The sequence below is a fragment of the Brevibacterium sp. UMB1308A genome (genome assembly GCF_030230605.1).
Lineage (GTDB): Bacteria > Actinomycetota > Actinomycetes > Actinomycetales > Brevibacteriaceae > Brevibacterium.
This window is the reverse complement of record NZ_JASPDO010000004.1, coordinates 1-55,973: the sequence shown is the minus strand read 5'-3', so window position 1 is coordinate 55,973 and position 55,973 is coordinate 1. Positions and strand designations below refer to the sequence as shown.

At 60.2% G+C, this 55,973-nt stretch carries 57 protein-coding genes, 3 pseudogenes and 1 riboswitch (1 of these 61 running past the window's edge); of the genes and pseudogenes, 30 read left to right on the top strand and 30 right to left on the bottom strand.

Annotation, left to right across the window (positions count from 1 at the left end; genetic code table 11):
- From QP868_RS03415 to QP868_RS03375, 9 genes are all read left to right on the top strand, one after another.
- A protein-coding gene (locus QP868_RS03415; protein ID WP_005885067.1) for an NUDIX hydrolase crosses the window boundary here: on the top strand, positions 1-182 show its end. The gene continues 298 nt to the left of window position 1, outside the view; the window shows 182 of its 480 coding nt (coding positions 299-480); its start codon lies beyond the left edge, outside the window; its stop codon occupies positions 180-182.
- A 57-nt stretch (positions 183-239) separates the two neighbouring features.
- Entirely contained in the window at positions 240-1,001 is a 762-nt protein-coding gene (locus QP868_RS03410; RefSeq protein WP_005885068.1) for a YebC/PmpR family DNA-binding transcriptional regulator, read from the top strand.
- A complete protein-coding gene (gene ruvC / locus QP868_RS03405; RefSeq protein ID WP_284925234.1) occupies positions 1,001-1,597 on the top strand; it encodes a crossover junction endodeoxyribonuclease RuvC in 597 nt (198 codons plus the stop codon). The genes QP868_RS03410 and ruvC overlap by 1 nt, the downstream gene beginning before the upstream one ends.
- 73 nt (positions 1,598-1,670) lie before the next feature.
- Entirely contained in the window at positions 1,671-2,255 is a 585-nt protein-coding gene (ruvA, locus tag QP868_RS03400; RefSeq protein WP_284925233.1) for a Holliday junction branch migration protein RuvA, read from the top strand.
- Positions 2,252-3,322 (top strand): Holliday junction branch migration DNA helicase RuvB, encoded by a 1,071-nt coding sequence (gene ruvB / locus QP868_RS03395; RefSeq protein ID WP_284925232.1) that lies wholly within the window; start codon positions 2,252-2,254, stop codon positions 3,320-3,322. Before ruvA ends, ruvB begins: the two co-directional genes overlap by 4 nt.
- 100 nt (positions 3,323-3,422) lie before the next feature.
- Positions 3,423-3,866: a preprotein translocase subunit YajC gene (gene yajC, locus QP868_RS03390; protein ID WP_284925231.1), complete on the top strand. Its 444-nt coding sequence runs from the start codon at positions 3,423-3,425 to the stop codon at positions 3,864-3,866.
- A 5-nt stretch (positions 3,867-3,871) separates the two neighbouring features.
- A complete protein-coding gene (gene secD, locus QP868_RS03385; RefSeq protein ID WP_284925230.1) occupies positions 3,872-5,872 on the top strand; it encodes a protein translocase subunit SecD in 2,001 nt (666 codons plus the stop codon).
- Positions 5,872-6,873, top strand: a complete 1,002-nt coding sequence (gene secF, locus QP868_RS03380) for a protein translocase subunit SecF (protein ID WP_284925229.1) — start codon at positions 5,872-5,874, stop codon at positions 6,871-6,873. Before secD ends, secF begins: the two co-directional genes overlap by 1 nt.
- A gap of 20 nt (positions 6,874-6,893) precedes the next feature.
- On the top strand, positions 6,894-9,182 hold the full coding sequence (locus tag QP868_RS03375; RefSeq protein WP_284925228.1) for a RelA/SpoT family protein: 2,289 nt from the start codon (positions 6,894-6,896) through the stop codon (positions 9,180-9,182).
- 11 nt (positions 9,183-9,193) lie between these two features.
- On the opposite strand, the gene QP868_RS03370 is transcribed toward QP868_RS03375, so the two are convergent.
- Both QP868_RS03370 and QP868_RS03365 read right to left on the bottom strand, forming a co-directional pair.
- A complete protein-coding gene (locus QP868_RS03370; protein ID WP_284925227.1) occupies positions 9,194-9,763 on the bottom strand; it encodes a hypothetical protein in 570 nt (189 codons plus the stop codon).
- A 60-nt stretch (positions 9,764-9,823) separates the two neighbouring features.
- Entirely contained in the window at positions 9,824-11,182 is a 1,359-nt protein-coding gene (locus tag QP868_RS03365) for a DUF349 domain-containing protein (RefSeq protein WP_284925226.1), read from the bottom strand.
- 121 nt (positions 11,183-11,303) lie between these two features.
- Between QP868_RS03365 and QP868_RS03360 the strand changes: the two genes are divergently transcribed.
- Together QP868_RS03360 and hisS are read left to right on the top strand one after the other, a co-directional pair.
- Positions 11,304-11,981, top strand: coding sequence for an MBL fold metallo-hydrolase (locus QP868_RS03360; RefSeq protein WP_284925225.1), 678 nt, complete (start codon positions 11,304-11,306; stop codon positions 11,979-11,981).
- Between the two features lie 78 nt (positions 11,982-12,059).
- Positions 12,060-13,394, top strand: a complete 1,335-nt coding sequence (hisS, locus tag QP868_RS03355; protein WP_284925224.1) for a histidine--tRNA ligase — start codon at positions 12,060-12,062, stop codon at positions 13,392-13,394.
- A gap of 30 nt (positions 13,395-13,424) precedes the next feature.
- Here the strand turns inward: hisS and QP868_RS03350 are convergent, their stop codons facing one another.
- Positions 13,425-13,763, bottom strand: coding sequence for an ArsR/SmtB family transcription factor (locus QP868_RS03350; RefSeq protein ID WP_284925223.1), 339 nt, complete (start codon positions 13,761-13,763; stop codon positions 13,425-13,427).
- A gap of 78 nt (positions 13,764-13,841) precedes the next feature.
- Here QP868_RS03350 and aspS point away from each other — a divergent pair, with 78 nt between their 5' ends.
- From aspS to QP868_RS03325, 5 genes are all read left to right on the top strand, one after another.
- On the top strand, positions 13,842-15,614 hold the full coding sequence (aspS, locus tag QP868_RS03345; protein WP_284925293.1) for an aspartate--tRNA ligase: 1,773 nt from the start codon (positions 13,842-13,844) through the stop codon (positions 15,612-15,614).
- Positions 15,615-15,616: 2 nt separating this feature from the next.
- Positions 15,617-17,008 (top strand): replication-associated recombination protein A, encoded by a 1,392-nt coding sequence (locus tag QP868_RS03340; protein ID WP_473964621.1) that lies wholly within the window; start codon positions 15,617-15,619, stop codon positions 17,006-17,008.
- A 252-nt stretch (positions 17,009-17,260) separates the two neighbouring features.
- Positions 17,261-17,887, top strand: a complete 627-nt coding sequence (gene rpsD / locus QP868_RS03335; RefSeq protein WP_040348722.1) for a 30S ribosomal protein S4 — start codon at positions 17,261-17,263, stop codon at positions 17,885-17,887.
- Positions 17,888-17,979: 92 nt separating this feature from the next.
- The gene (locus tag QP868_RS03330) at positions 17,980-18,612 is read left to right on the top strand and encodes a cation efflux transmembrane domain-containing protein (RefSeq protein WP_284925222.1); all 633 of its coding nucleotides are present in this window, start codon (positions 17,980-17,982) and stop codon (positions 18,610-18,612) included.
- A gap of 148 nt (positions 18,613-18,760) precedes the next feature.
- Entirely contained in the window at positions 18,761-20,503 is a 1,743-nt protein-coding gene (locus QP868_RS03325; protein ID WP_284925221.1) for an HNH endonuclease signature motif containing protein, read from the top strand.
- A 53-nt stretch (positions 20,504-20,556) separates the two neighbouring features.
- On the opposite strand, the gene QP868_RS03320 is transcribed toward QP868_RS03325, so the two are convergent.
- Positions 20,557-21,891 (bottom strand): aminotransferase class I/II-fold pyridoxal phosphate-dependent enzyme, encoded by a 1,335-nt coding sequence (locus QP868_RS03320; protein WP_284925220.1) that lies wholly within the window; start codon positions 21,889-21,891, stop codon positions 20,557-20,559.
- A gap of 94 nt (positions 21,892-21,985) precedes the next feature.
- Here QP868_RS03320 and pdxS point away from each other — a divergent pair, with 94 nt between their 5' ends.
- Together pdxS and QP868_RS03310 are read left to right on the top strand one after the other, a co-directional pair.
- Positions 21,986-22,885, top strand: a complete 900-nt coding sequence (pdxS, locus tag QP868_RS03315) for a pyridoxal 5'-phosphate synthase lyase subunit PdxS (RefSeq protein WP_284925219.1) — start codon at positions 21,986-21,988, stop codon at positions 22,883-22,885.
- Positions 22,882-23,384: pseudogene (locus QP868_RS03310) on the top strand (pyridoxal 5'-phosphate synthase glutaminase subunit PdxT). Before pdxS ends, QP868_RS03310 begins: the two are co-directional and overlap by 4 nt.
- A 33-nt stretch (positions 23,385-23,417) precedes the next feature.
- Here QP868_RS03310 and QP868_RS03305 read toward each other — a convergent pair.
- The 4 genes from QP868_RS03305 to QP868_RS03290 form a co-directional block, all read right to left on the bottom strand.
- Complete coding sequence (locus tag QP868_RS03305) at positions 23,418-24,632, bottom strand: DUF819 family protein (protein ID WP_284925218.1); 1,215 nt, start codon at positions 24,630-24,632, stop codon at positions 23,418-23,420.
- Positions 24,633-24,763: 131 nt separating this feature from the next.
- Complete coding sequence (locus QP868_RS03300) at positions 24,764-25,405, bottom strand: ABC transporter ATP-binding protein (protein WP_284925217.1); 642 nt, start codon at positions 25,403-25,405, stop codon at positions 24,764-24,766.
- Between the two features lie 8 nt (positions 25,406-25,413).
- Positions 25,414-26,646, bottom strand: coding sequence for an ABC transporter permease (locus QP868_RS03295; RefSeq protein ID WP_284925216.1), 1,233 nt, complete (start codon positions 26,644-26,646; stop codon positions 25,414-25,416).
- Positions 26,643-28,049, bottom strand: coding sequence for an ABC transporter permease (locus QP868_RS03290; RefSeq protein ID WP_350309959.1), 1,407 nt, complete (start codon positions 28,047-28,049; stop codon positions 26,643-26,645). Before QP868_RS03290 ends, QP868_RS03295 begins: the two co-directional genes overlap by 4 nt.
- Positions 28,050-28,544: 495 nt before the next feature.
- On the opposite strand from QP868_RS03290, the gene QP868_RS03285 reads away from it, so the two are divergent.
- Both QP868_RS03285 and QP868_RS03280 read left to right on the top strand, forming a co-directional pair.
- Positions 28,545-29,030, top strand: a complete 486-nt coding sequence (locus QP868_RS03285; protein WP_284925214.1) for a hypothetical protein — start codon at positions 28,545-28,547, stop codon at positions 29,028-29,030.
- A 183-nt stretch (positions 29,031-29,213) separates the two neighbouring features.
- Positions 29,214-29,327 (top strand): SDR family NAD(P)-dependent oxidoreductase, encoded by a 114-nt coding sequence (locus QP868_RS03280; RefSeq protein WP_201613251.1) that lies wholly within the window; start codon positions 29,214-29,216, stop codon positions 29,325-29,327.
- Between the two features lie 111 nt (positions 29,328-29,438).
- Here QP868_RS03280 and QP868_RS03275 read toward each other — a convergent pair whose 3' ends face one another.
- The 4 genes from QP868_RS03275 to QP868_RS03260 are packed head-to-tail and all read right to left on the bottom strand — an operon-like array spanning position 29,439 to position 33,214.
- Positions 29,439-29,951, bottom strand: a complete 513-nt coding sequence (locus QP868_RS03275; RefSeq protein WP_284925213.1) for a GCN5 family acetyltransferase — start codon at positions 29,949-29,951, stop codon at positions 29,439-29,441.
- Between the two features lie 10 nt (positions 29,952-29,961).
- Complete coding sequence (locus QP868_RS03270; protein ID WP_284925212.1) at positions 29,962-31,548, bottom strand: recombinase family protein; 1,587 nt, start codon at positions 31,546-31,548, stop codon at positions 29,962-29,964.
- Positions 31,549-32,985, bottom strand: a complete 1,437-nt coding sequence (locus QP868_RS03265) for a recombinase family protein (RefSeq protein ID WP_284925211.1) — start codon at positions 32,983-32,985, stop codon at positions 31,549-31,551.
- 19 nt (positions 32,986-33,004) lie between these two features.
- On the bottom strand, positions 33,005-33,214 hold the full coding sequence (locus tag QP868_RS03260; protein ID WP_244268668.1) for a dihydroorotase: 210 nt from the start codon (positions 33,212-33,214) through the stop codon (positions 33,005-33,007).
- A 50-nt stretch (positions 33,215-33,264) separates the two neighbouring features.
- Between QP868_RS03260 and QP868_RS03255 the strand changes: the two genes are divergently transcribed.
- Positions 33,265-33,762: a hypothetical protein gene (locus QP868_RS03255; protein WP_284925210.1), complete on the top strand. Its 498-nt coding sequence runs from the start codon at positions 33,265-33,267 to the stop codon at positions 33,760-33,762.
- Between the two features lie 75 nt (positions 33,763-33,837).
- Positions 33,838-34,026, top strand: coding sequence for a hypothetical protein (locus QP868_RS03250; RefSeq protein ID WP_034375453.1), 189 nt, complete (start codon positions 33,838-33,840; stop codon positions 34,024-34,026).
- Between the two features lie 83 nt (positions 34,027-34,109).
- Here the strand turns inward: QP868_RS03250 and QP868_RS03245 are convergent, their stop codons facing one another.
- The 3 genes from QP868_RS03245 to QP868_RS03235 all read right to left on the bottom strand — a co-directional run bounded on the left by QP868_RS03245 (position 34,110) and on the right by QP868_RS03235 (position 35,838).
- Complete coding sequence (locus QP868_RS03245) at positions 34,110-34,484, bottom strand: hypothetical protein (protein WP_284925209.1); 375 nt, start codon at positions 34,482-34,484, stop codon at positions 34,110-34,112.
- 136 nt (positions 34,485-34,620) lie between these two features.
- Positions 34,621-34,785: a hypothetical protein gene (locus QP868_RS03240; RefSeq protein ID WP_167594494.1), complete on the bottom strand. Its 165-nt coding sequence runs from the start codon at positions 34,783-34,785 to the stop codon at positions 34,621-34,623.
- A gap of 183 nt (positions 34,786-34,968) precedes the next feature.
- The gene (locus QP868_RS03235; protein WP_070493648.1) at positions 34,969-35,838 is read right to left on the bottom strand and encodes an alpha/beta fold hydrolase; all 870 of its coding nucleotides are present in this window, start codon (positions 35,836-35,838) and stop codon (positions 34,969-34,971) included.
- A gap of 308 nt (positions 35,839-36,146) precedes the next feature.
- Between QP868_RS03235 and QP868_RS12080 the strand changes: the two genes are divergently transcribed.
- Complete coding sequence (locus QP868_RS12080; RefSeq protein WP_083278850.1) at positions 36,147-36,668, top strand: transposase; 522 nt, start codon at positions 36,147-36,149, stop codon at positions 36,666-36,668.
- Positions 36,554-37,633, top strand: a pseudogene (locus tag QP868_RS03230) (IS30 family transposase). The gene QP868_RS12080 and the pseudogene QP868_RS03230 overlap by 115 nt, the downstream one beginning before the upstream one ends.
- Before the next feature lie 24 nt (positions 37,634-37,657).
- Here QP868_RS03230 and QP868_RS12075 read toward each other — a convergent pair.
- From QP868_RS12075 to QP868_RS03175, 12 genes and pseudogenes are all read right to left on the bottom strand, one after another.
- Positions 37,658-37,900, bottom strand: a pseudogene (locus QP868_RS12075) (transposase); the annotation flags it as partial.
- Positions 37,901-38,017: 117 nt separating this feature from the next.
- Positions 38,018-38,245: an Nmad4 family putative nucleotide modification protein gene (locus QP868_RS03225; RefSeq protein WP_473964622.1), complete on the bottom strand. Its 228-nt coding sequence runs from the start codon at positions 38,243-38,245 to the stop codon at positions 38,018-38,020.
- A 252-nt stretch (positions 38,246-38,497) separates the two neighbouring features.
- Positions 38,498-39,148, bottom strand: coding sequence for a hypothetical protein (locus tag QP868_RS03220; RefSeq protein ID WP_201822806.1), 651 nt, complete (start codon positions 39,146-39,148; stop codon positions 38,498-38,500).
- Positions 39,145-39,330 (bottom strand): hypothetical protein, encoded by a 186-nt coding sequence (locus tag QP868_RS03215; protein WP_034375438.1) that lies wholly within the window; start codon positions 39,328-39,330, stop codon positions 39,145-39,147. The genes QP868_RS03220 and QP868_RS03215 overlap by 4 nt, the downstream gene beginning before the upstream one ends.
- 148 nt (positions 39,331-39,478) lie before the next feature.
- Positions 39,479-40,729: a site-specific DNA-methyltransferase gene (locus tag QP868_RS03210; protein ID WP_284925208.1), complete on the bottom strand. Its 1,251-nt coding sequence runs from the start codon at positions 40,727-40,729 to the stop codon at positions 39,479-39,481.
- Positions 40,701-41,891 carry a methionine adenosyltransferase gene (gene metK, locus QP868_RS03205; protein ID WP_102217308.1) on the bottom strand — a complete coding sequence of 397 codons (1,191 nt, stop codon included), beginning with the start codon at positions 41,889-41,891 and terminating at the stop codon, positions 40,701-40,703. Before metK ends, QP868_RS03210 begins: the two co-directional genes overlap by 29 nt.
- An 88-nt stretch (positions 41,892-41,979) precedes the next feature.
- Entirely contained in the window at positions 41,980-42,555 is a 576-nt protein-coding gene (locus QP868_RS03200) for a P27 family phage terminase small subunit (protein WP_014320313.1), read from the bottom strand.
- Between the two features lie 248 nt (positions 42,556-42,803).
- A complete protein-coding gene (locus QP868_RS03195) occupies positions 42,804-43,181 on the bottom strand; it encodes an HNH endonuclease (protein ID WP_014320314.1) in 378 nt (125 codons plus the stop codon).
- 156 nt (positions 43,182-43,337) lie between these two features.
- Entirely contained in the window at positions 43,338-43,802 is a 465-nt protein-coding gene (locus QP868_RS03190) for a hypothetical protein (protein WP_284925207.1), read from the bottom strand.
- Complete coding sequence (locus QP868_RS03185) at positions 43,799-45,160, bottom strand: DEAD/DEAH box helicase (protein WP_284925206.1); 1,362 nt, start codon at positions 45,158-45,160, stop codon at positions 43,799-43,801. The genes QP868_RS03190 and QP868_RS03185 overlap by 4 nt, the downstream gene beginning before the upstream one ends.
- Positions 45,141-45,419, bottom strand: coding sequence for a PDDEXK family nuclease (locus tag QP868_RS03180; protein WP_284925205.1), 279 nt, complete (start codon positions 45,417-45,419; stop codon positions 45,141-45,143). Before QP868_RS03180 ends, QP868_RS03185 begins: the two co-directional genes overlap by 20 nt.
- Before the next feature lie 136 nt (positions 45,420-45,555).
- Positions 45,556-47,109, bottom strand: a complete 1,554-nt coding sequence (locus QP868_RS03175; protein ID WP_284925204.1) for a DNA primase family protein — start codon at positions 47,107-47,109, stop codon at positions 45,556-45,558.
- Here QP868_RS03175 and QP868_RS03170 point away from each other — a divergent pair.
- The 4 genes from QP868_RS03170 to QP868_RS03155 all read left to right on the top strand — a co-directional run bounded on the left by QP868_RS03170 (position 47,084) and on the right by QP868_RS03155 (position 49,776).
- Complete coding sequence (locus QP868_RS03170; RefSeq protein ID WP_210382976.1) at positions 47,084-47,764, top strand: peptidase dimerization domain-containing protein; 681 nt, start codon at positions 47,084-47,086, stop codon at positions 47,762-47,764. The two genes, QP868_RS03175 and QP868_RS03170, sit on opposite strands and share 26 nt — an antisense overlap.
- A gap of 191 nt (positions 47,765-47,955) precedes the next feature.
- A complete protein-coding gene (locus tag QP868_RS03165) occupies positions 47,956-48,219 on the top strand; it encodes a hypothetical protein (RefSeq protein ID WP_042406070.1) in 264 nt (87 codons plus the stop codon).
- Between the two features lie 66 nt (positions 48,220-48,285).
- Positions 48,286-48,403, top strand: a riboswitch (SAM riboswitch).
- Between the two features lie 33 nt (positions 48,404-48,436).
- The gene (locus QP868_RS03160) at positions 48,437-49,033 is read left to right on the top strand and encodes a hypothetical protein (RefSeq protein WP_284925203.1); all 597 of its coding nucleotides are present in this window, start codon (positions 48,437-48,439) and stop codon (positions 49,031-49,033) included.
- Positions 49,034-49,203: 170 nt separating this feature from the next.
- Positions 49,204-49,776 carry an NADPH-dependent FMN reductase gene (locus QP868_RS03155; protein WP_019174205.1) on the top strand — a complete coding sequence of 191 codons (573 nt, stop codon included), beginning with the start codon at positions 49,204-49,206 and terminating at the stop codon, positions 49,774-49,776.
- Between the two features lie 112 nt (positions 49,777-49,888).
- Here QP868_RS03155 and QP868_RS03150 read toward each other — a convergent pair whose 3' ends face one another.
- The 3 genes from QP868_RS03150 to QP868_RS03140 form a co-directional block, all read right to left on the bottom strand.
- Positions 49,889-51,754, bottom strand: coding sequence for a phosphoenolpyruvate carboxykinase (GTP) (locus QP868_RS03150; RefSeq protein ID WP_284925202.1), 1,866 nt, complete (start codon positions 51,752-51,754; stop codon positions 49,889-49,891).
- 135 nt (positions 51,755-51,889) lie between these two features.
- On the bottom strand, positions 51,890-52,771 hold the full coding sequence (locus QP868_RS03145; RefSeq protein WP_016664107.1) for an IS3 family transposase: 882 nt from the start codon (positions 52,769-52,771) through the stop codon (positions 51,890-51,892).
- Entirely contained in the window at positions 52,741-53,025 is a 285-nt protein-coding gene (locus QP868_RS03140) for a transposase (protein WP_016664108.1), read from the bottom strand. Before QP868_RS03140 ends, QP868_RS03145 begins: the two co-directional genes overlap by 31 nt.
- Before the next feature lie 225 nt (positions 53,026-53,250).
- On the opposite strand from QP868_RS03140, the gene nrdI reads away from it, so the two are divergent.
- Positions 53,251-53,766 carry a class Ib ribonucleoside-diphosphate reductase assembly flavoprotein NrdI gene (nrdI, locus tag QP868_RS03135; RefSeq protein ID WP_019174207.1) on the top strand — a complete coding sequence of 172 codons (516 nt, stop codon included), beginning with the start codon at positions 53,251-53,253 and terminating at the stop codon, positions 53,764-53,766.
- On the top strand, positions 53,763-55,937 hold the full coding sequence (gene nrdE / locus QP868_RS03130) for a class 1b ribonucleoside-diphosphate reductase subunit alpha (protein WP_284925201.1): 2,175 nt from the start codon (positions 53,763-53,765) through the stop codon (positions 55,935-55,937). The genes nrdI and nrdE overlap by 4 nt, the downstream gene beginning before the upstream one ends.
- Positions 55,938-55,973 lie beyond the last annotated feature (36 nt).

The window sequence follows — 55,973 nt, the reverse complement described above, 5'->3', positions numbered from 1 at the left end:
ACGTGGACTTTGAAGAAGCGCTGTGGACCGATGTTGAAAAAGCGTCGATCGTCGGTGCCAAGTGGTGGACCCGCGAAGAGCTGGAAACCACCTCGGAGACGGTCTATCCCCGCCAACTCATCGAACTCATGGACGTAGTGAGCTCCGGGCAGATACCCGAAACCCCACTTGTTCTCGACTAAAAGACTCCACCAGAAGAGGCGTAGAATAGCGCTCAGATTTTACGAAAGGAACTGTTCATGGCAGGTCACTCCAAATGGGCGACGACAAAACACAAAAAAGCAGCGATCGATGCGAAGCGTGGCAAGCTCTTTGCCAAGCTCATTAAAAACATCGAAGTTGCCGCGCGCAACGGAGGGGCTGACGTAGCGGGTAACCCTACGCTGTACGACGCGATTCAGAAGGCAAAGAAGTCTTCTGTTCCTAACGACAACATCGAACGCGCGGTCAAGCGTGGAGCTGGGCTCGACGGTGGCGGTGTTGACTACCAAACCATCATGTACGAAGGCTACGCGCCTGGGGGAGTGGCGCTCCTCATTGAGTGTCTGACCGACAACCGCAACCGCGCGGCCTCGGAAGTCCGCGTTGCCGTGACGCGCAACAACGGAAGCATGGCAGACCCCGGTTCGGTCTCCTACAACTTCAACCGCAAGGGCGTTGTGGCTGTGCCTGTTGAAGGTACCAGCGAAGATGCCATCCTGGAAGCGACTTTGGACGCAGGTGCTGAAGAAGTGAAAGACCAGGGGGACATCTTGGAGGTCATTTCGGAGGCCACCGACCTGGTTGCTGTGCGTACGGCACTGCAGGAAGCAGACATTGACTACGACAGTGCGGAAGCCCGGTTCGTGCCCAACCTCGAAGTACAGTTGGACGCAGAAACCGCCAAGAAGGTTTTCACACTCATCGACGCTCTTGAAGACCTCGACGACGTACAGAACGTTTTCACCAACGCCGATGTCACGGACGAAGTGATGGCCCAGCTGGAGGCCGAAGAAGAGTAATGCGCATTCTGGGAGTCGACCCGGGGTTGACTCGCCTGGGTTTGGGTGTGATTGACGCGGGCCGTGCCAGGCAAGCGCGCATGGTGGCAGTCGACGTCATTCGCACCCCCTCGCAGGACTCTTCGGACGTGCGTTTGGGACGTATTGCGGATGCATTCGACACGTGGCTGGACAACTACCGGCCGGATGTCGTGAGCATTGAGCGCATCTTTGCGCGCAACGACGTGTCCACGATTATGGGCACGGCTCAGGCGTCAGGGCTCACGATGGGTCTGGCCGCGCGTCGGGGAATCCCCGTGGCCATGCACACCCCGTCCGAGGTGAAAGCGGCTGTCACGGGTAACGGGAGGGCCGATAAGAAGCAGGTCACGCACATGGTGACGCGCATCCTCAAACTCGACAGCCCTCCCAAGCCGGCCGATGCTGCCGACGCGCTGGCACTTGCGATTTGCCACTTGTGGCGGGGCGCCTCGGCCGCGTTATCAACCCCCGGGGCTACGAAAGACGTGGTGGACCGGCAGCGAGCGGGCCGGCAGGGCGACAATCTCACACCTGCGCAACGCGCGTGGGCGCAAGCGATCAGGGACGCGCGCTAAGCGGATCCCACACCCCAGTGGACATGTGCGCTAACGTAGAATTAATCGCACGTATGTTCCCAAAGGATGTCCATTGATTCGGTACCTCGAAGGCACAGTTCACACAGTTTCGGCCAATTCGCTCACAGTCGTCACCTACGGGGTTGGTCGCGAGGTTTTTGTGACTCCCGCTGTGGCCGGCAGGGTGCGCACAGGTTCAGAAGTCGCATTGCACACCGAACTCATTGTTCGTGAAGACGCGTTGACGCTGTACGGTTTCGATACGCCCAGTGAGCTCAAACTGTTTTCTACTCTGCTTGGCGCAAATGGGGTTGGACCTAAGCTCGCCCTGGCTATTCTTTCCGTTCTTTCACCAGATCAGGTATACGGCGCAATCTCTGACAACACTCCTAAAGTGCTCACGGCCGTTCCGGGGGTTGGGCCAAAGGTCGCCGCCAAACTCATTGTGGACTTGCAGGGGAAGGTGCCTGCCACCTCGGCCGTTCCTTCATCCGGGGCTGGGCCCGCCAGCGCCGAGGTCGTGCAGGCTCTTGTGGGTCTTGGCTGGAAAGAGGCCGCCGCGATCAAAGCGGTTGAGGCGGTCGCGCCTGAGATGGGCCAGGCGTCGGTGGCGGACATGCTCAAGGCGGCGTTGCGTGAACTCGGTGGTTCGAGGTGAGCGACAAGTCGTATGAAATAGATTTTGGTGCCTCCGACCTCACTGGGGCGGAAGAAGAGCGACTCATGCGTTCCGGTGCCGGCGATGCTGAGCGTGCGCAGGAAGCGGCTTTGCGGCCCAAGGGGCTTGCGGAGTTCGTGGGACAGAAGCAGGTGCGCGAACAGTTGTCCTTGGTTTTGGACGCTGCCAAGGCCGGCAAGCGCACGCCTGATCACGTGCTGTTGTCTGGCCCGCCCGGTTTGGGGAAGACCACGCTGGCCATGATTATTGCCCAGGAGATGGGTTCACACATTCGTATTACGTCGGGGCCTGCGGTTCAGCACGCGGGTGATCTGGCCGCGATTTTGTCCTCACTCGATGAGGGCGAAGTGCTGTTTATCGACGAGATTCACCGGGTTGCGCGTGCTGCTGAGGAAATGTTGTACGTGGCCATGGAGGACTTCCGCGTCGATGTGATTGTGGGTAAAGGTCCGGGGGCTACCGCGATTCCACTGGATCTTCCGCCATTTACTCTAGTGGGGGCTACCACTCGTTCGGGGTTGTTGCCAGCGCCCTTGCGCGACCGTTTTGGGTTTACGGGCCACTTGGATTTCTACACGTCGCAGGATTTACAGCGCGTGCTTGAACGGTCTGCAGGAATGCTGGGCATCGAGGCCGATGACGCAGGGCTTGCTGAAATTGCTCGCAGATCCCGGGGGACTCCACGTATCGCGAACCGTCTATTGCGGCGGGTGCGTGACTGGGCGCAGGTCCGAGGTGACGGCCACATTGACCTGCATGCGGCGAGGTCTGCGTTGAATGTGTACGAGGTGGACGACCGCGGATTAGACCGTCTTGACCGGGCAGTTCTTTCGGTTTTGTGCGAAAGGTTCAATGGCGGACCGGTGGGTCTGTCGACGTTGGCTGTGAGCGTGGGTGAGGAGCCGGAAACGGTTGAAGAAGTTGCCGAACCGTTTTTGGTGCGCGAAGGTCTGATGACGCGTACCCCGCGTGGGCGAATTGCAACCCAGACTGGGTGGCAACACATTGGGCTGACTCCTCCAGATGACCCCGCGCTATTTTCTTGATGCGTAAGTTTTTGACGCGTGCGGTCTGTGCGATTGGGTGTTGCCCGGTTAAGTATTAGACTACAATTTTGGCGTTAAATGACTTCGAAAGGGTTTGGTCGTGGAGATTATCCTTCTGGTTGCTCTAGGTGGGCTTCTGCTGTTCTTTATGATGAACACGCGTAAGCGGCAGAAAGCACAGCAGGAGAAACTTTCGAACAACTTGCGTGTTGGCGCGACCGTGATGACGAGCTTCGGGATGTTCGGGACTGTGACCGACGTCGACGAAGACGGGATCAAAGTCACCGTTGAGACAACACCTGGAACCAACGTGGTGATCCACCGTCAGACCATTGCGCAGATTGAAGCTCCAGAAGGTGAAGCTCCTGCTGTTCCTGAAGCAGACGCGGATGTTGCTTCAGACATTGACGAGCCTGCCGTCGAAGAGTCCAAAGAGGACAAAGCGCCTCGAATTACTGACGCTGAGCTAGACGCGATGAACGAAGCGAAGCGCAACGCGAAGACTAACGACAACGCTGACACAAACGATTCCGACAAGAAGTAAAAACCGTGGCATCTATTGACAAAAAGCCCCGTCCTGGGCGCCGGTTTTTGGCGCTTGGAGCTTTTATTGTAATTATTTTTGCGCTTGTGGGCGCCGGTGCGGTTTGGTCGAACGCGACCTGGTCGCCCAAATTGGCTTTGGACTTGGAAGGTGGAACGTCCATCATCCTGGAGCCGCAGCTTGAAGACCAGCAGGTGACGCGAGAGCAACTGCAACAGGCTGTTGCGATTATTCGTCAACGTGTGGACTCGACCGGTGTTTCTGAAGCGGAGATCAGCACGCAGGGTGACCGCAACATTGTGGTGAACCTGCCGGGTAACCCCGATGAAGAAACCCGTAACCTGGTGCGGTCTTCGGCCCAGTTGGCCTTTAGGCGTGTCGCACTCGTGGGTGCTCCAACGCCTTTGGACCAACAGCAACAAGAGGATAAGGCCCAAGAGGACACGGGACCTAAGCTCTCTGAAGAAGACCAGAAGAAGCTCGACGAACTTCTCGGTGGCCAGGGCGGACAGGGCCAGCCAGAGCAGGGTGCCCCACAGCAAGACCAGCCTCAGGAACCCGCGAACCCCGGCTCCTCTAACATTCGCCCGGTAGCGCAACCAGCCCCATCTGAAGAAGGCAAAGAGCCACAACAGGGCGAACAACCAGAACAGAAACCAGAAGAAAAACCTTCGAAGCTGCCAGAAGACTTCGAGCCTGGTTCCCAGGACGATGTGCCACGTTTCAAGCCGGAAGACCAGCAGTCGTGGATGGACTCCAAACTGCTTGAAGAGTACGCCAAGCTCGACTGCACCAAACCGGAAAACCGGGTTGGTGGTGACTCTGGCCCACGCGACGAACCGATGGTGTCATGTGACCAAACTGGTGAAGCGAAGTACATTCTTGGGCCTGTTGAGCTCGCTGGTTCGCACGTGAAGGACGCGAGCTTTGGATTCGAGTCAACCTCGCAGGGAACCCAGACCAACCGACTGGCCGTCACCATGGAGTTCGACGACTTTGGCCGTGAAGTGTTCGGAAAGGTCACCTCTGCTGTCACGGGTGCTCAGCCTCCGTACAACCAGTTTGCGATTGTCCTTGACGGTCTGGTTCTGTCAGCACCTGTCTCCCAGAGTGCGGTGACAGACGGTCGCGCACAGATTACCGGTAGCTTCAGCGAAGAAGAGGCATCAACGCTTGCAAACCAGCTGAAGAACGGTGCACTGCCCATCAGCTTTAAGGTGCAGAGCGAACAGCAGATTTCGCCCACGTTGGGTGCTGACTACCTCAAGGTGGGTCTGATCACCGGTGGAATTGGTCTGCTGCTCGTGGTTGTGTACTCGCTCTTGCAGTACCGAGTCCTGGGCTTGGTCACCGTGTCCAGTCTGGTGGTCGCCGGTGTGCTGACGTGGGGACTCCTGCTGTTCGTGTCGTGGCGTTATGGTTATCGCCTCTCGCTGGCCGGTGTCGCCGGTATCATCATTGGTATTGGTATGGCCGCCGACTCGTTCATTGTGTACTTCGAACGTGTCCGAGACGAACTGCGTGACGGCCGTAAACTCCTTTCGGCTGTTGAAGTCGGTTGGGACCGTGCACGCCGTACCATTTACGCGTCCAAGGCCGTGAACATGTTGGCCGCGGTGATCCTGTTCATTCTGGCCGTGGGATCCGTACGTGGGTTCGCGTTCACGCTTGGTTTGACCGTGATTGTCGACGTTGTGATCGTGGTTCTGTTCACGCACCCCATGCTCCAGGTGCTCGCTCGTACCCGCTTCTTCGGTGAAGGACACCCCATGTCGGGTATGGACCCTCGCCAGCTGGGTGTGAAACCGGAAGCGTACCGAGGCGCTATGGGACTGGATCTGGACAAGGCCCGGAAGAAGAGCACGGGCCGTTCCCACAAGGAAGCCAAGCGACGCGAAGAGTCCCGGACTCGTAAGTCGGGTCAAACTTTGGCAGAGCGGAAGGCGGCTGAACGTAAGGCCTCATCCGTGGACACGAAAACACAGACCACGGAGGAGGACGCATAATGAAGCGCTTTTTTGAGTTTGGTAACCGCCTCCACTCGGGTGAAACGTCCATCCCGTTCGTGGGTAAGGGCAAGCTGTGGCTTTCGATTGCTACGGTGCTGGTCATTCTCTCTCTGCTCATCCCTGTTGTGGGTGGTTTCAACTTGGGTATCGCTTTCCGAGGTGGTTCTGAGTTTGAAATCTCGAACGTGAAGTCGAACGACCCGCAGCCTGGTATCGACGCCACTAACAAGACGGTCGGTCACGCTGAGGCGACCGGTGTGCCCCGTTCTGACACCTCGGTCCGGATTGAGACCCGCCAACTTTCTGATGAGGAAATGCAGAAGGTGCGCGAGGCTTTGATCAGCGCGTACAGCGTGGACAACAAGGACGTCACCTCCAACTTCGTTGGGCCGCTGTGGGGTCAGGACATCACCAACAAGATGACGCGCGCTCTGGTGATCTTCGTGGTCATTTCGATGATTGTGATGGCACTGTATTTCCGCACGTGGAAGATGTCGCTGGCAGCTATTGCTGGTCTGTTCTTCGTGATGATCACCACCATGGGGATTTATTCGGCGTCGGGCTTTGAAGTGACGCCCGAGGCGGTGATTGGGTTCCTCACGGTCCTTTCGTTCTCGTTGTATGACACGGTGGTTGTGTTCGACAAGATCCGAGAAAACACGTCTGATTTCACAAAGAACCGCAAGCAGACCTTCGGTGAGCTGGTGAACTTGGGCGTCAACCAGACCACGGTGCGCTCGATTAACACCACGGTGATTTCGATCTTGCCTATAGCGTCGATTCTGTTCATTGGTGTGTTCATGCTGGGTGCTGGAACACTGGTGGATATTGCCCTGTCGCTGTTTGTCGGAACGATTACGGCGGCTGCGTCGACCTTGTTTGTTGCGTCTCCGCTGTACTACTTCTTGCGGAAGAACGAACCGGCAGTGCGTGAACAGGAGAACGCTGTTCTGGAAGCACGTGCGTCGAAGAAGTCTGCAGAACCTGCTGCCGTGTAGTTGCTGTGTAGTGGGTTTCCATGTCTCAACCTGATTCAACGTCGAAAAGGCCACGCGGGATTTCCCGTTTGGCCTTTTGGACTGCCAGAAGCCAGAACGCACCCCAGGTGCCAAAAGCGTTGGGGCCTTTGTTGTCTGCGGTCGCGGAGAACCACCCCAAGGCCGATATCAACATCATTCTGAAGGCGTACCGGGTAGCTGAGAAGGCTCACCGCGGGCAAACGCGCAAGAGTGGTGACCCGTACATCACCCACCCGGTTGCGGTGGCAACGATTTTGGCCGAGATCGGCATGATGCCCGTGACCTTGGCTGCGGCACTTCTACACGACACGGTAGAAGATACCGACTACGGCATGGACCAGTGCCGTGAAGAGTTCGGCGATGAGATCGCGCTCATGGTCGACGGTGTGACCAAGCTCGACAAGATCCAGTACGGTGCGGCGGCGCAGTCGGAAACCGTGCGCAAGATGATCGTGGCCATGAGCCGGGACATTCGTGTGCTGGTCATTAAACTCGCCGACCGCTTGCACAACGCGCGTACGTGGAAGTACGTGCCGGCTTCTTCTTCTGAACGCAAGGCCCGCGAAACCCTGGACATTTTCGCGCCTCTGGCCCACCGCCTCGGGATGAACACCATCAAGTGGGAGCTGGAAGACCTGTCATTCCAGGTTCTGTATCCCAAGGTGTACTCCGAAATTGTGCGCATGGTTGCCGAGCGCACGCCTGAGCGGGAAAAGTATTTGGCCACGGTGTCAAAAGAGCTGGGGCGGGAACTCACCGGAGCAAAGATCGAGGCGACAATTACTGGACGTCCTAAGCACTACTACTCGATCTACCAGAAGATGGTGGTGCGTGGGCACGAGTTTGCCGACATTTATGACCTGGTGGGTGTGCGCGTTCTGGTAGAGACGGAACGCGAATGCTATGCGGTGTTGGGTATTGTCCACGCCAAGTGGTCACCTGTTGCGGGGCGATTCAAGGACTACATCGCCATGCCCAAGTTCAACATGTACCAGAGCCTGCACACTACGGTCATTGGGCCTACGGGCAAGCCGGTTGAGATTCAAATCCGGACGCACGAAATGCACCGGCGAGCCGAATTTGGTGTTGCTGCCCACTGGAAGTACAAGGATCGTCGCAAATCGGGTGGAGCGGCCTCGGGGCGCATGGCAAAAGTGGGCGACGCGGGAGAAGTCGACCAGGTTCAATGGTTGCGTCAGCTGCTGGATTGGCAGCGTGAGGTTACCGACCCCGACGAGTTCCTCGACAACCTGCGCTATGAAGTCAAAAGTGCGGACGTGTACGTATTCACTCCCAAGGGTGACATCATCACACTTCCCGTGAACTCAACTCCGGTGGACTTCGCGTACTCCGTCCACACCGAGGTGGGACACAAGACCATGGGCGCGCGTGTCAACGGTCGCTTGCTTCCTTTGGATACCCAGTTGAAGAACGGCGATGTCGTTGAAGTGTTCACGTCTAAGGACGAAAACGCTGGGCCGTCACGCGACTGGTTGGCGTTTGTGGCCTCACCGCGTGCGCGCAGTAAGATCCGCCAGTGGTTCTCTAAGGAACGGCGCGAAGAAGCGGTTGAGAACGGTCGTGACCAGCTGGCTCGTGCCATGCGTCGCCATCACTTGTCCGCTGAGAAGCTCATGAGCCAAGAAGCGTTGGTTGTCGTTGCGAACGAGCAACGCCTGCCGGACGTGACTGCGTTGTATGCGGCGATTGGCCAGGGCAATATTTCGGCAGCCCACGTGGTTGATCTTTTGGCCAAGGAAGTTGACAGTTCGCCGGATGACGCGAATGTCGCGACCCTTCCGCCGTCGAACCCCACGGGCAAGTCACGTGGTCACCACTCGTCCTCTGAGGGTGTGCGCGTGGTGGGCGCAGATGACATTCTCATCAAATTGGCTCGGTGCTGTACTCCTGTTCCAGGTGACCAGATTACTGGGTTTGTCACGCGTGGGGCTGGGGTTTCTGTCCACCGTAAAGACTGCCCCAATGTCGCGTCTTATGACACGGAGCGTTTGGTTGAGGTCGAATGGACCAACACGTCTTCGGGCGTGTATCTGGTTCAGATTCAGGTCGAAGCTCTTGACCGTGCGGGCTTGCTTTCGGATATCACCCGAGTGTTGAGTGAGACGCACGTGAACATTTTGTCTGCCTCCGTGGCGACGTCTAAAGCGCGGGTTGCTCAGTCTCGTTTCGTGTTTGAGATTGGGGATGCGAGCCACTTGGACAACGTGCTCAACGCGGTACGCCAAGTAGATGGCGTATTCGACGTGTACCGATTGAAGTCAACCTAAGTGCGCTGACGCTAACCCAAGTGAGCGATAAGCGGATCGGCTCTGTGGGCGAGTTTTCGCAGTCGTGTCAGCCGTGGTCGGCGGTACAGTCCGCGTAGGAACGTGGCGAATGCCACGCGGGCCTCAGCAGGGATGCGCAACAGCATGTCGCGTGCTTTTGCCACGCTGGTCTCAGGTGGAACCCGGTCTTCGCACAGGTCGAACAAGAGTCCGTACAGAGTGGCTGCTTCAGATGTCACATAGTTCTTACCCAGCTTCACCGTGTGGCCGTGGGGGACAAGGGTTTCGTGGATATGGAAACCGTTGTGGAACGTGCGCACTCGTTTGCGTTTTGTTGCGGAGACCGAGGTGGTTTCCGGTGACATACCGTCTCCCCACCACACCCAGTACGCAGTTTCGTGCGAGAAAGCTACGTGGTTGATGGGTGGCGTGGTGAGTGCGTTACTCCGCACGGTGGGAGTGATGGGTTCCCCTGAGGCCACCCAGCACTGACGTGTGAGCGGCGTGAGCAGTCCGTCCAACTCGAGTGAAACGAGTTGGTGGTGTGAAAGTCCTTCTCCCGCTGTGAACAGTTGTGTCATGTAACAACTGTGACCGGTTATTCGGTCATTTCATAGAGGGGGAGAAGGATCTGTGGATAACTAGTCGAGTTCCTGTGCGGTCTTGCTCAACTGGTCATACCACGCTTGTTTGGTGTTGAGCGCTTCTTCGGCTTCAGCGATGCGCTTCTGGGCACCCTTTTCGCGCGCGGTTTCGAGTTCCTTGCGCAGTTCTTCCAAAGCGTCTTCCAGCTGGGCCATGACACCGCTGGTACGTGCTTTGGTTTCCGGGTTGGTGCGCTTCCATTCGTCGTTCTCTGCGTCGCTGAGTGCACGTTCGATGTCGCGCAGTCCGCCTTCCATACGTGAGACGTCAGCGCGTGGCACACGGCCCGCGTCCTCCCACTTTTCCTGAATGTCGCGGAGTTTTTTGCGGGTCGCTTCAATGTCTTCGATGGGCAACAGGGCGCGTGCCTGTTCCAAGAGTTCCTCTTTCACTTTGAGGTTTTCTTGGTATTCCGCGTCGAGAGCTTCGTTCTGTGCATTGCGTGCGTTGAAGAACACGTCTTGGGCTGCGCGGAAACGTGCCCACAGTGCGTCGTCTTCTTTACGACGTGCGCGTGGTGCGGCCTTCCACTTGTCAACCAGCTTGCGGTACTTAGCCGCGGTTTCGCGCCAGTCGGTGGAGTTCGACAGGGATTCGGCTTCTGCGACGATGCCTTCTTTGATGCGCTTGCCTTCTGCTGAACGCTTGTCGAGTTCGTTGAAGAATTCGCGGCGGTGACGGTCGAAGCTGTTGCGTGCCTTGGAGAAACGTCCCCACAGCTCTTGGTCTTGGTCCTTAGGCAGGCGTGGGGTGGAGGCCTGGAGTTCCTTCCAACGGTCGAACAGTTCGTTCATACGCTTGCTGGAGTTCTTCCACTGAACGCGCGCAGGATCGGTTCCGGCGATCGACTCTGCCTCTTCCACAATGGCTGCGCGTGCTTGGCGTCCTTCTTCGCGGGCCTGTTCGTGCTGTTTCTGTTGCTGAGTGTGAGCAGCTTTCGCACGTTCTTCGAGTTCGGACAGGGAGGTTTCAAGAGCGTTCAGGTCACCAACGACGAGAGCTTCAGCGAGTGCTTCGCGTTGTTTGACCGCTGCCTGGCGAATAGTTTCGCCGTTGGCGCCTGCTTTGAGGCGTTCAGCGAGGAGGTCTGCTGATTCGACAAGTTCGAGGTACTTCTTAGCGAAGTAGTTAAGTGCCTGCTCGTTGTCCGCATCTGGATACTGGCCAACTTCGCGTTCACCGCCCACCACTTTGACAAAGACAGTGTTGTTTTCGTCAACGCGACCAAATGCGCGCGCTTTTTCCAGCTCAGCTTTCCGGTCTCGAGCAACGGGTGCGACCGGCTGAGTGCCGGGTTGGGGAGTGGCTCCCGGACGTGGGACGGGACGAGGCTTGGGTGCGGGTGAGTCAGACATAGTTACCTAGGATTACTGTTAGCGGTGCCGGTCGAATCACGTGTGATCACTCGGCAGTGTTGACAACATTGCTAGCATAACCGTTTTCGTGGGTGATGGGGGACCTTCGTACACTTGGTTTATGTTTGTTCTTTCCAGTGTTGCCGAATTTTTAGGTGTGAACTGCTACGCGGTGGCTCGTGAGGGCGCTTCCGAGTGTGTGTTGTTCGACGCAGGCCTCAACGGTGCCCCTGAGCTTCACGAATTGCTGAAAGAAGAAGGGCTGACACCCACAGCGCTCGTACTCACCCACGGTCACCCGGACCACATTTTGGGACTCCCACACTTTTATGAAGAGTTTGGTGCGCTGCCCACGTATCTGCACGCAGACGACATGTATCGGGTAGAACGTCCAGCTGAGACGATGAACCCGCAGTTCAAGGCCATGCTTGCGCCTCTTGTTGCGCAGTGGGAAGTGCCCCAGGTGCAGCGTTTCAGCGACGGTGACGTGTTGCAGTTGGCAGGCTTGGACATTCGGATTATTCACACGCCGGGACACACGGAGGGCTCGTGTGTGTTTGAAGTGAAGGAAAGCGACGCAGAGCCAGACGCACAGTCAAACACAGTCGAGTCCCTTCTTTTCACCGGTGATGTGTTGTTCGCCGGGTCGATTGGGCGCGTGGACTTGCCTGGCGGTGACCCGGAGGCCATGCAGCGGTCCTTGGAGATTGTGAAGGGGCTTGCGAATCAGCCGGTATATCCGGGTCACGGTCCTGCTACGCGGCTTGACCACGAGAAGCGCGTCAATCCATTTTTGTGATCGCCCAGCGCGCTCTCATCGCAAGCACTGACATAATAGGTGTGGCCAGAAATCTGGGCATATAAGGAGATTAGTACTGTGGCAACCGCCAAACTTTCAGGTTTTCCCGAATGGTTACCAGCCGACCGAGCTGTTGAAGAGCGAATCATCGATCTTCTCAAGCACACGTTTGAGCTCAACGGTTTTGCTGGGATCCATACGCGCGCGGTTGAACCACTGTCAGCCTTGGCTAAAGAAGGTGAGATCGACAAGGAAATCTTCGCGGTGTCGCGTCTGCACTCAGAAGGTGCGGAGAAGAACCCCATGGGGTTGCACTTCGACCTCACGGTTCCTACTGCGCGTTACGTGGTGGAAAACGCTGGTCACTTGAACTTTCCGTTTAAGCGCTATCAGATCCAGCCGGTGTGGCGCGGTGAACGGCCACAGGACGGCCGCTACCGCGAGTTCATCCAGGCGGATATTGACATCATTGCCGAGGACACTCTGCCTGAGCACTTCGAGTACGAAGTGCCGTTGGTCATTGTGCAGGCGTTTGACGCTCTGGGTGAGCTGGGTGTACCACCGGTGAAGGTGGTTGCGAACAACCGCAAGCTCATTGAGGGGTTCGCCCGAGGTGTGGGTCTGGAGAACATCACCGCGGTCCTGCGTTGTATCGACAAGTACGACAAGATCGGCCCGCAGCGGGTAGCCGAACTTCTCCAGGAGGAGGCGGGGGCCACCTCGGCCCAGGCGGAGGCCTGCCTCAAACTGGCTGACATTGAGTCTGCGACGACGGAATTTGCCGACAGGGTGGCGGCGTTGGGTGTCAGCAACGACATGCTGGACGAGGGCGTGGAGGCACTGGTCAAGCTCATTGATCAGGCACACGCACAGTCCCCGGGGTCAGTGGTTGCGCAGTTGAAGATCGCCCGAGGTTTGGATTACTACACGGGCACCGTGTACGAGACCTTATTGCAGGGGCACGAGTCCTTGGGCTCGGTGGCCTCCGGTGGTCGTTATGACGCGTTGGCACGCACGGACAAGCGCGTGTACCCGGGCGTGGGCATGTCCATTGGGGTTTCGCGGTTGATGTCGCGGTTGATCGGTAAGGACCGGGTACTCACGGCTACGCGCGAGGTGCCCACGGCTGTTTTGGTCGCAGTGACCGATGAAGAGACGCGCTCGGAAGCCAACAGTGTGGCGCGGGCCTTGCGTGAGCGGGGGATTCCTGCGGACGTGTCGCCGGTGGCGTCGAAATTCGGCAAGCAGATCAAGTTTGCGGACAAGCGGGGGATCCCGTTCGTGTGGTTTACTGACGGCGAATCGGGGCACGAAGTCAAGGACATTCGTTCAGGGAAGCAGGAATCTGCAGCTGCTGACGAGTGGCTTCCGCCGGCTGCGGATCTGTGGCCGCAGGTCGTGCGGGTCGTTTAGGGCTTGCGGGCCGGTCGCCGGGCCCGGTGTTTACTCCGGGTCCGGGGCCAGGGAGCCGTCGGGTGCGATGTGTTCAAACATCTGGGTGACCATCGTGACCACGTGCGGGTCGTCCACCACGTAGTAGATGCGGCGGCCGTCGCGCCGGGAGGACACCAGTCCGGCTAAGCGCATTTTTGCGAGGTGTTGGCTGATGGACTGGACCGAGGTGCCGGTTGCCTCGGCAAGTCCCGTCACGTCGTACTCGTTGTGGGTGAGAAACCACACGGTGAGGAGGCGGGTGGGCGAGGAGAGCATACGGAAGGTTTCGGCTGCCACCTGCACTTGTGCCGAGGTGGGGTTGTCAACGGCCTCGAGCTGAGTTTCCATGCGTTCTCCTGGTTCGGGAATCATCCTGGATTAACCTAGGATGTGAATACTGACTTTTCTACTCTAGGAGACTCTTCGGTGCTACGTACTCACGAAGCTGGAAGCTTGCGTACTGACCACGTCGATCAGACGGTGACGGTGACGGGTTGGGTTGATCGTCGTCGCGACCACGGTGGTGTGGCGTTTATTGATCTGCGTGACGCGTCAGGCATTGTGCAGGTTGTGGTTCACGAAGACGTTGCTGATGAACTGAAGAACGAAACGGTCGTCAAGGTCACCGGAACGGTCAAGCCACGTCCAGAGGGCAACACTAACGAAGCACTGCCTACGGGTGAGATCGAGGTTGTCGACACCGACGTCGAGATTCTTGCGCAGGCGGCCGCACTTCCGTTCCAGGTATCTGAGCACGCGGAAGACTCCAAGGTGGGTGAGGAAACCCGCTTGAAGTACCGTTACCTGGATCTGCGTCGCCCGGCCTCAGGCAACGTGCTGCGTCTGCGTTCGGATGTCAACAAGACGGCTCGCCAGGTGCTGGACAAGCACAAGTTCATTGAAATTGAAACGCCTACGTTGACGCGCTCAACGCCTGAAGGTGCGCGTGACTTCGTGGTGCCTGCGCGCCTGAAGCCGGGTTCGTGGTACGCGTTGCCACAGTCGCCACAGCTGTTCAAGCAGCTGTTGCAGGTGGCTGGAATGGAGCGCTACTACCAGATCGCGCGTTGCTACCGTGACGAGGACTTCCGCGCCGACCGCCAGCCCGAGTTCACACAGTTGGACATCGAGGCAAGCTTCGTGGAGCAGGACGACATCATCGCTTTGGCTGAAGAGATCCTGGTGGAGCTGTGGAAGCTCATCGACGTGGAGATTCCTACGCCCATTGAGCGCATGACGTACAAAGACGCCATGGAGAAGTACGGCACCGACAAGCCGGACCTGCGGTTTGATCTGCCGTTGACGGACCTCACGGAGTACTTCGAAGGAACTGGGTTCCGCGTGTTCCAGGCGCCGTACGTGGGTGCTGTTGTGTACCCGGGTGGTGCGTCGTTGCCTCGCCGTCAGTTCGATGCGTGGCAGGAATGGGCCAAGCAGCGCGGTGCCAAGGGTCTGGCATACGTGCAGGTGGGCGAAGACGGCACGCTGGGCGGTCCGGTTGCCAAGAACCTGTCGGATGAAGAAAAGAACGGGTTGGCTGCTGCTGTTGGTGCCAACCCGGGTGACGCGATTTTCTTCGCAGCCGGTAAGGCCACTGATTCGCGTGCGTTGCTGGGTGCTGCGCGCGTTGAGATTGGTGAGCGCACGGGCCTCATCAAGGAAGGCGACTGGTCGTTCGTGTGGGTCGTGGATGCGCCCATGTTCGAACCGGCCGAGGACGCAGTGGCTGCCGGCGATGTGGCAGTTGGCGACGGTAAATGGACAGCTGTGCACCACGCGTTCACCGCGCCTAAGCCAGAGTTTGCGGACACGTTCGACACGGACCCGGGTTCGGCGTTGGCTTACGCGTACGACATCGTGTGTAACGGTAACGAGATTGGTGGTGGGTCGATCCGTATCCACCGTCCGGATGTCCAGGAACGCGTGTTCAAGGTTATGGGGATCAGCCAGGAGGACGCGCAGGAGAAGTTCGGGTTCTTGCTGGACGCGTTCAAGTTCGGGGCGCCTCCGCACGGTGGTATTGCGTTCGGATGGGACCGTCTGGTGTCACTGCTCGCGGGAACCGAATCGATTCGCGACACTATTGCGTTCCCCAAGTCGGGTAACGGATACGACCCGCTCACGGCTGCACCTGCTCCGATTACGGACCAGCAGCGTAAGGAAGCGGGCGTGGACTACACGCCGGAAGACGACGAATAAGAGTGGATCTTTTTGACGACGCGGCCGGGGGATCGGTGCTTGATCCCCTGGCCGTTCGTATGCGCCCGCGCTCCATCGATGAACTGGTGGGTCAGGACCATCTGACGTTTAAGGGTTCGCCGCTGAGGCAACTCGCCGAGTCGGACCCGCGCGGGGTAGCCGGGGCCACCTCGGTCATTTTGTACGGCCCGCCCGGGGTGGGTAAGACCACCATTGCGCACGCGGTGTCCCACGCCGAGGGGCGCCGGTTCGTGGAGTTGTCAGCGATCACCGCGGGCGTGAAGGACGTGCGCGAGGTGATCGAGAACGCCAGGCGCGACCGGGAGATGCGCGGGCTCACCACGGTGTTGTTCTTGGACGAGATCCACCGGTTTTCCAAGGCGCAGCAGGACGCGTTGTTGCCGGCGGTGGAGAACCGGCTGGTGGTGTTGGTGGCGGCGACCACCGAGAATCCGTCGTTTTCGGTGATTGCGCCGTTGGTGTCGCGGTCCTTGGTGCTGCAGCTCAAACCGTTGACAGAGGAACACCTGCGCACATTGGTGACGCGTGCGGTGTCGGACCCGCGGGGTTTGGCGGGGCAGTTCGAGCTGTCCGAGGAGGCGCTTGAGTACATTGTTTCGGTCGCCAGCGGGGACGCGCGCAGGTCGCTGACCGTGCTGGAAGCGGCGGCCGCCTCGGCGAAGGCTGAGAAGGACGGCGGCGCTGAGGGTGACGGCGCGGACTCTGGGGCGGACTCCGGGCAGGACTCTGACTCTGGGGCGCCCGTGATTGAGGAGAGGCACGCGGCCGAGGCGGCCCAGGCTGCCGTTGTCCGGTACGACCGGGCGGGGGACCAGCACTATGACGTGATCAGTGCGTTTATTAAGTCGATTCGGGGTTCAGACCCCGATGCGGCGTTGCACTATTTGGCGCGCATGATTTCAGCGGGTGAGGATCCGCGGTTCATTTGCAGGCGCGTGGTGATTGCGGCGTCGGAGGATATTGGCATGGCTGATCCGAACGCGTTGACGGTGGCGGTGTCCGCGCAGACGGCGGTGGAGCGGATCGGGATGCCGGAGGGGCGGATTCCGCTGGCGCAAGCGGTGGTGTATTTGGCGTTGGCGCCTAAGTCGAATGCGTCGTACATGGGGATTAACAAGGCGTTGGCCGATGTGAAGGCGGGCAAGTCGGGCGAGGTGCCGCCGCATTTGCGGGACGCGCACTACCCGGGTGCCAAGGGGCTGGGGCACGGCGTGGGGTACAAGTACTCGCACGACTTCCCGCATTCGGTGTCGCCGCAGCAGTATTTGCCGGATTCGTTGGTGGGCACGCAGTATTACGACCCCACCGACAACGGTTACGAAAAGGGCATGGCTGAACGGCTGGCGATCCTGCAGCAGCTGCGGGAACCCTAAGTAGGGCGGGGTGCGCCAGGAGATTTAGGCGCCGGTTGAACTGAGCCCAAGATGTACGAACTGGCGGTTGGTGTGGCTAACGTGGTAGAGTTTTCTGCTGTTGTGCCCGTTTTCGGGCGGCCTTCGTGCGCGTGGACTCGCATGCGTCGATTGCTTTCCCACAGGGGGAAACGACTGTTGCACCACGATCCGAGTTCGGCTGTGCAGACGGCCACGTCGCGGTGTGACGCAATACCAAACCGAAAGGTAAACATGTCATCTGCAATGCGTTCACGCCGTCAGGTTCGCCTGTCGCGTGCCCTGGGTCTTCCACTGACCCCTAAAGCTGAAAAGTACTTTGAGCGTCGTCCATACCCACCGGGTGAACACGGTCGCGCTCGTCGTCGTAATGACTCTGACTACTCGATCCGTCTGAAGGAAAAGCAGCGTCTGCGTGCTCAGTACGGTATTCGCGAGGCTCAGATGCTCAAGACCTACAAGGAAGCTCGTAAAGAGTCTGGTCTGACCGGTGAAGCACTGGTTGAGCTTCTGGAAATGCGTCTGGACGCTCTGGTTCTGCGTGCTGGTTTCGCTCGCACCATTTCCCAGGCGCGTCAGTTCGTGGTGCACCGTCACATCTGTGTTGACGGTCAGCGTGTGGACCGTCCTTCCTACCGTGTGAAGGAAGGCCAGATGATCCACGTGCACGAACGTTCACAGCCAATGGACCCGTTCCAGGTGGCTGCCGCTGGTGCACACCGCGACGTTCTGCCTACCGTTCCTGGTTACCTCAACGTGAACTTGGAAGCTCTGCAGGCTACGCTGCTGCGTCGCCCTAAGCGCGAAGAGATCCCAGTGACCTGCGACGTTCAGCTAGTCGTTGAGCACTACTCACGCTAAAGCTTGATTCAGAAGCCCGAGGTCGTTTCCGGCCTCGGGCTTTTGTTTTGTCCGCGTGGGGCGGGCGCGCCCCACCTATCTTGAAGGAAACTATGGCTGAGCTGGAACCGTCTGACACCTCGGGAAACATCAACGCCGCCAACGTGGCCGGGAAGGCACGGGTGATGCTTGCGGTCGTGGCTGCGATCAACTTTGTGGGGTTCGTGGGCGAGAGTGTCGTGGCGTTGGTGATTGGGTCGGCGTCGTTGTTTGCGGACGCGGCCGATTTCCTCGAGGACACGATGATCAACCTGCTGGTGTTGACCGCGGTGGGGTGGTCTTTGAGCGCGCGGCGGAAGGCCAGTTACGCGTTGGCTGGGCTGATTCTGTTGCCTGCGGTGGCGGCGTTTGTGATGGTCGGGTTGAAGCTGGTGACGGGGGAGCCGCCGGAGCCGTTGACGCTGTCGGTGACCGCGGTGGGTGCGCTGGTGATCAACGTGGTGAGCGCGGTGTTACTGTTCCGGGTGCGGTCCGGTGGGGGTGCGCTCATGACGGGTGCGTGGTTGGCGGCGCGCAATGACGCGCTGGCGAACGTGCTGATCATTGCCGCTGGCGTGGTGACGGTGTTCTGGGCCAGCGTGTGGCCCGACGTTGTTGTGGGGCTGGTCATTGGCGTGATCAACCTGTACGCGGCCAAAGAAGTCTTTGAACAAGCCCGCGCCGAGGTGCCCGAACTGGAAGGGTGAGGGGTTAGGGAGCCTATGCTGTGTGGGCTGTAGTGTTGCAACGATGGCGTCGCATAGGGGAGTCGAAAATAAATCGAAATAATTTGGTGTGAACTCTTGTGTATGCGTTCGATTCATAATAGAATAGAGGCATTGGGAGGTGAGAACAATGTACGAACGCGGTATTGAAGAGCGCAGTTGTCGTGAGATTGATGTATTGACAAAGGCTCGGCGTGCAGCCGATGCAGGTCTTGTCGCACTGGCGCGCGTAGTCGTTCAATTGTTCGTGAAGATCCTTCCTGTAATGACGCCCAAGCAGCTCGAAAAGGTGAGGTTGGAAACGTCCAGGCTTGCCGAACTTGCGGGTAGTTCGGGTGTTCCTACGCGATACGTGCACATCGATAGCGTGGGGTATGTGCTTGTCGAAGATATTGTGCGCCTGCAGTACGAACTTTCCGTCGAAGATGCCGGAATTTTTGCCACTGCGCTTGATTGCACTAGCCGTCAGGTGCCATCGCGTATTCGACCCATTGTGACCATGGCACTCCTGATGCCAGGACTGTGGAGCTATGTTCAGAACGGCCAACTGTCGTATGAGCGAGTGCGAGCCACCGCTGCGCAAGTGGCAATGGCTGGTATCGACATTATTGAGTTCGACCGTTTGATGATGGATCGGCGGTTGGATGTTTCTCCAAAGGTGTTCAGGAAGTACGTCAATGAAATCGTCGCGATGCTCTCCACGCCTCAAGAAACCAACGAACATGTGAGGGAAAACCGCCGGGTCGTGTGTACCCACAATCCAGGTGGCGAGTCTGTGTTGAGCTTGATCGGCCCCAGTATTGAAATCGAAGCAATGCACAAACGCCTCGAAGGCGGAGCTCGCGCCATTATTCATGGGGCCATTGGCAGCTTTTCGGCCCACATAGGAAGCGAAGACTTCACGCCTACGACAGAAGTCCCCGTGCGCAGCATGGGAGAAGTGGAAATAGACGAAGACCGTTTGCTTCACCAGGTCATGTACGACATGCTTACTGGGGCTCGGCCTACAACCCAGGTTACGGCCCGAATCACTCGCACCGGCATGACGAAAGCCACCGGCCTGACCGAAGGTCGCGATGTTCCGGCGCCACAGTACGGTGAAGAAGCCATACAGATGTGGCTCGACCAGGACGAAGCTCGCGGTGCTACGCAAGTGAAAGAAGTCAAACTCACAATCTCGATTCCAACCAACGAAGAGTGGCTGAAGTCCCAAGCTGGAATCAACGTGATGGTTCCGGTGGTGCGCCTCATGCCAAACGAAGGCAGGCCACGAGCAAGAGGCGAACGCGGGACCCAGGTAAGAGACGGAGATGGCCCACAGGAAATAGATGCGGGCGGACTTCAAGAACGAGAAGTCCCGGCGAAAAGCAGAGGCTCGACGGGCCCGCCGGTGCCGGTGATGGTGAACAACGCGTTCGCGCTGGATTCCTACACCACAGACAAACTGTTAAGAGAAGCGTCGTCGATTTACAGGTACTTCACCGACCCCTCCACGGGAGAAGTGTGCGAAATTATGCCCACCAGGTACAGAGTGACCAAACCGATGGCTCGGACGCTCGAGGTTAGATGGGTGTACTGTTCCGTGCCGTGGTGTAACCGACTCGCCCGGACGTGCGACAAAGACCATATCGAACCGTTCAACCATGCGAACCCCAAGAACGGTGGACAGACGGTACTCGAAAACCTGCACCCTATGTGTCGCAAGCATCATCAGGCCAAAACAGAAGGTCGACTTACTGCCAAGCGCACAAGCGACGGGGGAGTGGAATGGGAGTTTCCACGGATCGGCACCGTGTTGTCCTACCCGCCTGCATCACCATTGCACCAAGCGCACTACAAACAGCTCGAAGCGTTCGCCAGTTCGCTTGAGTAGCGGTGGATGCCCAACCAAGCCAACCACTAAGCTAACCAACTTTTTTGCGAGGTCTACGCATACCCGCCAGCCATCACAAGGTCGGCAACGAAACCCTCAAGCTGCGGTTCACTGAGCTCATGCACGGTCACGCGAATATGGTGACTGGCAGGCCCACCCTCGGTAAGCCCAAACTCATCGCCAGGACGCACGGTCCAGCCGTGATGAGCCAAACGGGAGGCCACCTCGGCCGCGGGAGCCCCCACCGGTACCCACACGCTAATCCCGTCACCAGCCAAAGCCTCAACGCCATGCCCAGCAAGCGCCCGCACAAACGCCTCGTTGTTATCCGCATACACGCCGGCCGCCCGCTCAATGAGGGCCCGTGCGTCCATATCAGTAAGCTGCGCCAACGCGATCCGCTGCAACAAGTGACTCACCCACGTGGTGCCCGGGCTCAACCGCAACGCCAACCGTGACGCCGTCTCCCGGTCAGAGGCAACCAGGGCAACACAAATATCGGGCCCAATGAACTTCGACAGCGACCGCACCAGCGCCCACCGCTGATGCTCAGGCCCCACAATCGACTCAAACGGCACCCGCGACAACAACGAGTAATAGTCATCCTCAATCACCAACACATACGGATGATCGGCCAAAACCTCACGTAGCTGCTGGGCCCGCTCGGCATCAATCGACGCGCCCGTGGGATTCTGCGCCCGAGGCGTACACACCACCGCGCGCACCCCCGCCTCAAGTGCGGCCCGCAAGCCGTCAGGCGTCATGCCACGCTCATCCACGGCAATCGGCACCGTGCGATACCCGCCCAGCCGCACCGTCTGCTGACTCGCCAAAAAGCATGGGTCCTCCAAGCCCACCGCGTCATCGCGCATGAGCGACTGCGCCAACAACCGCTCAATCGCATCCACTGCGCCAGACGTCACCGACAGTTCAAACGCCCCCGGCACATCCGGGGCAAACCACTCCCGCGCCCACTGGGCAAGCCCCGCATCTACCACCGGCTCGCCGTACAACACCGTGTGCCCGGCTGCGGCGGTGAGCGCCGGACGCACGTCGGGGATCAGCTCTGGAAGCGGGTTGCCGCTCGCAAGGTCCACCACATGGGCCGAGGTGTCATCCGCCCCATCTGTCGCGTACCCGTCCTGGGGGCCAGGGGAGAGGTCTGCAACTCGGGTGCCGGCGCGCCCCTGCCCAACCACCAGCCCCGAGGTCGCCAACAGTCGGTACGCAGCCACGGTGGTGTTGCGGTTAACGCCTAAGTCTCGGGCGAGGGTGCGCACGGGTGGCAACAGGTCGCCGGGGCGCAGGTGTCCACGGTCGATGAGGGTGCGGACCGAGTCGGCAATGTCGCTCGCGGACTGCCCAGTTATATCCGTGTGGTGAGTCACGTGCTCCAGTCTAGGCTGTGACGTGGTACATTCGTTTGGCCTAGACCAAAACTGTAAGCGCTGGGACGGGCCAGCAAAGACAAAGGAGACCAACATGACAAACACGAGTGAAAACCACCACGGCACCGGCCGCGTGAAGCGCGGACTCGCCGACATGCTCAAAGGCGGCGTCATCATGGACGTAGTGACCCCAGACCAGGCGAAAATCGCAGAGGACGCCGGAGCAGTCGCGGTCATGGCCCTGGAACGTGTGCCGGCTGACATCCGCGCTCAGGGTGGCGTGGCCCGCATGAGCGACCCCGACCTCATCGACGGCATCATCAACGCGGTATCGATCCCGGTGATGGCCAAGGCGCGCATCGGCCACTTCGTGGAAGCGCAGGTACTCCAGGAGCTGGGCGTGGACTACATCGACGAGTCCGAGGTCCTCTCACCTGCCGACTACGTCAACCACATCGACAAGCAGAAGTTCGACGTGCCGTTCGTGTGTGGCGCCACCAACCTGGGTGAGGCACTGCGCCGCATCACGGAAGGTGCGGCCATGATCCGCTCCAAGGGTGAAGCCGGAACCGGTGACGTGTCGGAAGCCACCAAACACATCCGCACCATCACCGCTGAGATCAACCGTCTGCGCGCTCTGACACCAGACGAACTTTACGTCGCCGCAAAGGAACTCCAGGCCCCATATGACCTGGTCGCAGAAGTCGCCCGCACCGGCCAGCTCCCCGTTGTCCTCTTCACCGCCGGAGGAGTCGCCACCCCTGCCGACGCCGCCATGATGATGCAGCTGGGCGCCGACGGCGTGTTCGTGGGCTCGGGTATCTTCAAGTCAGGTGACCCGGCCAAACGCGCACAAGCGATCGTCAAGGCCACCGCGTTCTACGACGACCCGGCCGTCATTGCGGACGTGTCCCGGGGGTTGGGCGAAGCCATGGTGGGTATCAACGTTGCTGACCTTCCCGCACCTCACCGTCTCGCAGAGCGTGGCTGGTGAACGCGCCCGTTCGCGTAGGTATCCTGGCGCTCCAGGGTGGCGTGCGAGAACATGCACATACACTCGAAACCCTGGGCGCTCAGGTCACCTTAGTGCGCCGGCCACACGAACTGTCACAGGTGGAGGCGCTGGTGCTTCCGGGCGGAGAGTCAAGCATGATCGACAAACTGTCGCGTGCATTCGACCTGCAGAAACCCATCCAAGCAGCGATCGCTGCTGGCCTCCCCGTCTACGGCACGTGCGCGGGGCTGATCCTGCTTGCGGACCGGATCTGCATGCCCCTGACCTGGGGGAGGAGCCGGTTCGGGCCGTCTTCATCCGTGCGCCCATTGTCGCCGAGGTGGCACCCGCCGCCCGCTCTCTGGCCACCTTGCCGGGAGGTGAGGTCGTCGCGGTCGAACAAGGGAACCTTCTGGGGACATCCTTCCACCCCGAGCTCACCGGCGAGACGCGCTTCCACGAGCGACTCATGGACAAGGCTCGCGCGCGGAGAGGCTAGCCAACCATGCGCGGCCAGCCGTCACCCCAACGCTCACCCCAACATACTCAGTATCTGCCCGGTAGCCAGCCCAAAGAACGTACCCGCAAACGCGCCAATGAGCGCATACAGCACACCCACGGGCACCAGTTGCTGACTGTACGCGCTGGCTACCACGGGCGCAGATGCCACACCACCAATGTTGGCGGTAGATGCAACCGCGATGCTGAACAGTTCGGTGCGGGTGAGCTTCGCGTAAACCACCATGAGCAGCAGGTGGATGGTGACCACCACGAACCCGGCCAGCAGGTACAGCGGCGCTTCGACCAGTGAGCTGAAGTCCGACCCGGCCGCAATAATCCCGATGATGATGTACAGCATGATGTGGGACACCTCGGACGCGCCGGGCATCTTGCCAAACCGCGTGGACCCGATGATCAGCCCCAACACACTCACAATCAGAATGGTCCATGTGGTGGAGGTGACGACCACGCCAATCTCAGGCAGCTGATTACCCACCCACGTGGCCGCTGCTGAGGCGAACAGCCCCAGCGCAATGACACGGAACAGCGCCACCAGGTCCAGGGTCTCACCGCTGCCGTTGGAATCGCCGCTGCCGTTGGACTCGCCCTCTTCCCCCGCCGAGGTGTCACCCGGGTTCGTGACCGCCGCGGCTTGGGTTTCGAGGTAGGAAGTGTCGGCCTTAACCCAGGCGTTGAAACGCTGGGCGATTCCCGTTCCGGAAAACATCAGCAGCAGCCACAGCGAGTACACGATGGTGTCCACAATGAGCACGTGCCCAAACAGTGACTCAGGCGCCTGAAGGATTTCCTGAACGGCCACCATGTTCGCCGAACCACCGGTCCACGAACCTGCCAGCGCCGCGAAACCCTTCCACGCCTCGGGATCCAAAACACCTTTAAACAGGAGGAACGCAACCACAAACCCAGCGAAAATCGACACGACCGCCGCCGCGTACGTGAGCATAAGCTTGGGACCCAGTTTGATGATCTGACGCACGTCGCACTGGAACAGCAACAACATGATCATGGCCGGCAGTAACGCGTCCTTGACTCCAGAGCCCACGGCATCGATCGAATCGGACTGCGCGAACACGCCCAGCGTGTTCAACGTGGCCGCGATCAGGTACAGGAACACAAGCCCGGGCACGTACTTGAAAACCGCAAACCCCCGACGTTTCTCCAAGTACACCAGGATCGCTGAGATACCTATCAGGGTGGCCAGGAAGAAGAAACCGTCGGAGATCATCGCGCTCCTATGCTGTCGATACGGGTACGTTCATGGGTCCACGAGCACCGACACCAGCGAGCGTCAGGTGACGCGTATCACAACCGTACAACATGTGTGATGGCGGGCCGATGATTTCCGGCCCCCAACCCCTACGCCTTCTTGCGTTCAACCAGCTTGCGCTGTTCCAGACGCAGGGTCACATCGGCGGCGCGCGCTAGCTGCCGCGAGTGGGTCACTACGATCACGCACTTGTTCTGCTCGTGGGCGGCGTCGCGCAGGATCTCGATAACACCCTGGGCGGTGTCCTCGTCCAGGTTTCCGGTGGGCTCATCAGCCAGAATCACGGGTGCTGAGGACACCAACGCGCGCCCAATTGCCACGCGCTGTTGCTGCCCACCGGACAGCGCCAACACGTTGCGCTTGGCCGCGGACTCGTCGATCCCCAACCGTGTCAGGTCCTCCACGCTGGCCTTGGGGTTGACCAGGCGCAGGTTCTCCAACGGCGTGAGGTAGTCGATCAGGTTGTAGTTCTGGAATACCAACGCAATCTGGTCCCTGCGGTGGCGCGTGTACCCGGTGGTGGCGATGTCGTTGCCGTCGAACCGCACCTCTCCTTGAGTGGGCGCGTCGAGGCCTGCAAGCAGGCTCAACATGGTGGTCTTACCGGCCCCTGAGGAGCCCACAATCGCGTAGAACGTGCCCACCTCAAAGTCATAACTGACGTTGCTCAGCACCCGCTTGGCGGCACTGGCGTAGGTGAAGTTGACGTGGTCGAGTTGCATGATGGTCATGATGTTTCCTAACTGAGTTTTGCAAGAATTCGTTTGGGGCGTTGCGTGATGAGCGGCAGAACGCCCACGGATACGCCTAAGAGCACGATGCCGAACCCCAGCGCCAAGGCCGCCACAACGTCACCGGCACTGATGGTCAGTTGCAGGGCAGAAAGCGTCTCCCCGCCAACCTGGGTAAACACCGCCCGCCCGAGGTGGTTCGACAGCACCGTGCCCGCCCCGGCCGCGATGAGGGTTGCGACGGCGGCAAAGATGCTTGACTCGATCGCGAACTGGGCCAGCACATTGCCCTTACTCTTCCCCAGGGACAGGAGGATGCCGATTTCGTGGATGCGACCTCGGGCCCAGAACGTGCTCACCAATGTAAGTACACCCGCGCCTGCCACACACAAGGCGAGCAACAGGATGGTGAGCAACCGGTCAACCCCCGCAATCGCCTGCAACACGGGCGCGAACTGCGCGGAGTTGTCCTCCAAGGTGAGGTCGGGGGCGGTGCGCTTCGCGGTGTCGAGTGCGCTGGTGAGCTGGTTCGCGTTGTGTGTGAAGTATCGGCCCGTGGTCAGCGGCGCGCCCAGCTTCTGAGCGGACTCAAGGTCCGTGAAAACCTGGTTCTGCGACGCCCCGGAAGGCAGGCCGGTGGGGTTTTCGGTCTTGCCGTCGAAAATGCCGGCCACGGTAACGGTCACGCTGGTGCCGTCGCGGGTGAGCGTGAAGGTGTCGCCGGGCCCGAGGTGGTTCTGGCTGGCGAACTCCCGGTGGATAAGCGCCTGCGTGGTGTCCGCGCCCACGTGCGTGCCTTCGGTAAGTTGGTACAGCTTGCCTTGGAACGCCGGGTTGAGTGCGGAGTCGCTGGTGCCGGTGACGCTGACGTCGCCCGCGAACTTCGGATCCAACTGGACGCCACTGGTGCCAGCGACGGGCGTGGCATCCTTGGGGCGCGCCAAGGTGGACGCTTCCAGACTGTGCTTTGCCACCTCGGGCAGGGAAGCCAGCCGGTCAGCCAGGGAAGGGTCAATGCCTTTAGGGCTGTCACTGGGGGCGCCGTTCTGGCCGGGGCCGGTAGCCGTGAAGCCCGCGCCCACGTTGGTGTTGATGGCGTGCTTGACGTGGGCCATGGTGGAGCGCACGCCGGACTGGGCGACGAGCGCGGTGAACACCACGGTCATGATGAGGATCATGAGGAGGCTGCGGCGCGGTTTGCGGGTGACGCAGCGGATTGCTCGGGACCAGGGATGGGTCATGTCGCGTCCACGAGGATCGCGCGGGGGCTCTTACGCAACATGGGCACCGCAGTGATGGCGACGACCACGGCGATCACGGCCACGCAGATGATGGACGCCTGGACCGCCGAGGTGGGGGAGAGTCCCACGGTGAGGTTGTCCAGGGTTTGGGCGGAGGCTGAGGACTCCAGGTCGGCGCCGAACTGACCGGCCTGCTGCATTTCCTGGGCCGCGGACTTGTTGACGCTGGCCAGGGTGGTGTCGCCCATCCACTGTGCGAAACGGCTGGCGGCGAAGTACGCGCAGATGAAGGCGGGTACGGCGATGAGGATGAGTTCGGCGAGGTACTGGGCGGCGATGCTGGCCTTGGTGACGCCGATAGACAGTAGTGTGCCGGTTTCCTTTTTGCGTTCGTTCAGCCACAGGAACAGGACGAGTGCGACGATCGCGGGGGCGAAGATAGTGGCGCCCACGGTGGTGTTGCGCATGATGCTCTTGATGCCGTCGACGGCGCCGGTGATGCCGGACAGGTACTGGGTGGATGGGGAGATCTGGTAGTTCTGCCAGTCGATGCCTTGGGCCTTGGCGGCTTTGGTGACGTCGTCGAAGTTGGCGTCTTTGGACACGAAGAAGTTGGCGTCCTGGTAGATCTCGGTTTCTGGGGTGAACTGGTAGAGCTCACGAGTGGTGTCCAGGTCAGTGAACACGGTGTTGGCGAAAAGTTCGTTGCGCGTGGCGGCCGGTTTGGTGTTCTCGCCTGACACCAGGCCCACGATCTGGGTTTTGACTTCCTTGGTGGACTGGCGTTGGTTGTCGACGTCGTACTTGTTGCCCTTCAGGGTGAGCGTGTCGCCTACCTTGAGGTTGTTGGCTTTGGCGAGGTCTTCGTGAATGACGGCTTTTTGGGTGTCGTCGGGAGTGAGGTGGCGGCCCTGGGTGAGTTTGAGGTTGCCGCTGCGGAAGTTGTTGTCGATTTCGCTGTTGTTGACGCCCCACACGTTGACAGCGTTGCCGAACTGTTTTTCGCGCTGTTTGTCGTAGTCGTCGTGGTCGAGTTTCTGGACCTTGGCGTTGACCAGGTCGGCGGTGACGTTTTGCCGGGCGACGTGTGACTCTACGCCGTCCAGTTTTGAGAGCGTGGCGATGTCCGCAGCCTTGACGGTGCCGGCACCTCGGGGAGTGCCGAGGTTGTTCTGAGGGTTGTTCTCAAGCACGAACCCGCGGCCGGTTTTCGCGTCGATCTCCTCTGACACCTGGTCAGCCGAGCGGGTGACGGCGCTGGCCGCCATGACCACTGTGGCCATGATGATGAGGACGACGAAAATGATGAGTGTTTTGACTGGCTTTCGGACACAATAGCGCCAGGCTCTTCCTAGAAACGTCAAAGTTTCCCTTTCACGGTAAAACGGTTGGCGCGTGTGCACAGTGCTGTGTGTACGGGCGCGCCGAAAGGATCGGAGAGAATCTACTACTCGATTCTGAATCGATTCTGGTAGCAATCTGCGCCGAAGCTGTGGGTGAAGGCAGAGAATGGCGTAGTTTCGAAAACTCTATGGGCGAAACTCAGTGCTTCCCGCGGGTTCATACTGATTCGTGGTCATGTTGATTTTGAAGTCTATAGCTCGCTGTTACAGGTTCCATGTCGAACGACTGCTCGTTCCTTTTGTTCTTAGAAACCCATTCCCAGGCGTATTCAGCAACTAGTCTGGCGAGGCCGTATCTCTCTTCACAGGCAGGTAAGTCCGGGAGAAGAAGTGAGTGAACTGTTAGCGTGGTTAACAGTTATTGGAAAGAGTCGCGTTAACCGGATGTATGAAACTTTCATGCCACGCTGGATACAAACGCGCGCGAACTACGATTTAGTCGCTTGATTGGTTCAAATCTGAGCTGATTGTTCCAGATTAGAAAGGGAAAGCAGTATGTCTGAACATCGCATCGGCGCAGAATCAGAGCACCTGGGTGATCAGGTTGACTCTTCGCCGATTGACTCATCCCCTGTTGTGAACGGCGGTCACAAGGAATGGCGCAACTCTAAGGGTGAATTGCACCGCGAAGACGGCCCGGCCATTGAGTATTTTGACGGTACCAAGGAGTGGTATCGCAACGGTGAGTTGCATCGTGAGGACGGTCCAGCTGTTGAGAATGCAGATGGAGAAAAGCAGTGGTGGATGAACGACAAATTTCACCGCGAAGACGGCCCGGCCATTGAGTATCCTGACGGTTCCAAGGAGTGGTATCGCAACGGTGAGTTACATCGTGAGGACGGTCCAGCTGCTGAGTGCCCTGATGGGGAAAGACTTTGGTTTCGCAACGGGAAGCGCCACCGCAAAGACGGGCCAGCTGTTGAACTTGCTAATGGGATCAAGGAATGGTGGGTCAATGGCGAGCAAGTAGATCCTTTCTAAGTCCCTTTCTGCCCTGAAGCCCTCTTATCTTGTTTCTTCACTGAGCAAGGCGGGAGGGCATATTGTTTTGCCAGCGTTTTAGATACGCACTGATGAGCTCCAGTCCCTAGGCTTCACGGTCTGCGGCGCGGCGCACCGATCGCCTGCAGAAGCTGGCCGCAGACGGCATCCGCCCCCCTCGGGATGGATGTCACCGATGAGCAGTCCATGACCGATGGCATCGCGAAGATCATTGAGGACACCGGCCGGATCGATGTACTCGTCAACAACGCCGGGTACGGCTCGTACTCCAGGTGATGCCCATTGAAGACAAAGCCATGCACATGGAAACTTTCATGGCACGACGGGTACAAACAAGCGGGAACTACGATTTAGTCGCTTGATTGGTTCACTTCCAGCGGGTGAAGATCACTTGCCAATCTTCTGGGAAACGAAGAGCTTGCGGTAATGGGGATCCCCGTCTTTACGCGGGTAATAGTGCCAGCCGATTCCTGACCAAAATTCGTCAGCGCCTTCGGAGAAAGCGATCAAGGGAAAGCCTGAGTAGTGGCTGATCAGATGCCTTGCAAACGCAGCCCCATAGTGATGTCGGCGAAGATCACGGCGGATTTCAAAGAACCAGATTTCTTTGGTCAGCACTTCCGAGTCGATCCCGATGTAGCTATCGGAGAGTGGCCAATCTGTCACCTCAGCGCGCCCGACTTCCACACCATCGGCAAGAAACTGGATGTACTCCTTGCCCTCCGGGGAGTCTTCGCCGACTCTTCCAGCCCTGTCGTGCCACCAGCGGTCATCGAATCCCTCGACCACCTGGAACGGTGTCACGTAGTCCTCAACTTGCTGAAGAACCCTCAGTTGTAAGCGATCCACCATTCCGAGAATACGCAAGCGCCCACCAAGTAGAGGCGGGCGCTTAGACATAGATACTGGGTTACTGTTTGATGGCTACTACTTGGGTGCTGCCGTCGCGGAATTGAAAGGTGACCCTGCCGTCGACATCGACGGTGCCTTTTTCGAGCAAAGCGACGCAGAGGTATGGGCTGAAGACCAACTGTTCAAGTTCAAGGTTGGCGGTCTCTTGCCTGTAGTAGTGGTAGGCGGCTAGTCGGTTGTTTTTGTTCTGGATCTCGGCGACCACGGCAGCGTGCTCAGCTAACAGCGCCTGGTGCTGTTCGTGGCTAGCGTTGAACGCCTTCTCGTAGGCTTGCTGGTCTTGAGCGACTCGTGCATTGTGGGCGATCATCGATTGGAGCTTCTTGGCCACCTCGTTGATCTGAGCGAGAAGCCCGGCGGCCTCAACCTCCAGGTCACTCGTGTCGAGGGCATCGAGAACGGCTTGGTTGACACCGGTGTCAGTCGGCGAGCCGAATCGAAGGCGAATGGCCTTAAGGAACATGTCCTTGAGTCGTTGATCGCTGATGTGCCCGGTGGCGCATTTTTCCTGGCCTGCGTATTTGTGGCCGCACCGCCAGATGATCTTTTCGTACTTACTGCCCGCGTGCCAGGTTTTCGAGCCGAAGAAGTGCCCACACTGGCCGCACTCGAAGGTCGATGAGAAGGGCCGGGTGCGATGCTGGGTTCGCTGATCTCTAGCCCCTTTAGCTATTTCGGCTTGGACGAAGTCCCACACTGCCGGGCTGATGATCGCCTCATGGCTGGCGGTGACGTAGTACTGGGGTACTTCGCCTTGGTTGATGACTTGACGTTTCGTCAGGTAGTCAGCGACGTACGACTTCTGCAGGAGAGCGTCACCCTTGTATTTCTCGTTGGTGAGAATCGCTCGTATGGATCGGTAATACCAGGTCTTGTTGCCTGCGGCGGTGAAGGTCTCTGGTTCGTCGGTGAGGGTGCGGGCGATCGTTCCGATGGACATGCCACCTAAGTACATGTTGTAGATCCGGCGCACGAGTTTGGCTTGCTCGGGGTTGATGACGAGGCTGCCGTCTTCGCCTTTGTCGTATCCGAGGAACCGAGAATATGGGACGGTGACCTTGCCGTCGGCGAAGCGTTTGCGGTGCCCCCAGGTGACGTTTTCGGAGATGGAGCGGGCTTCTTCTTGCGCCAGCGAGCTCATGATGGTGATGAGGAGCTCGCCTTTGGTGTCGAAGGTCCAGATGCCTTCTTTCTCGAAGAAGACCTCCACGCCTTTGTCTTTGAGGGCTCGAACGGTGGTGAGCGAGTCGACGGTGTTGCGGGCGAACCGGGACACGCTCTTGGTGATGATCAGGTCGATCTTGCCGTCGAGCGCGTCGATCACCATCTGCTGGAATCCAGCACGGTGTTTGGTTGAGGTGCCTGTGATGCCTTCGTCGGTATAGACCTTCACGAACTGCCAGCCCGCGTGATCGCTAATGTAGCGGGTGTAGTAGTCGACCTGGGCTTCGTAGGACGTCACCTGATCGTCGTGGTCGGTGGACACGCGGGCATACCCGGCGACCCTGCGCAGGGTTGTCTGTCCAAGTGGAGCGCCAGTGTGGAGAGCTCGGGTGGCGGGGATTGCTGTGACGGTGCGGGCCATTTAGCGTTCGCCTCGCTCGGCGCGCAGGCGCTCAGCCTCTGCCTTGGCCACGGCCCGGTACTTCGCCAATGCTTCTGGTGGTGTTGGTGCTTGCCGTGGGTTGTCCAACCCGAGCCTTTTGGCTTCGGCCCAGCGGGCACGCACGAGTTCGCCCCAGGCGGCTTTTCTTGCTGGGGTCCACGAGCTCTTCTTCAGGTTTGGTCGCCACGTGTGCGAGCTGCTGGTGCCATCGGTGTAATGAAACGTGTAATGGTCTTTTCCCTGCACGTCGATGTGATCGATACGCTCGTTGAACACCTCTTCGTCGAAGGTATCGATACCCAGGACTCGCGCGATGAAGCCTTTGAGTGCCGTGTCAGAGATCTCGCAGGTGCCGCATCCGGTTTTGCGGCCTTTCTTGCGTTCGGTGCAGATCCAGTGCTCGGTGGAGATCGAGTTTTGGGTTTTCGGATTGCGTACGTTGCGCACAAACGAGCAGTTGCAGGACACGCATTTGATCTTCGACGTCAACGCCACAGTTTCTATGGACCAGTTCGCCCGGGCCCCGAGTTCACGGCGGCGTGCGATCTCGGTTTGTACAGCGGTGAAGGTGTCGCGGTCGATGATCGCGGGGATCGCGTTTTCCACCAGGTATTGCGGCAACTGGCCGGTGTTGCGTACTGCTCGTCCAGGCCTGCCTTCCGGAGTGGACCAACGGCCCAACAGGAGGTCGCCGGTGTAGTGCGGGTTCTTCAGGATGTGACGGACCCATTCGCCGGGCATCTTGTTGTCAGCCAGGTGCGGAACCCTGCCTTCGGCGATGAGCTGCGCGGCCATCTTTTCGCACGAGGTCTTCTTCATGTACTGGGCGAAGATCCAGCGCACCACGGCTGCTTCTTCTTCGATGATCTGCACGTCGGTGCCGTCAGCGGAGTCGGTGTAACCGTACAAGTGGAAGCCGTTCGCTTTGCCTTCTTCGAAGCCTTTCCAAATGCGCCACTTGATGTTTTGGCTGATTTGCTCTGATTCTGCCTGCGCGAAAGACGCCAGCAGGGTGAGCATGAGTTCTCCGTCAGCGCTGGTTGAGGAGATGTTCTCTTTTTCGAATCGCACCTCCACCCCGAGGTCTTTCAGCTCGCGAACGATTTCGAGCAGGTCGACGGTGTTGCGAGCGAATCGCGAGATCGACTTGGTGAGGATCAGGTCGATTGCCCCTTTCCGGGCGAGGGCCAGCAGTTCTTGGAACTGGGGGCGATTTGTGGTGGTTCCAGAGATTCCAGAATCGGCGAACACTCCGGCGAACGTCCAGCCAGGAGTGTCGTGAATGAGTTGCTGGTAGTAGGAAACTTGGGTGGACAAACTCAGCGGTGTGCGTTCGGTTTCCATGCTGATGCGGGCATACGCTGCCACTTTCACAAGCGGAGAAGCACTGATCGGTGGCGGGGTGATTTGCTCCATTCTCTTCAAGGTATTTCTCCTAGTCAGACAGGGTTTCAGGTTGTATCCATACATCACTCAAACCCTCGAGATAGTCAACGAAACAGGCTCTTTGTAGGGCGGCTAGCGGCGCATCTGGGGCGTCGAGGCGCTGGCACACGGTGATGGCTTCGCGTGGGGTGAGGATGCCGCGTTCGAGAAGCTTCTTGACCTGCGTGAGCTGGTGATGAGCCGTCAGCTCGGCTGCCATGTTCATCGTTTACCGCCACGGGTATTGAAGCGGTGCTGGACGTAGCACGGGTGGCAGCAGTACTTGCGTTTCACCTGGCCAGTGCGAGCAACAGTGACCTGTCGGTGGCAGTTCGCGCACACCAGTTCTTCGGTGACCACCCTGCGATGGGCGGCCCACCAGGCTCGTCGACAGGCAGTGGAACAGAACTTCGATCCTTGCCGGAGCTCGATTGGCTTGCAGCAGTGCAAACACCACACTCCAACTGGATCCGTGACCTGCTCAACGGCAGGATCGACGGTGATGCCGTGTCGCAGACAATAGGTCTTGACACTGTTGGCGTTCAGATCCAGGTGCGCGGCAATACGAGAGTAGGCAACCCCCGCAGCGCGCATCATCTGGATGTGATGGCGATCAGTCTGGTTCAGAGCCATGAGCAGGCCCTCCTGGCAACGAGGCGAAAGGTGGTCGCCCATACGCCGGTCACGCCAGACGAAACCGGACAACAGAAACAAAGCTCCCTGCCGCGTTCGCACCCGTGGCTGGGATCTGCGCCTCTATTCAGATAAGGCAGCAATTCTTTGCTCAATTCACAATGCGGGCCGATCGACGTGTGAACCGCGACAGAGCAAGGGCGGGTGAAGATGACTGGCGACGACTTTGAACTCCCGGTGTTTCTCGACGACCAGTCGTACCGAACCTGTTCAGAATGCGGCTCAGATTGTGTCCCTGACCCGTTTGCTGCAGGCGAAGGTCAAGGCATCAGGATCGCGTTCATCTGCCCGAGCTGTGGAGTGCAGTCCGTCATCGACCCGTTCGACGACCTGCGGTAAACACCAGCTCCGCAAACGCAGAAAAGGCCCCGCCACCACCTCGATGAAGGTGATGACGGGGCCAAGGGTTGATTTCGCGTGGGTTAGCTGATGCCGAGCTTCTCGTTGACGCGTTTCTGCACAGCGGCGTAGTTGCCGCCGAGGCGGCGCTTGCGTTCCTCGCCGTTGCCATAGTCTCCACGGATCACCGCATCAGCCAGTGCATCGATGTTGACGGAGGGCTTGGTGGGGTTTCCTCCGGTGAGCTTCTCGTTGACGAGCTTCTGCACGGCAGTGTAGTTGGCTCCGAGTCGGCGTTTGCGCTCGTCGCCGTTGCCGTACTCGCCTCGGATGACCGCGTCGGCGAGGGCGTCGATGTTGGCGGAGGGCTTGGGCGTGGGCGGTGTGGGCTTTGCCGGTGGTGTCGGGGCGGGCTTGGTGCCGCTCATGCGGTCGTACCAGTACTGGGCGCGTGCCATGTAGGCCGCATGCTGGGAGCCTGCCAGCGAGGCCGGGCATTCGGTGGAAGCGATACAATGAGTGGAACCATGACGACGGCGTACATTGCCCAACGGCGATTCTGGTTGAAAGGAATCGTCGCGTCGTTACGGAACACTACGGTGTAAAGTACGGTGGCCGTCGCCAACCCGAGCAGGATCCAGAAAAATGTTCCAGGAACCCAGGGTCGGAGTACCCCACGCCCTTGACGTTTTTGACGTAGGCCTTCCCTGCACCCATCACCGCGGTGTATAGCACGGCAAGCCAAATTGCCTTCTTCATTAGCTCTCCTTGAGTGGGCCAGGCCCGTTAGATTAGATGCTTCCTCGGGGCATTGGCCCCGGGATATCTGGTGGCTGAACGATAGCGGAGGATACCAGTGTGGCGTCCACCGTGGCCACGATGTGACGATGAGGGACGCCGGCTCGTGCTTCCTGTAATAGACGTGCCAAGGTTGCGATGAGCTCAACGGTTGAGGTCTGCTGCGAAGTGGTCCCGATCAAAGAGAGCGAGAGCCGCGCGAGCGACCACCTCCGGCTCCGTAATCGGGATGGCGTGACCAGAATCACGTGCCACGATGAGCTGGGAACTTGCTGTCCGAGCGGCAGATAAGTGGTGGGCCTTGCGGATTGCCGCACGCATCTTTTCGCTCTCGCCGACCATCGCTTGGGCGCCACTGATCACGGTCACGGGAGAGCCGTAGTGCTGATCGTCGGTTGCTAGCTGCGCGAGACCAGTACGCAACGATCGCAATTCGGCAGCGGCCTCACGTGCTGCTGAAACGGTCGTAGAGTCCTGAAGCACTCGTGTCATCACGTCCGGCGGCAGCCCTCGGAGAATGGGGGTGTACATCGCAGAAAGCAACCGCAGCCGAGCAAGCGACACTAGACTCAGGCGCTGCAGGGCCAAGGACAGCGGGCGGAACTTATCCAAGAGGTGTTCATCGCTTGGATCGACGAGCACAAGTCCTGCGACGCGCTCGATGCGGCCCGCCGACATGCCCTGTGCAGTACGTACGATGGGACCGCCCCAGCTATGTCCGACGAGGACGACAGACTCGTAAGATTGAGCTTTAACGACACACGCCAGGTCGTTAGCGAGTCGTTGCAGTTTCCGCGTAGCTGGATCCGGATCGCTGTCGCCGATGCCCGCCCGGTTATAGGCGACCACGCGGCAGTGGGGCGCAAGGTGGCGCATGACCGGAATCCAGTAGTGTGCGCTCATCCCCAGGCCAGCCTCACACACGACCAAACGCGGCCCCTCGCCGAGGCTGATCGATGCTAAGCGTCTACCGTCAGGAGTCACGACCACATCACGGGTGGGCATCGGCTGCATAGGCGTGCCTTTCTCGCGGTGACCGGTGTGGGCTCGAACGGCGTGATCATACCAACGCCGCTCACACAGACAAAGATAGGCTACCCTAATTCATCCTGACCGAGGAAGCTGTGAAAGCAGGATTGACCGTAGAAGGATCTGACCCCCGTGGGGTAGACACCTGATATCCAACCCTGTCGGGTTGGGAAGAAAGGTAATCTACCGCCATGCCTAGGTACTCCGAAGAGTTCAAACGTAATGCCGTGGCTCTCTACGAAGTGAAGCGTCCTGGGTTTGGTTCCGATCGTTTCTAGAGAAAGATTGGGATCATGCCAAGGAAGTACAGTGATGAGTTCAAGGCCAAGGCGGTGCGTCTGGCTGAGGAATTTGTTGAGCTTGAAGGGTGCTCGAAGTGGGGTGCGGCGGTTGAGATCGGTGACAAGGTCGGTGTCTCCGCGCACACGCTTAATAATTGGTTGAAGCCTTCAGGGCCGTCACACGGCGTCGAGGGCAGCTCCGGCGAGTTAGCAGACGATGAGCTGAAGCGTCTGCGGCGAGAGAATAAAGAGCTGCGCAGGGCGAACGAGATGGCGGATTCAACCGGTCAACGCAATGGGTGCTGTGAGATGAAGCAGACGTTGATCTCAGGAGGCATCGGTTGCAGGGCAAGCATGGTCATCTCAGTCGTGAGCAGAAGCAGCTCGCGCTCCGTCTCCACTCGAAGGGATGGAGACTCATCGACATCGCTCGCGAGATCGGGTGCACGGCGCCGATGGTCGGCCGCATGGCGAGGGAAGGGCGTCACCTCGACGGGAAACCGTTCGGCTGGGAGCCGCGCGAGGGTCATCTGACGGTCTTCGACCGCGAGGAGATACTCGTGGGTCTCGCCCGCGGTGACACGCTCACTGCGATCGCGCGCAGCCTCGGGCGGGCGGTGTCGACGATCAGCCGCGAGGTCAAGCGGGGCGGCGGACGCGAGGAGTACTCGGCGTGGCGGGCGCATGAGGACGCCCGGGAGCAGGCCCGCAGGCCGAAGCCGTTCAAGCTTGACGGTGGCCGGTTGCTCGAGACCGTGACAGCGCAGTTGAAGCAGCTGTGGTCGCCGCAGGAGATCGCTGCCCGCCTACGGTTGGAGCATCCCGACGACCCGGAGATGCACGTGAGCCACGAGACGATCTATCAGTCCCTGTTCGTACAGGGACGCGGGCAACTGCGCCGAGAACTCGCCCGCTGCCTGAGATCGGGACGCACGGCCAGGAAGGCGCGAACGGCAACGGATCGGCGCGGCCGTCTGCCAGGGATGGTCATGATCAGCGAGCGCCCCGCTGAGGTCGAGGACCGTGCCGTTCCCGGGCATTGGGAAGGCGATCTCATTCTTGGTGAGAACAGCCGTAGCGCCGTCGGAACCCTCGTCGAACGCAGCACCCGCCTCACGCTCCTGCTGCATTTGCCTGATGGGAAGAGTGCAGACAAGGTGGAGGCCGCGATGCGCGAAGCGATCACCGCGCTCCCGTCGTCGCTGGCGCGGACGATCACCTGGGATTAGGGCGCGGAGATGGCCAAGCACCTCGAGTTCACAGCCACAACCGGGATCCCGATCTACTTCTGCGACCCGCACTCCCCGTGGCAGCGGGGCAGCAATGAGAACACCAACGGGTTGCTACGTCAATACCTTCCGAAGAGCACCGATCTGAGCATCGTTAGCCGCGCGGACCTGACCGCGATTCAGGACTCGCTCAACGGCCGACCGCGCAAGACGCTCGGATATCTGACACCATCGGAGAAGTTCACGGAACTCGTTGCGACCACCGGTTGAATCCGCCATCTCGTTCGCCCGCCGCAGCTCACGATTCTCCCGCCGTAGCCGTTTCAGCTCTTCGAGCTCATCTGTAGTCGCGCCCGGCTCAGTACCGGCATCACGTCGGGCCTGTTTCAGCCATCCCCGCATCGTATGCGGTGAGACTCCAAGCTTCGTACCAACCGACTGGGCAGCCGACCACTGCGAGCATTGCGTGTCCTGAAGATGATCCTCCATCAAACGCAACGCCCGCTGCTTGAACTCCTGGGTATACACAATTGGCATGATCGGGTCTGTCCGATGAACGGTGTGTGGGGTCCGGCGGTTTTCATTAGTGGGTGGTTCTCTCGAACCGTCCGGCGAAGGTGATCGCGAACGCGTTTAGTGCAGGCTTCCACCTCATCACCCAGCGTGCCCGGCGTCTGCGAAAAGGTGGTCGGCCTCGGCGATGAGCTCCAGGGCGCATTCGCTGCGGCCGCGTGCGTTCGGGCCGAAGCCATCGATCGGGGCTTCGGTGAGGCGGTAGACCTGGGCGCTGTTGCCGTAGCCGTCTTTCTTGGTCCAGGTCGCGAAGGTGGCCAGCGTGTAGTCGCCGTGTGCGAGGATCGCCCCGTAGGAGTCGACGTGCATCTGCAGGGCTTCGGTGGTGAGCTTCTCGGTGGTGTTCATGGCTGTTGTCCTTTCCTGAGGGGCTGTTCTTTTGTCATGTACATACAGCCATAGGTGCGGGCGCTTATCCAGTCGTATTTGCCCAGATCAGGCACTATTTTTTGGGATCTACAGCACTCGGAGACCGTGGAGAATCAAGGCTTGTGACGAGGGGAAACCCCGCTCGTGGCAGGGTTTCCGGGTGCCAGCAGGTCAGGCGTTGCGATTGATGCGTCAGTTCTCCTTCCTGCTTACCGGGGTGCGCCAGGCGGCGTCGCCTTCCAGGCCTGCCAGCAAGATGCGGCGTGCCTGCTTGTGTTCGGGGCCGATGAAGCCCAGGGAGAGCAGGAAGCAGCGCATCGTGTACTTGTCATTGCCCGGTGCAGGCGGCGTGGATCGGATCCGGGTTGCCTCCTGGGCGCGCTGGCAGAGCTTTGCCACAAGCGGGATCACCGCCTCGCGTGCCGTCTCCGGCGTAATCGACTCACACCACGGGAACGAGACGGTCTCGTCATCGTTGAACTGCACGGGTGTGGCCGGGATGCCCAGGGCCTTGGCGATCAGTGGCCCTTTGGCCGCTAGGAGCGCTTCGAGGTTGGCGCGAGTGCGCTCACTCCACCCGGTGGTGGGCATCGTGACCGTCAACGCCACCTCGCCCGGGTCGGCGGTTTCAAAGCCCGCCTTGTGTGCGGACTCGAGCACGGCCTGCGCCTCGATGCCATCTGGCAGGTAGAGGGTCCAGTCCCGATCCAGCGTGGCGTCTGCGATCTGGTAGGCAAACGAGGGCGTGCCCAGATAGGTGACCTCGGTGCCAAGGTGATCGGCGAGAAGCTGGGCGAGCTTTTTCCTGCCCGTTTTGTGCGGGGTGAAGGCGAGGATGCTCATGCCACGACCTCCTTCTCGAACCAGGCGGCCACCATGCTGAGGAAACGCGTCGGGTCGTATTCGATCACGCGCACCACCAGCTGGTAGCCGCGAGCTCTGGCAACCCGCAGGGTTTCCTCGGGGTCGTAGACGTTGACTCCGGCTGCGATGAGCTCGCTGATTTCGATGTGTAATTCACTCATGACCAGTCCTTTTCGCTCGGTTCCCCCAGGTGTGGGGGTGCTTTTGGTCATGTACATACAGCCATACGTTTTTCCGCTTATCCAGTCGTTTTTGCCCTCATCAACGGCTCATTTTCACGCCCCTGTTTTGCCTGCATATTGCGGGGTTTTATTCGCGGTCGCGGTCGACCTGTTTGACCAGATCCAGGTACGTGTACTGGGTGTTGCCTCGCTGGCAGGTAATCCCGGCCGCATCCCCGGTCGCCTCGGCGTAGCGGCGCAGGATCACCGAGGCGTACTTCTCGTCCAACTCCATGAGGTAGGCGATGCGGTCGGTCTGCTCGGCGGCCATCAGGGTCGAACCGCTGCCAGCGAACGTGTCGAGGATGATCGCGTTGGCCTGAGTGGAGTTGCGGATCGGATAGGCCAGCAGGTCCAGCGGCTTGGAGGTCGGGTGGTCGGAGTTCTTACGCGGCTTGGCGAAGTTCCAGATCGTAGTCTGTTTCCGGTCAGCGAACCACTTGTGCTTGGCTCCCTGCTTCCACCCGTAGAGCACTGGTTCGTGCTGCCACTGGTACGGCGAGCGTCCCAACACGAGGGAGTCTTTGACCCAGATGCAGCAGCCGGAGAGTTTGAACCCGGCGTCGATGAACGCTTTGCGGAAGTTCAGCCCTTCGGTGTCGGCGTGGAACACATACGCCGACCCGCCCTTGTCGAGAACGCCCGCCATGTTGGTAAACGCGGTGAGCAGGAACTCGTAGAAGGAGTCTGCCTTCATCGCATCATTCTTGATCGTGAGCCCGTCGGAGGACTCGAAGGCGACGTTGTAGGGCGGGTCGGTGAGCACCAGGTTCGCGCTCTTGCCATCCATGAGCACCGCGACATCGTCTGCGTTGGTGGCATCCCCGCAGACCAGCCGGTGCCTGCCGATGGTCCAGATGTCCCCGCGCCTGACGAACGATGCGGCCTCGAGAGCGGCGGTGAGATCGAAGCCGTCATCGGTGACCTCGTCATCGTCGAGGGAACCAATCATCGCCTGGATTTCGTCATCGTCGAAGCCGGTGAGCTCGGCATCAAAGTCAGCCGCGTCCAGGTCGGCGATGAGCAGGGCCAGCTTGGGTTCATCCCAGTCGCCGCTGATCTTGTTCAGCGCGACGTTCAGGGCCTTTTCGCGGGTCTCGTCCAGCTCGACGACCACGCAGTCAACATCAGTGTGGCCAAGATCAGCGAGTACTTTCAGGCGCTGGTGGCCGCCGACGACGTGGCCGGTGGTGTGGTTGTAGATCACCGGCTCGACGTAACCGAACTCGGTCAACGACCGCTTGAGTTTCTTGTAGTCCGCATCCCCGGGCTTCAGGTCCTTACGCGGGTTGTAGTCGGCGGGCTTGAGCTCACTGATGGGTAGCTGCTTGATGAGCACGGCGGGTCACCTCCGTCTTGAGCTTGTCGGCATATGGCAGTGTCCATTCCCACTCGCTCAGGCCATGGCCCATGTGCCCGCAGGTGGCAAGCTTCGCGTAGATGGGGGCTCTAAGGCCGAGGCGTTCGATCATCGCGGCCGGTCGCAGCGGGAAGATCGCCTGGGCGGCGTCGGTGAGCAGCCAGTCCGAGTGCTGACCTGTGCCGAAGGTGTCGATGTGGAACGCGACCGGGTCGGCCTTACCGATCGCATAGGAGATAGCGACGTGGCATTCTTCGGCCAGGCGCGCATCCACCACGGTTTTCGCGATCAGGCGCGCCATGTACGCACCCGTCCGGTCGACCTTGGAGGGGTCCTTACCCGAGAACGCGCCACCGCCGTGCGGGCCGAGCCCACCGTAGGTGTCGACCATGAGCTTGCGCCCGGTCAGCCCGGTATCAGCGGTGGGGCCACCTGTGACGAACCGTCCCGACGGGTTGACCAACACGCGCTCAGCCGTGGCACCGGGCAGGTGCGCCTCGATAGCGGGAGCGACGACCAGCGTGCGCACCTCCCGTTCAAGAACACCTGTGTCTTTGTTCGCATCGTGCTGGATGGAGACGATCACGGTGTCGATGCCGACCGGGGTGCCCAGCTCGTCGTAGACCACACTGACCTGGGATTTGCCGTCGGGGCCGATCCCACGGATGGTGCCGTCGGTGCGGGCTGTATCGAGGCGGCGGCAGATCTCGTGGGCGAGCACGAGCGGCAGCGGCAGGCGCTGGGGCGTCTCGTTCGTGGCGTACCCGTAGACGGTGCCCTGATCGCCCGCCCCCAGGCTCGCATACGCCGACTCGTCACCCGCACGCGCCTCGATGGAGGTGGTGACGCCTGCGCCGATGTCGGCGGATTGTCGGCGCACCCACACGTAGATGAGGAACCGGTTCGGGTTGTACCCGGCCCGTCGCAGCGCCTCCCGCGTGCAGGCGCGCAGCTGCGGCCGGATGGTGGTGGTGATCTCGCCGGTGACGATGATGCGCCTGCCGGTGGCCATGACCTCAACGGCCACGCGTGCCGTCGGGTCGAGGGTGAGGATGTCATCGAGGATGTGGTCTGCGATCAGATCGCACAGCTTGTCGGGGTGGCCGATACACACAGATTCAGCACTTCGCACTACAGACACGCGGAGGGCTCCTTTCACAAAAGCGAACAACAAGAAAGCCCGCCCGGGTGCCGGGCAGGCAGGAAACGAAACAAGGGGTCGCGGGGCGTTAGGAGGAGGCTTTGAGCAGTTGCTCCATGACCTCATCGCCTGGTGTGGTGCCGGAGTAGTCGGTGGTGCAGGTGGCGCGTACGATGTCGAAGATCTCGTACCAGTACACGTTGGCCTGCTTGCCGAACGACTGCGACATGGCCACGAACGGGCTGGCGATCGCAGCTCCCGTGGTGGGGTGTTTGCCGAGCAGACCGAACTTGGAAATCGCCTGCTCACACTGGATGTAGCGGGCGAACGCCTGCGCGTACTGCTCAATGAGCCGTTTGGAGACGAACTCGGTGCAACCACGTTCATCCAGCCAGCTCCACGTCTCCCGGTAGACCAAATCCGCGCCGAGCGGTTGGCCGTCACGCTGCTCAGCCGACAGATATTCGCCGGGTTCTGGCATCGGCTCGCCTGCGAGCAGCGCACCATCGCCGATGTCGGTGCCGTCCAGGTCGAACACATCGAGCTCGGCAGGTGTCGTGAGCCGGGTGGCGGGGCGACCTGAGGCGAGCTTGTCGGAAAGCGCCTCGGGCTTCGCCCCAGCGCGCACCCTGCGTCCGCCCCTGTTGGTGCCGTCTTTGGCCATGGTCTCGCCTCCTTCCTGGGGCATCGTGCCCTGGTGTGGAGGGCGTGAAGGGGTCAATACCCCGTTTGATTCGGCGGTTTTGCGCACGGTTGGCCCCGCCCGCTGAGGAGCAGCCCAGCTGTGGAGATCCGCTCGCCCCCACCCCCTCGGCAAGCGCGCCACGTCGCCACGTGCCGGGCCAGCGACCTCGAGGTTGGCACAGGTGAGGGTCGGCAGGGAGGCCGCGACAGGCGGGCACACAGCGCTTTTTAGTAGCTGTAGACCCGAGGGGCTTGCCGCCACCGGTCGCCATCGAGCGCGGACTGGCGCGAGTGGCACGGCTTGCACAGACTGCGCAGGTTCGACTCGTCGTGGGTGCCGCCGTGGTCGAGCGGGATCACGTGGTGGACCTCAGCCACGGGCGTGTACCGGCCACGGGCCAGGCAGTCCTCGCACAACGGGTGGGCTTCGACGTAGGCCGCGCGGATCTTTCGCCACCGGTGGTCGTAGCGTCGGTTGATCTTCGGGTCGCGCTGGTAGGTCCGGTAGCGGGTGTCCTCGGCGCGGGCGTGCTCGGGGCAGAACCGCGTCTCGGTCAGCTCGGGGCAGCCCGGCTGGGAGCACGGGCGCTTGGGTTTGAAAGGCATCCGTCTCACCGCCCCTTGTCGTTCATGGCAACGACCCCCAGACGGACCGTGATGATTCGTCTGGGGGTCGGGACCTACTTTTCAACCACTTACAGCATGCGACAGGCACACCCTGAAAGTCATCCCCTCTTTGCGACACTCATGCGCGCCAATGCTTCAGTCTCTGCCGAACAAGAGACGCGCGAAGCGGGCAAGGGCGCGCTGCTTCTTGGCGAAGGCAGTCTTGCGTTCGACGTAGAAGTGTTCGGCGACTTTGACGGCGGCGTCCTCGGCGGAGAGGTCGTCGAGGAAGAAGACCTCGAGGACCAGCCGGTCATCGTCGCTGAGGCTTTCCCAGGCCGGGTTGAACCAATCCATGTAGGCCTGCGCTTTTTGGTTGCGGGCTTTGAGCGCGTCGAGGTTGTCGAGGATCGAGCAGACTCTCGCTTCACCGGCGTGCCGGTTGTTGCCCCGTGGCAGGCCGTCGAATCGGGGTGAGCCGATTGAGGTCAGTGAGGCTTTGAGCTCGTTGGCGTACCCGTCGCCTTGCTGGAGAATGGCAGCTTGGGTTGCGTAGTCCTGGAGGACGCCGATGGCGGCTTTGCGGTAGTCGAAGTAGTCCCAGATGGGGTGGTCGTTCATGAGTGTGCCTGCTTTCCCAGAGTGTCGGCGACCGCATTGATCAACGCAGCCTGTGTCATGTCTTTGTTGTCCAGCGCGGCCAGTACCGCCTCATCGAGGGTGTGGTCTGCGGCCAGGTGGGTGATCGTCACCGGCTGGTCTTGTCCCTGGCGGTAGAGCCTTGCGTTGGTCTGTTGGTAGAGCTCCAAGGACCAGGTCAGGGAGAACCAGACCAGGAGGTTGCCGCCTTGCTGGAGGTTGAGCCCGTGTCCGGCTGAGGCCGGGTGGATGAGCGCCAGCGGAATCTCGCGGGCGTTCCACGCTTTGATGTCGGTACTGGTTTTCAGCTCGCGGGCCCCAGGGAAGCGTTCGGTGATGCGCTCACGGTCGTGTTTGAACCAGTAGGCCACGAGCAGCGGCTGGCCGTTGGCCGCCTCCACGAGGTCTTCGAGCGCGTCGAGTTTGCGGTCGTGCACCACTACGGTGTTGCCGTCCTCGTCGTAGATCGCACCGGAGGCCAGCTGTAGCAGCTTGCCTGACAGTGCTGCGGCGTTCGCGGCGTCGATGACCTGCCCGTCGAGGTCGAGCACCATCTCATCTCGCAACCGCTCGTAGGCTTTGCGCTCCTTCGGTTCGAGGTCGACGAGCGTCGTGGTGACCGTCAGCTCGGGCAGGCGCAGGTAGTCGGTGGTGCGCATCGACAAGGTGATGTCGCTGATCGCCTCGTAGATCTCGTCCTCGGCACCGGGTGCGGGCTTGTAGGTGAAGATCTGCTGGCCGTTTCGCCGATCGGGTACGAACCAGCGGTTGCGGTAGTGGGTGATGAACCTGCCGAGGCGCTGGCCCTCATCAAGGAGACGGAACTGCGCCCACAGGTCCATCAGCCCGTTGGCTGCTGGCGTGCCGGTCAGTCCCACGATCCGGGTGATGCGTGGTCGCACGGAGGCGAGTGCTTTGAACCGTTGCGCCCGGTGGTTCTTAAACGAGCTCAGCTCGTCGATGACGACCATGTCGAACGGCCATGTGTTGCCGAGGTGGCGCACCAGCCAGGGCACGTTTTCGCGGTTGATGACGGTCACCATCGCCTCGGCGGCAAGCGCGTCCACCCGCTGGGCTTTCGACCCCACGGCCACGGCAATGGTGAGTCCTGCCAGGTGGTCCCATTTGGTGGCCTCGGCGGGCCAGGTATCGCGGGCGACTCGCAGGGGTGCGACGATGAGGACGCGGCGGGCGTGGAAGGAGTCCAGCAGCAGGTTCCAGATTGCCGTCAAGGTGATCACCGTCTTGCCCAGCCCCATCCCGAGCAGGATCGCGGCCTGCGGGTGGTCTTCGATGAAGGCGGTGGCCAGTTGTTGGTAGTCATGCGGCTCGTAGCGCATCAGCCACCTCCTGGATCGCGTCAATGTTGTCAACGACGACCGCATCAACGCCGTGATCCTTGAGCTGCTGGATGCGACGGCGTTGGACGGGGCGTGGAAGGCATCCGGGGGCTTTGAGTTCGACGAAGATGACGCGTCCGCGATGAATGCAGATGCGGTCTGGAACCCCTGCGGTACCGGGGCTGGTGAATTTCCAGCACAGGCCACCAATCGCCTCAACGGCTTTCTTCAAGTGCTGTTCGATTGCGTGCTCGTTCATGGTTCATGTCCTCTCGTGTGAGAGGCCCATGACGACCTATGACGATGCGATATGGACTTTTCCTAAGGGCTATATTTTCTGCCCTATAGCAAACTCACATATGGGTCGTCATAGGTCGTCATAAGGCCCGTCTGGCTTAGGTGTCGAACTCGTTCTTCAAGGCCAAACCGTGGACGAACATGCCGTGCATCGTCCTTTTACGTGTGAAGCCGTGATGTTCAACAGTCGCGTTGAAATCGACCATGGGACGCGCCCACCCAGAGGTCGACATCGCCCACGCCCGATAGGTCTGATACAGATCCCCGGCCCGTTCCGACAGCCCAGGGTCGAGGTCGCAGTTGGCCTCGAGGAACTGGGCGAACCAGTTGTTCTCTTCCCGGTACGCCACTGATGCCTCCACCACTCGGGCCGGGGCCTTGAGGTGGTAGTTCTCGGCGTGGATGAGGTGCGCGCCCTCCATAATCCAGGCCAGGATCGCCCCGCCTGCCTGCGTATAGAGGTAGTCGGCATAGTTCTTGATGTCGGATGTGCCTTCGATCTTCGCTTCGAAGGGGATGACGATGAGCCTGCGCCAGATGCCCGCATCCATCGCACCCACCCGTGGCAGATGGTTCGTGTAGAGAATCAAGGTGTGCGAAGGGGTGAAGGCAAACGGTGCCTTGTACTTCTTCTCCGCGTAGATCTGGTCGGTGGAGGCCAGCTGTTTGACCACGGAGGTGGACATGCGCACGCCTTCTTCGGACTCGGCGGAGATGATGAGGCGTTTGCCTTTGGCCTCTGCCAGCTCAGGCTTGACGTTGCGCATCCCACCGATCGTGAGCACATCAGCACTCATGTTGCCCGCGTAGGTGCCCAGCACCCGGGCGATCGTGTTCCAAAACGTCGATTTTCCGTTACGACCATCCCCGTAAGCGATAACGAGGGCCTCGACGAAGACCTGCCCGATCGCAGCCAAGCCGACGATGCGCTGCACGTAGGAGATGAGCTCAGCATCGCCCTGAAAGAAAACTTCGAGGGCTTCCTGCCACAGGTGCGCGCCGTCGGTGCCCGGGTCGAGGCTGGTCTGCTTGGTCACCAGGTCCGCCGGGTCATGGTCGCGGCGCGATGCGGCTCCGTGGCGCAGATCGTAGGTGCCTTTTGGGGTGTTGAGCAGATACGGGTCGGCATCGAGCTGCTCAGGGGTGGTCAGCAGCATGGGGCGGGCTTCTTTCAGGCAGTTGGTGATCCCGCGCGATTCGCGGCGTTTGAGTGCGTAGGCCGCATAGGTTTTCGCGTCCTCGAAGGAGGCGAACGCCTCTTGTTGGGCGGTGTTGAACATGGCCTGGGCTTTCGCCTTCGACATCGACGCCAACAACATGGCAGCCCCCGTGGCAGCGAGCTGGTCTTTGGCGTCTTCGAGCAGCTTGTGAGCCTCGGCCAGTTGGCGTTCGGTGAGCTCCTGGGCGACGGCTTGGGCTGCGGGTGCGGATTCGTACCAGACACCGTCGTAATAGACGAGCCAATCCGTGGCCTCCGAGTAGCGCAGCGTGTCCGGATAGGCCTTGGTTAGGGCGTGGGCTTGGCCGACGTCGCTGTAATCGGCGGGGCGTACCGAATCCAGGCTCGCCTCAAAATCCGATGGTGGCAGATACCCGGGCTGGTTCTCGACCGTCTTGGCGAACCGGGTGGCCGACCGCCAGATCGACTCCACCTCCGCCTCCGGCAGGGGCGGTCACGGCTCGGAACCGGAGACAACGATCGACCCGGTGGTGATGGCGGCGGCCACGGTGATGCGTTTACAAACCGTGGTGTCGCGGGAGATCAGCCCGCGTGACACCGCGGTTGTGACTGTCGGGCGGATCGAGGCCGGGAGCAAAAACAACATCATCCCGGAGTCCGCCTCGCTCGGGCTGAGCGTCCGCAGCTTCAGCGAGACCGTGCGCGAGCGCCTGGTTGCGGGAATCCAGCGCGTCATCGAGGCCGAGGCCGCGGCGTCAAACGCTCCAAGGCCACCGAAGATTGAGTTCGGTGACCGTTTCCCGGTCACCTATAACGACCCGGAGATCACGGAGGAACTGAACGCGGTCTTTGTTGACGCCTTCGGGGAGGACGCGTTTTTCGCACCCGGCGCGCTCTCCGGAAGCGAAGACGTCGGAGTGCTCGCCACAGCCGCGGGGGTGCCGCTTGTGTACTGGATGCTCGGCGGTCACGACGCCGCGGAGTACGCCGCGGCGGAGGCGGCGGGAACGGTCCACACCGATGTGCCGTCGAACCACTCACCGCACTACGCACCCGTCATCGATCCGACGCTGCAGCGCGGTGTTGCAGCGCTTGTGCTCGCCACAAGGCACTGGCTCGACCGCTAGACACAGGCCCGTTTACGCCTTAGATTAATTATGTCTTACATAAATAAATGGTGTGGGCGCCGACGGCGCAGGCCGACTCCTGGAATATGTCGCAGTGGAAGACGAACCGGATGGTTGGTTCATCTATCACGCAATGCCTGCCACAAAGAAAGTTCTGATCGAGGTAGGCCTTGGAGCAAGGAGGTAGCGTCATGAGCACGTACACCGATGTAAACGGGGTTGAGTTCACCGATGAGCAAATTGAGCGCTGGGCGGCAGAGGACGAATCCGAAGCGGGATACACCGGCGACCACCTCGGCCCGTCACGCCCCGGTCGACCCGTCAGCGTCGGAACCGATGTGCGCCCGGTGACTGTGCGGCTCGATGCTGCGCGCCGCGCGAAACTCGAACACTACGCACACTCCCACAGCACGAGCATCTCGCAGGCCGTTCGGGATCTCATCGACGCGATGTAGCCCTCATCAAGGCGACCAAGGCGACCCGTGACAGCGGATCGTTTTGTGTGCTACGATCACTTCCACGTTCAAGAGTCGTAACCGTAGGTACCTGGCCGGTTACGCGACAACCCGAATCCATCGATTCCCGGGTGTCCCAGGGGAAGAACGGGCTTCATGAAATCTCATGGAGCAAGATTCGATGGGGCGCTTGCCCCAAGAAAGGGGCGTGAGCTCCGTGTCTGCACATCATTTTTCATTTGAGACCGACCAAGACTGGTGGAGCCGGATCGGGCTTGGTTACTCTGGGGTCAAACCCGGCACTCGTTTCGGGAACCGCGTGAGAGCGTCGCTGCTGAAGATCTTGCGCGAGCACCCGCCGGTTGCATTCGCTGGCGGTGACAACGGCGCCACGCTGTCACTTGACGACTTCGCCGCACTGATCGAGGTCGCGGCAGCTGACGCTGTTCGCGCCGGCGAAGAAGAAGAGCGGATCACCGCTGAGACCCTCCGTGAAGAGGGGAGCGCGCGGGTTGAGCAGGCGTACGCGATGCCCGACGCTGATTCGCTGATCACCGAGGGGCGCTGGGCCGGGCTCACGAAGGGCGAGGCGTTTGCGTGGTGCTGGGCGCTTTTCGAGTACGAACCGCACGGCTTCGTCCACCCCAACTCGCAGGTCCGGGTGGAGAGCCGGGCGAAACTTGCGCAGGGCGAACTGCCGTCGGTGTTTGGTTACCCGGAGCGCGCGAAAGAGTTGAAAGCCAGTGGCTTGGATCCCCGCAAGTTCCGGGAGCACCAGGCCGCGCTTGGTGCTCGGAGCTTCGGTTACTCATGAGGTTCGCAATGGCGGAATTGTTAACATAGGCTTGACCTCGTGAGCGAGTGCCGGTTCTGCTCGGCTTGGGGCAGCGACCGGCAGCTCGCGCCGCGCGAGTCTGTGGCGTATGAGGGCGCGGATCGCGGTGCATGATCCACAGTTGAAATAGAGAAAAGAGAGTGAAACGTATGACGAAGCGCGTGAGTGTGATTGTTGGGAGCCTGCGTCGTGGCTCCTTTGCCCGTAAGATTGCGCACAACCTGATTCCGATGTTCCCTGAGGGGTACGAGGCGAAGATCGTGGAGATCCGCGACCTGCCGCTGTACGATTTCGACTACGACGACCCAGAGGTCACCGACAAGCCGGTGCCGGCGGAGTACACGGAGTTCCGCGAGACGATTAAGGCCTCTGACGGGGTGCTGTTTGTGACCCCGGAGAACAACCGCACCATCCCGGCGTGCCTGAAAAACGCGGTGGATATTGGGTCGAAACCCAACGCCGACGTTGCGTGGAAGGGACTCCCGGCGGGAATTGTGAGCCACTCTGTTGGACGCATGGGCGGGTACTCGTCGCAGAAGAACCTGCGCCTTGCGCTTTCCTACTTCGACATGCCAACGCTTGGCCAGCCCGAGGTGTTCCTGTCGCAGTCGCCTGAGCTTTTCGGTGACGGGGATAAGATCACCCGCGAGTCAACCGTTGAGTTCCTGCAGAAATACATTGACCGCTTCGCTGAGCTGATCGAAAAAACCAGCCGCGATTAGTTTTCGCGGGCGCGTAACCCAAAGGCGAGGGGGAAACCGAACACGTTTCGGTTTCCCCCTCGTTTGTTGTGTGGCAGTTTTGTGTCGCCGCGGCCGCGCGGTGGCGCAGGCGCTAGCTGTCTGCGCCCCCTGCGTCAGTTGCCGCCTCGGCCCGCAACGCCTCGACAAGCGCCTCGTGTGCGTCCCAGATTTCGCGCGGCATATCGGGCAGCTCGCGCAGGTGCTCAGCGCGGTGATCGGTTTCCTGCAGCCAGCGTTCAACGTCAACCCGCAGCAGTTTGTCGAGATCCGCCGCGTCGATTTCGAGACCGGTAAAGTCGAGCTCTTCAACAAGCGGGAGCACGCCGATCGGGGTTTTGCGTCCCTTGACTTTGCCGTCGCGGTACTGTGTGAGCCAGTTCAGCGCGCGCAGGTTCTCGCGGAAGCCCGGCCACAGGTAACGACCGGTTTCGGGTTCGCGCTGGAACCAGTTGACGTGGGCAAACATCGGCATCTCTTTCAGCTGCCCGAGCACTTTAAGCCAGTGTTCGGCGTAGCGACCCTCGGAGTACGAGAAGAACGGACGCATCGACATCGGGTCGTAACGCAGCTGCCCGTCAAGCCCGTCCGCTGCGAAAGTCGCCTCGGCGCCGAGTGTCAGCCCGTCGTAGACGCCATCAACAAGGTTGTCGATTGCGCGGATCAGCGGTTCACGATCGCGGGTGCGGCCACCGAAGATAATCGCGTCAACGACCACGCCCTCGGGTTTGGAGACGTCTTCGGCGAGGTTCGGGATGCGCTCCAGCGGAATCGTGAAGCGGCTGTTCGGGTGCGCCCACGGTTCGTTTTGCTGCTCGGCGGTGCGGTCGGTGATTTTCGCGCCGGTCCAGTCGAGCCACCCTGCCGGGTCGGCCGGGGGTTCGGGGGTGAGACCCTCCCACCACACCTCGCCGGTGACTTCGTTGTAGGCGGTGTTGGTGAAGATCGTGCCCGATCCCTCAGCGATTGCCGCCATCGCGGTGGGGTTGGAACCCTCGTTGGTGTCTTTTGCGACACCGAAGGCACCGTTTTCGGGGTTGATGGCACGGAGTTTCCCTTCGTCGTCAACCCACATCCAGGCGATGTCGTCGCCGTAAAAATCAACGCGGTAGCGGTCGCCGAGTCCGTTTGGCGGCAGCGTCATCGCGAGGTTGGTTTTCCCTGACGCGCTCGGGAAGCCGCCGCACACGTGCGTGGTGACGCCGGTTTCACGGTCGTGGATCCCAAGCAGCAGGAACTGCTCCGCGAGGAACTTCTCTGAGGCGTAACCGTCGTAGGACGCCTGGCGCAGACCGTGGGCGATTTTACCAAGCAGCGCGTTGCCGCCGTACGCGGAGCCGAAGTGCAAAATGGTGCGCTCGTCTGCGACGGTCACAAACATCCGCTCGTCGGCGTCGGTGCCCTGCTGCAGCGCGGTCAGGTCACCGGTGACGTGCACACCGCGCACGAAGAAGTCCTGGTCGCTGACACCGTCGAAGTGCTCAATTCCGACGCGGGCCATGCGGATCATCTGCAGCACCACGTTGCGGTCGTCGGTGAGCTCAACTCCGAGCGCGAAGTTCGCAAGCGGGGTGCCGGGAGGGGCCATCAGGTACGGCACCACGTACATGGTTTTACCCGCCGAAGCGCCGCGCATGCGGCTCGTCAGCAGCGGTTTGACCTCGCTTGAGTGGCGCCAGTTGTTGTAGCGCCCGCGATCCGCCTCGTCAGCCGTGGCGACAAAGGTGCGCTCTTCGGTGCGGGCGGTGTCTTTCGGGTGTGACCGTGAGTAGTAGCGACCTTTGCCTGCGCGCAGCATTTCGCCGGCGGCGATGGCCTCTTCGAGCAGCCTGGCGTCATCCGCTGCTGAGACGAGCTCGATTTTTTCAGGATTGGTGATCTCTGCCCACTCGCTCACAAAAGCGCGAACGCTTTCCACGTGAATCTCTGGAGGAACTTGAAATTGCTTTGATGCGGTCACCAGGCGCCCTCATTCATTCTTTAGTTTCCGGGTCTCACTTGTGATCTCTACCGTAGTACGTCGAGTCTGACAGTACCATAAGTATCCCCTTTGAGTCTTGGGTTTGGAGTGGCCTAAGAATTAGGCCCACTCGGTTTAAGTGTTGACCGTGTTTTCTTGTTTCCATTGTTCCGCGTATTTCCGTGGGCTGAGGTAGCCGAGTGAGGAATGCGGATGGAAGTTATTGTAACGTGATGACCATTGGGCCACGAGTAGGCGGGCATGCTCGAGATTCTCGATACTGTTGTCCTCCAAGAGTTCGTCTCTCATCCGGTTATGGAAAGACTCAACGAACCCGTTATGCCAGGGCTGGCCTGGTGGGATGAATGCCTGGATTGTCTCACCCTCGGCTGCCCACTCCTGGAGCGCATGAGCGATGAACTCGGGCCCGTTATCCATCCGGATCACCCGCGGGCGCCCGCCGTGCTCCAGACAAGCCACGTCAAGGAGTTCGGTCACCGAGACCGCGTTAATGTTCTTGTCGACCGTGAAGGCGAGGTGTTCGCGGGTGTATTCATCGATAATGTTACAGATTTTGATTGTCTTGCCGTGCCAGGTTGAATCGAACTGGAAGTCCAACGCCCACACGTTGTTCGGGTACTGGCCGGCAGGAACATCACGATGGGTATCGGCAGCTAGACGCTTGAGCTTCTTCCTAGGCAAGACACGCAAGCCCTCTTCACGCCAGATCCTGCGGAAAGTCTCGCGGCATATCCCGTACCCTTCGGCGAGGGCGTTTCTCCAGGCGCGCCGGTGTCCCCACCGGCGATGATCCTTAACGAAGTCGTGCATCCACGCCCGTAGGTCCGCGTACTTATCCGGCTTGTTCTCGCGGGTCCTAGCGCGCCGGTAAGCACTGCGAGAGAGCCCAACAATCTGGCAGGCAAGTCTTTGGGAGTAGCCCAGCCCGACCAGATGCCAGACGGCATCATGGCGGCGAGCTGGGCTTAGAAGTTTCCCTCCGACAATTCTTTCCACGCAGCCTTTTCCAGCTCTGCCTGACCTAGGAGGCGTTTGAGGCGCGTGTTTTCCTCGCGCAGGCGCTGGAGCTCTTTCGCCTCGCTCTTGGTCATCGCCCCATAGGTAGCCTGCCACCTGTTCAACGTGGCTTCGCTAATCCCCAACGTGGTCAGGATCTGAGCTGTAGTTGATCCCGATTCCTTCAATTCCCGCGCCCTATCGAGCTTACGAACAATCTGCTCGGGAGTATGCTTGCTGAATTTCTTCACCATTCATCCATTCTCCCCACCCACAGGCAGGGCATCAATGGACAGCACTCAAGTCACCTGGACCTAAAAACCTAGAGCACTCCAGGTTCGGTATGACGTAGTCTGTACTTCGGCGTGTCGTAGATTTGTGAGATTATTCGTGCTAAACACTATATGTGGTGCCCGCAATGTGGGTCAGGACTAGATGTAGGGGTGGGATTGCTGAGGTGCAAATGCTGAGAGGAGAACATGCTGATGAGTGAACGCAGGGAAGGCCGAACACGAAGCGTCGCGGAGGTGCGAGTGCTCGAGGGGCAAGATTCACCTGACCTGGTGTTTTTCTCGAGCGTTTCGGAGAACACCCTCCGCTTCGTCGAGAAGCTCGAGCGCCCGGCGGTGCGGATCCCACTCCGACCGCGCACAGAGGGAATGATCCGAGTGACCAGGCCCTACGTGCTCGTGGTTCCGACCTACGGCGGCGGAGCGCAGGCCGGGGCGGTGCCGCGGCAGGTGATTACGTTCCTGAACGATCCTGCAAACCGCGCGCTGATCCGCGGCGTGATTACCGCGGGGAACACCAACTTCGGTGAGCACTACTGCATCGCAGGACCGATCATCTCAGCCAAGTGCAAAGTTCCTGAGCTGTACCGCTTTGAACTTCTTGGCACCAACCGCGACGTTGCTCGAGTCAAGGCTGGTTTAGACGAATTTTGGGCACGACAGAACACATTAGAAGCAGAAGCAAATGAGGAGGACGTCGCATGACGATCGCCACACCATCAGAAACAACCGCCCCCAACACTGCACGGGTTGGCGGGGTCGGCGAGCGGAAGGACTACCACGCGCTCAACGCCCAGCTGAACCTGTTTGCGGCGGACGGGTCGATCCAGTTTGACAAGGATCACGAAGCGGCGGAGGCCTACCTGAACCAGCAGGTCATCCCGAACACGAAGCAGTTCGCTTCGGTGTGGGAACGCCTGGAGTGGCTGATCGAAAACGAGTACTACGAAGCCGAATACCTGCGCGCCTACGACAAGGACTTCGTCGAGCGCCTCCACGAACAGGCCGACGCTTTCGGGCACAAGTTCCAGACCTTCCTCGGTGCGTTTAAGTTCTTCACCTCCTACGCGCTGAAAACCTTCGACGGCAGCCTCTTCCTCGAAAACTTCGAGCAGCGAGTTGTTGCCACGGCGCTGTTCCTCGGTCAGGGTGACGAGGAACTGGCTTCGAAGACGGTCACCGAGATCCTCTCGGGCCGTTTCCAGCCGGCAACTCCGACGTTCTTGAACGCGGGTAAGAAACAGCGCGGCGAGCTCGTGTCGTGCTTCCTGCTGCGCGTTGAAGACAATCTCGAATCGATTGGCCGCAGCGTTAACTCTGCGCTGCAGCTGTCCAAGCGCGGCGGCGGTGTGGCGCTGCTGCTGTCAAACCTCCGCGAGGCGGGTGCCCCGATTAAGCAGGTCGAGAACCAGGCTTCCGGTGTTGTTCCCGTGATGAAGATCCTCGAAGACAGCTTCAGCTACGCGAACCAGCTCGGCGCTCGCCAGGGCGCAGGCGCTGCGTACCTGCACGCGCACCACCCCGACATTATGCGGTTCCTCGACACGAAGCGTGAAAACGCTGACGAGAAGATCCGCATTAAGACCCTGTCGGTTGGGGTTGTGATTCCGGATGTGACCTTCGAACTGGCTAAGCAGAACAAAGATATGCACCTGTTTAGCCCCTACGATGTGCTTCGCGAAACCGGTATTCCGCTTTCGGATCAGTCAATCACCGAGCGCTACGACGAGTTCGTCGCGAACCCGCGGATCCGCAAGACCACGATCAGCGCGCGCGAGTTCTTCAAGACCCTCGCTGAGCTGCAGTTCGAGTCGGGCTACCCGTACGTGCTGTTCGAAGACACTGTGAACCGTGCGAACCCGCTCGAGGGGCACATCAACATGTCGAACCTGTGCTCGGAGATTCTGCAGGTGAACACCGCCTCTGAGTACGACGCCGCAATCGGGTACGAGACGATCGGTCACGACATTTCGTGCAACCTCGGCTCGCTGAACATTGCGCAGGCAATGGCCAGCCCGGACTTCGGCGCAACCGTTGAGATTGCGGTGCGGGCGCTGACGAGTGTGTCGGATCAGACCGACATTCAGGCGGTGCCGTCAATTGCCGAGGGTAACCGTGCGTCACACGCCATCGGCCTCGGCCAGATGAACCTGCACGGCTACCTCGCTTCGCAGCGCATCCACTACGGCAGCGAAGAGGGAATTGACTTCACCGACGCGTACTTCCGCACGGTGACCTACCACGCGCTGCGCGCTTCGAACCAGCTGGCGATTGACCGCGGTGCGACCTTCGCGGGCTTCGAGAAGAGCGACTACGCTGACGGCAGCTACTTCGACCGTTACACGGCCGAGGAGTGGGTGCCAGAAACCGCGCGGGTGCGTGAGCTCTTCGCCGAGGCTGGAGTTGCGCTGCCGACGGTTGCGGACTGGGAACAGCTGCGCGAGTCGATCCGCGAACACGGTATCTACAACGCGTACCTGCAGGCGGTGCCACCGACCGGGTCGATTAGCTACGTGAACAACTCGACGGCTTCGATCCACCCGACCGCCTCGAAGATTGAGATTCGTAAAGAGGGCAAGCTCGGCCGCGTGTACTACCCGGCTCCGCACATGACAAACGACAACCTCGAGTTCTTCGAAGACGCCTACGAAATCGGCGCCGAGAAGATCATCGACACCTACGCTGCTGCGACCAAGCACGTGGATCAGGGTCTGTCGCTCACGCTGTTCTTTAAAGACGAGGCGACCACTCGCGACATCAACCGCGCGCAGATCTACGCGTGGCGCAAGGGCATCAAGACGCTGTACTACATCCGCCTGCGCCAGCCCGCGCTCGAGGGAACCGAGATCGAAGGCTGCGTTTCCTGCGCGCTGTAGTCGCGTTCGCGCCCGCGTGTGCGCCCGTGCTGCGTG

What these genes read in the sequence shown, in the direction of transcription:
- QP868_RS03155 (WP_019174205.1), top strand. Translation starts at nt 49,204, where the DNA reads ATGACGAAGCGCGTGAGTGTGATTGTTGGGAGCCTGCGTCGTGGCTCC.
- QP868_RS03410 (WP_005885068.1), top strand. Translation starts at nt 240, where the DNA reads ATGGCAGGTCACTCCAAATGGGCGACGACAAAACACAAAAAAGCAGCG.
- QP868_RS03190 (WP_284925207.1), bottom strand. Translation starts at nt 43,802, where the DNA reads ATGAACGACCACCCCATCTGGGACTACTTCGACTACCGCAAAGCCGCC.
- QP868_RS03330 (WP_284925222.1), top strand. Translation starts at nt 17,980, where the DNA reads ATGGCTGAGCTGGAACCGTCTGACACCTCGGGAAACATCAACGCCGCC.
- QP868_RS03140 (WP_016664108.1), bottom strand. Translation starts at nt 53,025, where the DNA reads ATGGTGAAGAAATTCAGCAAGCATACTCCCGAGCAGATTGTTCGTAAG.
- QP868_RS03280 (WP_201613251.1), top strand. Translation starts at nt 29,214, where the DNA reads ATGGATGTCACCGATGAGCAGTCCATGACCGATGGCATCGCGAAGATC.
- QP868_RS03350 (WP_284925223.1), bottom strand. Translation starts at nt 13,763, where the DNA reads ATGGAAACTCAGCTCGAGGCCGTTGACAACCCCACCTCGGCACAAGTG.
- QP868_RS03285 (WP_284925214.1), top strand. Translation starts at nt 28,545, where the DNA reads ATGTCTGAACATCGCATCGGCGCAGAATCAGAGCACCTGGGTGATCAG.
- secF (WP_284925229.1), top strand. Translation starts at nt 5,872, where the DNA reads ATGAAGCGCTTTTTTGAGTTTGGTAACCGCCTCCACTCGGGTGAAACG.
- QP868_RS03235 (WP_070493648.1), bottom strand. Translation starts at nt 35,838, where the DNA reads ATGCAGCCGATGCCCACCCGTGATGTGGTCGTGACTCCTGACGGTAGA.
- QP868_RS03250 (WP_034375453.1), top strand. Translation starts at nt 33,838, where the DNA reads ATGACTGGCGACGACTTTGAACTCCCGGTGTTTCTCGACGACCAGTCG.
- QP868_RS03200 (WP_014320313.1), bottom strand. Translation starts at nt 42,555, where the DNA reads ATGGCCAAAGACGGCACCAACAGGGGCGGACGCAGGGTGCGCGCTGGG.
- QP868_RS03165 (WP_042406070.1), top strand. Translation starts at nt 47,956, where the DNA reads ATGAGCACGTACACCGATGTAAACGGGGTTGAGTTCACCGATGAGCAA.
- QP868_RS03305 (WP_284925218.1), bottom strand. Translation starts at nt 24,632, where the DNA reads ATGATCTCCGACGGTTTCTTCTTCCTGGCCACCCTGATAGGTATCTCA.
- QP868_RS03260 (WP_244268668.1), bottom strand. Translation starts at nt 33,214, where the DNA reads ATGGCAGCCGAGCTGACGGCTCATCACCAGCTCACGCAGGTCAAGAAG.
- QP868_RS12080 (WP_083278850.1), top strand. Translation starts at nt 36,147, where the DNA reads ATGCCAAGGAAGTACAGTGATGAGTTCAAGGCCAAGGCGGTGCGTCTG.
- ruvC (WP_284925234.1), top strand. Translation starts at nt 1,001, where the DNA reads ATGCGCATTCTGGGAGTCGACCCGGGGTTGACTCGCCTGGGTTTGGGT.
- QP868_RS03215 (WP_034375438.1), bottom strand. Translation starts at nt 39,330, where the DNA reads ATGAGTGAATTACACATCGAAATCAGCGAGCTCATCGCAGCCGGAGTC.
- nrdE (WP_284925201.1), top strand. Translation starts at nt 53,763, where the DNA reads ATGACGATCGCCACACCATCAGAAACAACCGCCCCCAACACTGCACGG.
- QP868_RS03295 (WP_284925216.1), bottom strand. Translation starts at nt 26,646, where the DNA reads ATGACCCATCCCTGGTCCCGAGCAATCCGCTGCGTCACCCGCAAACCG.
- QP868_RS03225 (WP_473964622.1), bottom strand. Translation starts at nt 38,245, where the DNA reads ATGCACGTCGACTCCTACGGGGCGATCCTCGCACACGGCGACTACACG.
- QP868_RS03325 (WP_284925221.1), top strand. Translation starts at nt 18,761, where the DNA reads ATGTACGAACGCGGTATTGAAGAGCGCAGTTGTCGTGAGATTGATGTA.
- QP868_RS03370 (WP_284925227.1), bottom strand. Translation starts at nt 9,763, where the DNA reads ATGACACAACTGTTCACAGCGGGAGAAGGACTTTCACACCACCAACTC.
- QP868_RS03275 (WP_284925213.1), bottom strand. Translation starts at nt 29,951, where the DNA reads ATGTCTAAGCGCCCGCCTCTACTTGGTGGGCGCTTGCGTATTCTCGGA.
- QP868_RS03245 (WP_284925209.1), bottom strand. Translation starts at nt 34,484, where the DNA reads ATGGCACGCGCCCAGTACTGGTACGACCGCATGAGCGGCACCAAGCCC.
- QP868_RS03185 (WP_284925206.1), bottom strand. Translation starts at nt 45,160, where the DNA reads ATGCGCTACGAGCCGCATGACTACCAACAACTGGCCACCGCCTTCATC.
- pdxS (WP_284925219.1), top strand. Translation starts at nt 21,986, where the DNA reads ATGACAAACACGAGTGAAAACCACCACGGCACCGGCCGCGTGAAGCGC.
- QP868_RS03300 (WP_284925217.1), bottom strand. Translation starts at nt 25,405, where the DNA reads ATGACCATCATGCAACTCGACCACGTCAACTTCACCTACGCCAGTGCC.
- QP868_RS03375 (WP_284925228.1), top strand. Translation starts at nt 6,894, where the DNA reads ATGTCTCAACCTGATTCAACGTCGAAAAGGCCACGCGGGATTTCCCGT.
- QP868_RS03365 (WP_284925226.1), bottom strand. Translation starts at nt 11,182, where the DNA reads ATGTCTGACTCACCCGCACCCAAGCCTCGTCCCGTCCCACGTCCGGGA.
- nrdI (WP_019174207.1), top strand. Translation starts at nt 53,251, where the DNA reads ATGCTGATGAGTGAACGCAGGGAAGGCCGAACACGAAGCGTCGCGGAG.
- QP868_RS03220 (WP_201822806.1), bottom strand. Translation starts at nt 39,148, where the DNA reads ATGAGCATCCTCGCCTTCACCCCGCACAAAACGGGCAGGAAAAAGCTC.
- QP868_RS03270 (WP_284925212.1), bottom strand. Translation starts at nt 31,548, where the DNA reads ATGGCCCGCACCGTCACAGCAATCCCCGCCACCCGAGCTCTCCACACT.
- QP868_RS03240 (WP_167594494.1), bottom strand. Translation starts at nt 34,785, where the DNA reads ATGAAGAAGGCAATTTGGCTTGCCGTGCTATACACCGCGGTGATGGGT.
- QP868_RS03180 (WP_284925205.1), bottom strand. Translation starts at nt 45,419, where the DNA reads ATGAACGAGCACGCAATCGAACAGCACTTGAAGAAAGCCGTTGAGGCG.
- QP868_RS03265 (WP_284925211.1), bottom strand. Translation starts at nt 32,985, where the DNA reads ATGGAGCAAATCACCCCGCCACCGATCAGTGCTTCTCCGCTTGTGAAA.
- QP868_RS03195 (WP_014320314.1), bottom strand. Translation starts at nt 43,181, where the DNA reads ATGCCTTTCAAACCCAAGCGCCCGTGCTCCCAGCCGGGCTGCCCCGAG.
- QP868_RS03360 (WP_284925225.1), top strand. Translation starts at nt 11,304, where the DNA reads ATGTTTGTTCTTTCCAGTGTTGCCGAATTTTTAGGTGTGAACTGCTAC.
- rpsD (WP_040348722.1), top strand. Translation starts at nt 17,261, where the DNA reads ATGTCATCTGCAATGCGTTCACGCCGTCAGGTTCGCCTGTCGCGTGCC.